Origin of the sequence: Streptomyces sp. NPDC089799 (genome assembly GCF_040684755.1) — a bacterium.
GTDB lineage: Bacteria > Actinomycetota > Actinomycetes > Streptomycetales > Streptomycetaceae > Streptomyces.
This window is the reverse complement of the sequence record NZ_JBFBGR010000023.1, coordinates 1-56,545: the sequence shown is the minus strand read 5'-3', so window position 1 is coordinate 56,545 and position 56,545 is coordinate 1. Positions and strand designations below refer to the sequence as shown.

Here is a 56,545-nt window from a genome sequence, read left to right as displayed (position 1 = left end):
CGGGCCCCGGGATCGGGGCTGGGTGCGAGCAGTACCTTGCTGATCCACTCCAGCGACCCCTCCCTCATGCCTCGTACGTACGACTTGCCGTTGTGCGATCCATCCTGGATCACCTGCAGGCGAGTGTGCACGGGGCCCCGGGTGAAGGTGCGCATGAACTTCTCTGCGATGTCCCGCCCGCCCTCCTTGGTACCGATCTGGAAGTTGAGGTAGACGTCCGGGCCGCCCGCCCTGATCAGTTTCTCGGCCAGCTTCTCCGGGTTGTTCTCGTCCATCGCCCGCCTGTTCCCCTTCCACAGCGGGGAGTCGGGGACGGTGTCGACCCCGCTGGCGATGACCGCCTTGAAGCGGTCGGGGTGCTTCAGGACGTGCTTGAGCGCGCCGAAACCGCCCGAGGAGGAGCCCATGAAGGCCCAGCCGTCACGGGAGGTGAAGGTGCGGAAATTGGCCCTGACGAAATCCGGCACGTCTTCGGCCATCCAGGTGCCCATCCTGGGCTGTCCGGGGATGTCCGACCCGTCGAAGTGGTGCTTGGTGTCGGCGTTGATCACCGGCATGACGAGGACGAAGGGCAGGCTGCGGCCGGCCTTGGCGCCTTCCGTGACGGCCTGCTGGAGCCCGAGGCCGGGGCCGGTCCCCCAGTAGTTGTTCGGATAGCCGCGTCCGCCGGGGAGTGAGATCAGCACCGGGAAGGCGCTGCGGGCGTAGGCCGGGTCGTTGTACTCCTTGGGGACCCAGACCCAGACGTCGCCGGTGAATCCGGACCTGCCGCCCTTGAGGGTGGTCTTGCCGATCTCGGTGCCGTCGGGCAGGCGGGCCTGGCGGACGAAGCGGGCGGCCGGGCCGGTGGGCATGCGGATGTCGGGGCCGGCGACGGGGTCCGCCGGATCGGCGGCCTCGGTCTTCCCGAAGCTGATCGGCTCGCCCGTGTCGCCGAACAGGTCGGCCCGGTACGCCGCCACACCGCCCCCGGCGGACAGGGCGAGCGCGAGCGCCCCGCAGATCAGGAGCAGACGCCTGCGACGGGGCCGGACGGCGGGGCCGGTCGGGCCACCCTGCTGGTCATGCTGCACGGAACTCTCCGATGGTTACCGATTGATCCCCCTTACACACGATAGGAGCCCGAAATCCCCTCGGGGGTTGCCTCCGGTGGTGCCCGGCGCGTCGGGAACGGACGTGGCGCGCGCCACTCGTGGCCGCCGGACCAGCCGAACGCGCCGCCGCCTGCACGGCCACCACCGGCTCCGGCCGCCCCGTGCGCAGCGGCAAGGTCCGGCGGTCGTCAACGCGGCGAACGGCGAATCACCGCTCCGGGACCGGGGCCTTCATCACCTTGCTGGTCTTCTCCAGGGCGCTCTCCTTCATGCCCCGGACGTAGTCCCAGCCGTTGTGGTCGCCGCCCCGGATCTCGTGGATGTCCACCTTGACCGGGCCCTTGCCGTACTTCTGCCTGAACTGGTCCAGCTTGGCCCGGCCGCCCTCCTTGGTGCCGTACTGGAAGTTGACGTACACCTCGGGGCTCCCCGGGCTGTCGATCATCTTCTGGGCCAGCTTCTCCGGGTTGTTGGCGTCCATCTCCTTCTGGTGGCCGCGCCAGAGGGGGGAGTCGGGGACGATGTCGGGGCCGTTCGAGATCACGGCCTTGAAGCGGTCCGGGTGCTGCAGGACCTGCTTGAGGCCGACGAACGCGCCGGAGGAGTTGCCCATGAAGGCCCAGCCGTCGCGGGACTTCCAGGTGCGGAAGTTGGCCTTGGCGAAGTCGGGGACGTCCTCGGCCATCCAGGTCCCCATCTTGGCGCGGCCGGGGATGTCGGAGCCGTCGTAGTAGTACTTGCCGTCCGGGTTGAGGACCGGCATGACCACGACGAAGGGCAGGCTGGTGCCCTTCTTGACGCCCTCGCCGATCGCCTTCTGCAGGCCGAGGCTGCGGTCGGCCCAGTAGTTGGCCGGGTAGCCGTTGCCGCCGGGGAGGGCGATGAGGACCGGGAAACCGCTCTTGGCGTACCGGGGATCGTCGTACTCCTTGGGCGTCCACACCCATACGTCGCCCTCGAAGCCGGACTTGGCGCCCTTGAGGCGGGTCTTGGATATGCGGGTGCCGTCGTCGAGCCTGCCGGTCTGCTTGAACGTCGCCGCGGGGCCGGTGGGCAGCGACAGGTCCGGGTCCCCGGACGGCGCCGGGGCGCTCCCGTCACCGGTCGCCCCACCGCCGGTCTTCCCGCCGCCGGCCGCGGACGGAGTGCCGTAACTCACCGTCTGGCCGTTGCCGTCGAACCAGTCCGTCTTCCAGTACGCCCAGCCGGCACCGCTGCCCGCGAGCAGAGTGACGACGAGCGCCGCGCCGATCCAGACCTTCTTGCGCGACCGCCGGGTTGGCGGCGGCTGCGGCGGCTCGTAGGCGTGATGCATCCGCGGCATCGGCTGCGTCCGGTCCATCTGCTGCGTCTGCTGCATCTGCCACGCCTGGGGCGGCTGCTGCGCCTGGGGCGGCTGGGGCGGGTACTGGTGCACGGGCTTCGCTCCGAAGGTCATGGCTGCCCCGCGCATCACGCCGGACAAACGGGTGGTCATCCCATTGGTCCTGATGCATCCATGCCCCGCCGGGTTGCAAATCCCGTCAAAAAGATGATGTGAATCCCCGATGAACGGGGCGCCCTTCCGGCCTCAGGGCCGGGAGTCGAGCAGTTCGCCGCACCGCCCCAGCAGCGTGACCAGCAGTTCCCGCTCCTCCTCCGTGAACGTCCCGGCGAGCGCCCGCTCGACCCGTACGGCCGCCTCGTCCGCCACCGCCATCACGGTCCGGCCCTCGTCGGTGAGCCGGGTCTCCAGCACGTTCCGGTGCCACTCGTGCGGGGTGCGCTCGATGAGTCCGCGCTCCTGGAGGTTCTTCAGCACGGTGTTCATCGTCGGCGGCGTGACCCCGCACATCCGGGCCAGCGCGGCGGCGGAGATCCCGGGGTTCTCGGCGAGGCAGAGCAGCGCGGCGTACTGAGGAACCGTTACTCCGGCCGGCTTGAGCGCGGCGTGCTTCGCCGCCATCAGAGCCTGCTCGGCGCGCTTGATGTGGGAGCCGATGCGCTCCTCGGCGGGCATGGAGGTCATGTCCGAATCATAAAGCCCTTGCAGGCATTAGAGCTCTAACATACATTCGCTTTCACATCGACACGAGAGGTCTGATCATCATGCGAGCACACCTGAAGCGCACGGCGGCCATCGCCACGGCCCTGCTGGCAACCCTGGCCGCCGCCCCCTCGGCGTCGGCGTCTGCACCCGCCCCGGCGTCCGTCCCCGCCTCGGCGGCCACGCATACGGCAGCTGCCGCCCGCCCCCACATATCGACTGCGTACGTCCTGCCGGGCGCGAAGGCCTATCCGGAGGGCATCGCCGTGGACGACCGCACCGGCGACGTCTACGTCGGCTCCTACGCGGACGGCACGGTCTACCGGGCCCGCCCCGGACAGCGCACGGCCGAGGTCTTCCTGCCGGCCGGCGCGGACGGCCGGGACACCGCCAACGGACTGCGCGTGGACGCCCGGGGGCGGCTCTGGGTGACCGATTCCACCACCGGCGTGACGGTCTACGACCCGGCCACCCGCACCCGCATCGCCCACTTCGAGGCGACGGGCGGCGAGCCCTTCTTCATCAACGACCTGACGATCACTCCGGACGGCACGGCCTACCTGACGGACAGCTTCCGCTCCGCCGTCTACCGGGTCACCCCCGCCGACCTGGCCCGCGGCACCGGCACGCTCGACGTGGCGTACGACCTGGACCTCCCGGCCGGCGCCATCACGCTGAACGGCATCGTCTCCGACCCGGCCGGCCGCTTCCTCCTCACCGTGGACATGACCGCCGGCGAGCTGTACCGGATCGACCTCCGCTCGGACGCGATCACCCGGGTCGACCTCCGGGGCGGGGACATGAAGGCAGCCGACGGCCTGCTCCTCTCCCCCGGCGGCACGCTGCGGGTGGCCCACAACACCACCAACACCCTCAGCCGCTGGCAGCTCTCGGCCGACGGCACCCGCGCCCGCCTCACCACCCGCCTGACCGACCCGTCCCTGCAGATCCCGACCACCCTGGCCCGCAGCCACGGCCGCACCCTGGTCGTCCGCTCCCAGTTCGACAAGGGTGGTCCCCTGACCCCCTCCACGGGCACCCCGACCACCTTCACCATCGCCGCGGTCCGCGGCCTCTGACCCACCCGGCGGCGCGTCCCCCGAGTCAACCGGAGGGAACGGGCGCGGGGCCGCTCTTGGCCGGTACACGCATCTCCGTGTCCGCTGCGCGCAATCCCCCTGCCGTGCCGGACCGAAGTTGTCCGCTGCGCGCAACCGGCTGTCCTCGACCACCGTTCCCCCCGGCCCTTCGCGCCTCTAGCGTGATCAGTGCGGAATCATTCCCGGGCCCGGGCGCTTCCTCCGCATCCGACATCCGTGTCCGATCCCTGGGAGTTCCCATGTCCTCGACAGCGACGACCGCGACGGCTCGCGGTTCGACGCCGGCCGGTGCAGCACCGCGCCGGCCCGGTCTCGTGCTGTTCATGGTCTGCGTCGCCATCTTCATGCTGATGCTCGACGCGATGGTCGTCTCGGCCGCGCTCGCCGACATCCGCGCCGACTTCGACGCCTCCATCGACGGGCTGCAGTGGGTGGTCGACGCCTACTCGATCCCGCTCGCCGGTGTGCTTCTGACCTTCGCCACGCTCGGCGACCGCTACGGCCGCAAGCGGATCCACACGGTCGGCATGGCGGTGTTCACCGCATCGTCGCTGGCGATGACGATGGCGGGCAGCATCGTGCAGCTCGACGTCCTGCGCGTGGTGCAGGGCATCGGCGCCGCCATGCTGTTCGCCACGGCGCTGCCCCTGCTGGCGGCCGCGTTCCCCGAGGCGGGTGCCCGGGCGAAGGCGATCGGCGTCTACGGGGCCGTGATGGCGAGCGCGACCGTCCTCGGCCCGGTCGTCGGCGGTGCTCTGGTCACCCAGTTCGGCTGGCGCTCGATCTTCCTCATCAACGTGCCGATCGGCATCGCGATGGTCGTCCTGGCGGCGAGGAAGATGCCCGAGACGGAGAGCGCCCAGAGCCACCGCGCCGACTGGCTGGGCTCCCTGCTGCTCACCGGCGGTCTGGTGGCCGCCGTGTTCGCCATGACCCGCAGCCACGCACTCGGCTGGACGTCCGGGACGGTCATCACCCTGATCGTGGCCGGGGTCCTCCTGCTGGCCGCCTTCCTGTTCTGGCAGACACGGGCCAGCCACCCCCTCTTCGACATCTCGATGGCGAAGAAGCCCGGCTTCACCGGCACCGCGATCGTGTCGGCGGCGCACATGGCCACGCTGATGGCCTCGTCCACCTATCTGGCGCTGTTCCTGCTGGGTCAGGGCTACACACCGCTGGAGATGGGGCTCCGGCTGATGCCGATCAGCGCCTGCGCGATGGTCGCCGCGGCCGTCACCCCCATCCTCGCCAAGCGGGTGCCGTTCGGGATCGGGCTGACCGTCACCATGGCCGTGGTGACCGTGGGCATGTGGCTGCTCGGCAACTACGGCCACGACGACAGCTGGACCCACTTCCTGCCCGGCATGATCGTCGGCGGTCTGGGCATCGGCGCGCTCACGTCGATGAACCAGGCGGCGTCGCTGACCTTCGCCTCGCAGGAGAACGCGGGCATGTCCAGCGCCACCTTCGCCACCCTGCGGCAGGTCGGCATGGCCATGGGCATCGCCGCTCTCGGCGCGATGTTCACCCATGTCGCCACCGACAAGGCGGAGTCCGGGCTCGCGGCGGTCCCCGGGATCGGAACGGTCCCGCAGGACCTCCAGGGCCAGTTCGTCGACCTGGTCGGGTCCGGGGCCGGGCACGAGGTGGTCGAGGCCGTACCGTCACAGTTCGCGGACGCCGTGCCCGCGCTGACCCGGGTCGCCGACAGCGCGTCGATCGACGCCCTGAACTCGGTGGCGAACCTGGGCACGATCATCGGCGCGGTCTCCGTGGTCATCGCGGCCACCGCCTTCGCGATCGACCGCCGCCGGGTCAGCCGGCGCCAGTCGCAGCCGACGGCTCCGTGAGCGTGGAGGGGGCACCGCTCCCGCCGAAGTAGGCGGCGGGAGTGGTGCCCATCTCGCGCCGGAACGCGGTGACGAACGCGCTGGACGTCGCATAGCCGACCGCGTGCGCGACCCGGGAGACCGGCTGTCCCATGCCCAGCATGGGCAACGCCGCGTTGAGCCGCTCGTACGTACGCCAGTTGCTGAAACTGGTGCCGGTCTCCGCGCGGAACCGGCGGGAGAGCGTACGTACCGACGCGCCCACCTCCCGGCTCCAGTGCTCCAGATCACGGGCGTCGGCGGGATCCTGCTTGATGGCCAGGGCGATCCGCAGGGCCAGCGGATCGGTGGGGAGAATGGTCGGGATCGCGGCGACCGAGATCGGCTTCAGCAGGTCCCACAGCAGGGCCGTGACCCGGGCCCGGTGCTCGGTGGTCCCGGTGCCGAGCTCCACCAGATGGGACAGCAGCGGTCCGACCAGCCCGGTGGCATCGACGACGGTGGGCACTTCCCAGCGCAGCGGGCACACGTCCGGTTCGAAGTAGAGCGACAGCATCTCGGAGGACGAGTGCGGGACCACGGCGTGGTCGAGACCGCCGGGAATCCACAGGGCACGCGAACGCTCCACCACCCAGCGCAGGTTGTCGACCTCGATCGTGAGCGGCGCACCCGGCGCCCACGTCAGCTGGTGCTGCGGATGATTGTGCGCGGGGAGGTTGATCCCCGGCTCCAGCGGCACGACCACGCTCACGACCGCGGCGGTCGCATGGTCCACGGCAACCCGCCCCCTGCCGTTCACAGCCCAGACTCCACTGTCGGCCCGCTTCCCCTAGTCACGCCCCCAGGGTCTCAGCCCCCCGCACCACGCTCAACCACCGCTCGACAAAGGAAGCAGGGCCCGCCCCCTGACGGAGCCGCACCCTTCCCCTGCGGTCAACAGCGGTAGCGCGCCGCGAGGATGACGATCTCCTTGCCCGTGACCGGACAGACCAGCCGGTGCTCGTCGTCGATCCGCCGCGACCACGCCACCTTCCCTCAAGTGGTACCCGATGACGTACCACTCTCGACGCCCCTACGGGCGGGCGCACCGGATCGCCGACCGTACGAGCACCACCCCGGCACGGACAGCGGTCAGGGGTCCGACCCCGAAGAGTCGAACCCCTTTTGACCTGCATGTTTGCCAGACCAGCGGCGTGCCGCAGGTCCCCTGCTACACGTTGAAGCGGAATGCCTGCGACCTGATCCTGACCTGCGGCGGAGCCGCATGCAGCCCTCTGACCAGGCATTTCCCCGTTGGTGTGCGTTGGGTCCCGACGATCGTTTACGGGTGTCGTGCGGACTGGCTGCGGACCGGCCGGGCGCGCCGAGGCCGTGGAAATCCATGGCATACCGACCGGCCCGTCGACGAGAGTGCGCAGGTGAACCACCGCTGCCCCTGGCCCTGCCCCGGGCACCGCGTGCTCGACGACATGCCCGGCTCGTACGGGATACGCCCTCGTGCTCGCCGGAATGTTGACCACAGTGCCTCCGCTTGCGGGAACGTCAGTCGAGGGCCTTCTCCGGCACGGCCGAAGCCTCATGGAACCCGACCTCGTTGAGCGAGCACCACTTCCAGATGGGATTCAGCACCAGTGGCTAGAACTGCGGAAGTCGCGCCTACCTGAGCCGGAGGCCGGCGCCCTCCAAGAACTCCGTAGCGATCCATCACGGTCCATGCGTAGGCGGCGAACAGCGACAGCACGGCGGATAGGCCGGCGGAGTCCAGTCCGATGCCCTGGAACCCAAGCGCAACACCGGAGCAGACCGAAAACGCCAGGAGCAGCACGCCGGCCGCTCGCCAGGGTTTGACGTCCCTCCCTTCCTCCAGGACATCGCTCACCGCGCCATCGTCAACGACCAAGCTCAGCGGCTCTTGGCGAGCCACGGCATTCATCAGGTCGACCACGCTGCTAGCCAGGGCTGCCAGCTGGCGCCGGTCTGTCAGCACGGAATCCATCGCCTCAGCGAACGCGCGATCAAGAATCGTCGCCCGGGCGACATCCCTCGCACGCCCCTGAGCACATCGCGGCAGTCCGAACCGCGCGTAACACACCAGTGCGCTTCGCAGCCTAAATGGCCACCCAATCGGTAAGTCATCCGAACGAGTGCGGGGACCACAGATTGTGTACACATGGCACACTCGGTACCCTTGAAGCATGACTCAGCCGCTGCCCATAGAGTCCATCCGCGACGTACGCGCTCACTTGGCCGAAGTCGTCGAACGGGCCGACCGCGACGACGTACCCACTGTCATCACCCGTCGCGGCAAGCAGGTTGCCGCCGTGGTCTCGATCGAGGTTCTGCGCAAGTACCAGGAGTGGGAAGAGCGCGAGATCAACCGCATCATCGACGAGCGCATGGCGAACCCGGCCGTCGGCGTCCCGATCGAGGACGTGATGAGGGAGACGCTGGCACGCAGTGAGTGACTACCGCACGGTATTCCGGCCCGAGGCCCAAGCCGAGCTGCGCAAGATCCCGCGCGACATGGCTCTTCGCATCCTGGCCAAACTGACAGAGCTGGAGAGCGACCCCTTCGGCTTCAACACCACCCCACTCGTATCCCAGCCTGAGCGCCGCCGCCTACGGGTCGGCGACCACCGTGTCGTCTACACGATCGACAACGGGGAACTGGTGGTGTGGGTCGTACACGTCGGACACCGCTCCACGGTCTACGACACGTAGCCGCTCCAGGTGTTGCGGACTGCTGCGGACAGCACAACGGCCTGACCCGCGTTCTCGCAGGTCAGGCCGTCTACGGGTGTGCGCTCAGACGTTGAAGCGGAACTCGACCACGTCGCCGTCCTGCATGACGTACTCCTTGCCCTCCATGCGGGCCTTGCCCTTGGCGCGGGCTTCGGCGACCGAGCCGCAGTCGACCAGGTCCGCGAAGGAGATGACCTCGGCCTTGATGAAGCCGCGCTGGAAGTCGGTGTGGATCACGCCGGCCGCCTCCGGGGCGGTCGCGCCCTGCTTGATGGTCCAGGCGCGGGTTTCCTTCGGGCCGGCCGTCAGGTAGGTCTGCAGGCCCAGCGTGGCGAAGCCGACGCGGCCGAGAGTGGCGAGGCCGGGCTCGTCCTGGCCGACCGACTGGAGGAGCTCCAGGGCCTCCTCGTCGTCGAGCTCGGCGAGGTCCGCCTCCAGCTTGGCGTTGAGGAAGATCGCCTCGGCCGGGGCGACCAGCGCCGACTGCTCCGCCTTGAAGGCGTCGTCGGTCAGCTCGTCCTCGTCCACGTTGAAGACGTAGAGGAAGGGCTTCGTGGTGAGCAGGTGGAGCTCGTGCAGGAGGTCGCCCTGCTCGGTGCCCTTCGTGATGCCCTTGGAGAAGAGGGTGTCGCCGGCTTCGAGGATCTTCCTGGCCTCGACGACGGCCGCGAGGACCGCGACCTTGTCCTTCTGGAGGCGGGACTCCTTCGTCAGGCGCGGCTCGGCCTTCTCGATGGACTGGAGGTCGGCGAGGATCAGCTCGGTGTTGATCGTCTCGATGTCGTCCTTCGGCGAGACCTTGCCGTCGACGTGGACGACGTTCTCGTCCTTGAAGGCGCGGATGACCTGGCAGATGGCGTCCGACTCGCGGATGTTCGCGAGGAACTTGTTGCCCAGGCCCTCGCCCTCCGAGGCACCGCGCACGATGCCCGCGATGTCGACGAAGTCGACCGTCGCCGGGAGGACCTTCGCCGAGCCGAAGATGCCCGCGAGGACGGCCAGGCGCGGGTCCGGGACACCGACGACGCCGACGTTGGGCTCGATGGTGGCGAACGGGTAGTTGGCCGCCAGCACGTCGTTCTTGGTCAGGGCGTTGAACAGGGTCGACTTGCCGACATTCGGCAGACCGACGATTCCGATCGTGAGCGACACGTTGGCGACTTCCCGTAGCTGCTGGAGGGTACGGCCCGGGCACGGGCCATCAGACAGTTTACGCGTGTCCCAGGGCCTCGAACCGGGGTGCGGGACCTAGCCTCAGGGGGTGGAGCAATACAGGGTGCGGTCAGATCATCACCCCGCGCAGCGACGGCAGCAGCGGCCCCCGGCGCCTCCGGCCCAGCGGCGGCCGCCGGGCGCGGTCGGCGCGGCGGCCGTACGGCCCCGGCCGCGGCCGGGCGGGGCGGGCGGGCCGGGGCGGCTGCCCAGACCGCGGCTGACCGGGCTGGGCGGCGGGCTGTTCGCCTGCGCCGCGATGGTGCTGGCGGGCGGGATCGACTGGCTGGTCTTCGACGTGTCCCTGATCGCGTACGGGGTGCTGTTCCTGCCGGTGGCCGCGGTGACCGCGCTCTGGGTGCGGCCGGCCGACCTGATCACGGCTCCGGTGTCGGTGCCGATCGCCTTCGCGGTGGGGGTGTGGCCGGTCGCGGGCGGGTCGGGCGGCTTCGGCGGGCAGGTGATGGGAGTGGTCACGGCACTGTCGATGCACGCGGGCTGGCTGTACGCCGGGACGCTGGTCGCGGCGCTGATCGCGCTGGGGCGGCGCGCGGTGTGGAGCAGCCGGCGCAAGCTGCGCACGGCTGCCCGCCGAGTGCCCGTGCAGGGCTGACGCCCCGACCCCGCTGACGGGGCCGCCCCCGCCCAGGGCCGCCGGCTGCGGCGGAGCAAGCCATTGCTCCGGTGGGGCGGGAGCGTTGCCTGCTGGGCGGCGTTCCGGTGTGCCCACCCGTTCCGCCCTGCGGAACGCCTGCCCACGCCTTCAGCAGCGCTAGTGGCCGTCCCGGGCGGCCATCGCCGCGCCGACGATGCCCGCGTTGTTCTGCAGCCGGGCCGGGACGATCTCCGCGCGGATGCCGGTGATCAGCGGGAGGAACTTCTCCGGCTTGCGGCTGACGCCGCCGCCCAGGATGAAGAGGTCCGGCGAGAAGAGCATCTCCACGTGGGCCAGGTACTTGTGCAGCCGCTTCGCCCAGTGCTCCCAGCTCAGGTCCCCGTCCTCCTTCGCCTTCACCGAGGCCCGCGTCTCCGCGTCGTGCCCGTGCAGCTCCAGGTGGCCGAGCTCGCTGTTGGCGACCAGGTGGCCGTCCGTGAAGAGGGCGCTGCCGATGCCCGTGCCCAGGGTGAGCAGGACGACGGTGCCCTGGCGGCCGCGCCCCGCGCCGTACCGCATCTCGGCGACGCCCGCCGCGTCCGCGTCGTTGAGGACCGTCACCGGCAGCCCGCCCAGCTCCCGGGAGAGCAGGGCCCGCGCGTCCAGATCGATCCACGCGTCGTCCACGTTGGCCGCCGAACGGGTGATCCCGTTCGTGACGACCCCGGGGAAGGTGATCCCCACCGGCCCTGCCCACTCGAAGTGCCGGACCACCTCTGCGACGCACCCGGCCACCCCCTCGGGGGTGGCCGGGTGCGGTGTCAGTACTTTGTGGCGCTCGGCCGCCAGCTCGCCCCGCGCCAGGTCCACGGGAGCGCCCTTGATGCCGGACCCGCCGATGTCCACGCCCATGATCTGCGTCGTCTGCATGGACATACCGTACGAAAGGAGCTACTTGTCTGCGACCAGTTCCGCCGCTTCGGCCCGCAGGTCGCGGCGCAGTTCCTTGGGCAGCGAGAAGGTGATCGACTCCTCCGCCGTCTTGACGATCTCGACGTCGGCGTACCCGCGCCCGGCCAGCCATTCGAGGACCTCTTCGACCAGGACCTCGGGGACCGAGGCGCCGGAGGTCAGGCCGATCGTCTCGACGCCCTCCAGCCACGCCTCGTCGATCTCGCTCGCGAAGTCGACCAGGTAGGCGGCCTTGGCGCCGGCGTCCTTGGCGACCTCGACCAGCCGGATGGAGTTCGAGGAGTTCCTGGAGCCGACCACGATGACCAGGTCGGAGTCCGCGCCCATCACCTTCACCGCGGCCTGGCGGTTGGAGGTGGCGTAGCAGATGTCGTCGCTCGGCGGCGAGACGAGGAGCGGGAACTTCGTCTTCAGCGCGTCGACCGTCTCCATGGTCTCGTCGACCGAAAGAGTGGTCTGGGAGAGCCAGACGACCTTGGACTCGTCCCGGACGGTGACCTTGTCCACGTCGTGCGGGCCGTCGACGATCGTGATGTGGTCGGGGGCCTCGCCGGAGGTGCCGATGACCTCCTCGTGGCCCTCGTGGCCGATCAGGAGGATGTCGAAGTCCTCGTTCGCGTACCGGATGGCCTCCTTGTGCACCTTGGTGACCAGGGGGCAGGTCGCGTCGATGGTCGCGAGCCGGCCGCGGGCGGCCTCCTCGTGCACCACGGGCGCCACGCCGTGCGCCGAGAACATCACGATGTTGCCGGGCGGGACCTCCTCCGTCCGCTCGACGAAGATCGCGCCCTTCTTCTCCAGCGTCTGGACGACGTACTTGTTGTGCACGATCTCGTGGCGTACGTAGACCGGAGCGCCGTACTGCTCAAGGGCCTTCTCTACGGCGATCACGGCTCGGTCGACGCCCGCGCAGTAACCGCGGGGGGCGGCGAGCAGCACACGGCGACGGGAGGCGGGCGAAGCGGGAGCAGTCATGTGGACCATCGTACGGCCGCGTCGCTGAGCCCGAAGATCGGTCCGCCGACAGAGACTGGGGCGGAATCCTGTTCACCCCCTCGCTCGGAGGAAGCATGGCGGAGGTCCGGGCGGAGGCCGGCGACCGCAAGGGCGGACTGCGGCGGAATCTCGGCTTCCGGGACCTGGTGGTCTACGGGCTGCTGTTCATCGCCCCCATGGCCCCGGTCGGCATCTTCGGCACCCTCGACGCCCGCTCGCACGGCGCGGTCGCCCTGGTCTACCTCTGTGCGACCGTCGCGATGGGGCTCACCGCGTTCTCCTACGCCCAGATGGTGCGGGTGGCCCCGCAGGCCGGGTCGGTGTTCACTTACGCGCGCAAGGGGCTCGGCGAGGGCGCGGGGCTGATCGCCGGCTGGATGGCGCTGCTGGACTACCTGCTGATCCCCGCGGTGGCCTACCTCTTCTCCGGGATCGCGATGAACGCGCTGGTGCCGGAGGTCTCCCGGTGGGTGTGGACGGCCCTGGCGGTGGTGGTGACCACGCTGCTCAACCTGTGGGGCGTACGGGCCGCCGCGCGCGTCGGCTTCGTCGTGCTCGCCATGGAGATCGTGGTGCTCCTGGTGTTCCTGGTGGCCGCGGTGACCGTGCTGGCGGAGGACGGCGCCCGGCGCGGCTGGCTGTCGCCGCTGACCGGGGACGGCTCGCTCGGGTTCAGCACGGGAGCGGTGCTGGGCGCGGTCTCGGTGGCGGTGCTGTCGTACCTGGGCTTCGACGCGATCGCGTCCTTCGCGGAGGAGGTCACCGGAGGCTCGGAGCGGGTCGCCCGGGCGCTGCTGTGCTGCCTGGCGCTGACCGGCGTGCTGTTCGTCGCCCAGACCTATCTGGCGGCCCTGCTGACCCCGGTCCCGGCGGCGGAGCTGGCGGCGGACCCGGCCCTGCAGGGGCCCGCCTTCTACGACGCGGTGGACGCCTCGGTCGGGCCGTGGCTGCACGACCTGGTGGCGGCGAGCAAGGCGGTCGGGGCGGCTTTCGCGGCACTGGCCGGGCAGGCGGCGGCCGGGCGGCTGCTGTTCGCGATGGCCCGGGAGGGCCGGCTGCCGCGCGTGCTGGCCCGCACCTCGGGCGGCACCCCGCGGGCGGCGCTGCTGGTGGCGGCGGCGATCACGCTGACCGCCGCGGTGTGGGCGGCCCGCCGGGACGACGGGCTGGACCACCTGGTCTCGGTGGTGAACATCGGGGCGCTGGTGGCGTTCACCCTGCTGCACGCCTCGGTGGTGGGGTGGTTCTGGGTGCGGCGGAAGGACGGTCCGCCCAGCTGGTGGAAGCACCTGCTGGTGCCGGTGCTGGGCGCGGCGGTGACGGTGGCGGTGATCGCCGAGGCCTCCCGGACGGCGCAGGTGGTGGGCGCGGTATGGCTGGCCGGGGGGCTGGCGGTGCTGGTGGCACAGCGGGGGCGGCGGACCGGGCCGGGGACCGGGCGGGCCAACGGGCCGGGAACGGGGCCCTGAACGAGGGGGCTTGTCGGCGGCTCCCGTTAGCCTTCGGGCATGGGTCTGAATACGTCGGCCGATGCGCCGCTGCCCGTCGGCCAGGTGTCCCGGCTCATCGGGGGCTGGATCGAGCGGCTCGGTCAGGTGTGGGTGGAGGGGCAGATCACCCAGCTGTCGCGCCGTCCGGGCGCGGGGGTGGTCTTCCTGACCCTGCGCGACCCCTCGCACGACATCTCGGTGAGCGTCACCTGCTACCGGCAGGTCTTCGACGAGGTCGCGGACGCGGTGTCGGAGGGCGCACGGGTGGTCGTACTGGCCAAGCCCGAGTGGTACGCGCCGCGCGGTCAGCTCAGCCTGCGCGCCTTCGAGATAAGGCCGGTGGGCATCGGGGAGCTGCTGGCCCGGCTGGAGCGGCTCAAGCGCTCGCTGGCCGCCGAGGGCCTGTTCGCCCCGGAGCGCAAGAAGCCGCTGCCGTTCCTGCCGCAGCTGGTCGGGCTGGTGGTGGGCCGGGCCTCGGCGGCCGAGCGGGACGTGCTGGAGAACGCCCGGCGCCGCTGGCCCGCGGTCCGCTTCGAGGTCCGCAACGTGGCGGTCCAGGGGGTGCACGCGGTGCCCCAGGTGGTCCAGGCGGTCAAGGAGCTGGACGCCGTCGACGAGGTGGACGTGATCATCGTGGCGCGCGGCGGCGGCAGCGTGGAGGACCTGCTGCCGTTCTCCGACGAGCAGGTCGTACGGGCGGTGGCGGAGGCCCGCACCCCGGTGGTCTCGGCGATCGGGCACGAGCCGGACACCCCGCTGCTGGACCTGGTGGCCGACCTGCGGGCGTCCACGCCGACGGACGCCGCGAAGAAGGTGGTCCCGGACGTCGGGGAGGAGCTGGAACGGGTCCGGCAGCTGCGCGACCGCGCCCTGCGCGCCGTACGGGGCCTGCTGGACCGGGAGGAACGGGGCCTGGCGCACGCGCTGGGGCGGCCGGTGTTCGTGCATCCGCAGCGGATGGTGGAGACCCGGGAGGACGAGCTGGAGGCGCTGCTGGGGCGCAGTCGGCGGACCCTGGGGCATCTGCTGGACCGGGCCGAGTCGGAGCTCGCGCACACCCGCGCCCGGGTGGTGGCGCTGTCCCCGGCGGCCACGCTGGAGCGCGGCTACGCGGTGCTGCAGCGGGCCGACGGGCACGTGGTGCGGTCGCCGGAGGAGGTCTCAGCGGGCGAGGTGCTGCGGGCACGGGTCTCGGCGGGCGGGTTCACCGTCTCGGTGGCCGAGGGGCACCCGGAGGCGGGTGGCGAGAGGCACTCGGCTGCGGGCGACGAGGGGCACTAGGCGGCTTCACACAGCCGCAATATTTTCGTTGTACGACACATATAAGGTGGCAGGAATGGCCGAGGCAGAGACGGCGCTGGGGTACGAGCAGGCCCGGGACGAGCTCATCGAGGTGGTCCGCAAGCTGGAGGCGGGCGGCACCTCGCTGGAGGAGTCCCTCGCGCTCTGGGAGCGCGGCGAGGAGCTCGCGAAGGTCTGCCGGCACTGGCTGGAGGGGGCCCGCGCCCGGCTGGACTCCGCACTGGCGGCCCGGGACGCGGCGGACGCCGCCGACGGGGGCCGCGAGGGCTAGCGGAGGGGCGCCCGGAACGGGCGGGGGACGAAGCGGATCACGGGAACCTGACGGACCGCCGACCGGTTGGTTGAATTTTCACCTATCTGGTTGTACGGTTTTGAACAACGCACCGCCCGCTCCGCTGGAAGAAGGCTTTTCCATGTCCCTCGTTCTTGACGCCGCCGCCCAGGACCTCCTGTTCCGCGAGGCCCGCACTGCCAACTCCTTCACCGACGAGCCGGTGACCGAGGAGCAGGTCCAGGCGATATACGACCTGGTCAAGTACGGTCCGACCGCCTTCAACGGAACGCCGCTGCGGATCACCCTGGTCCGCTCGCCGGAGGCCCGCGAGCGCCTGGTGAAGCACCTGATGGAGGGCAACCAGGCCAAGACCGCCGCCGCCCCGCTGGTCGCGATCCTCTCCGCGGACAACGAGTTCCACGAGGAGCTCCCGCAGCTGCTCCCGCACTTCCCGCAGGCCAAGGACGCCTTCTTCAGCGCGCGCCCGGTCCGCGAGCAGTCCGCGCTGCTGAACGCCGCCCTGCAGGCCGCCTACTTCATCGTGGGCGTGCGCGCCGCCGGCCTGGCCGCCGGCCCGATGACCGGTGTGGACTTCGCCGGCGTGCAGAAGGAGTTCCTGGACGACGACCACACCCCGATCATGGTGGTCAACATCGGCAAGCCCGGCGAGGACGCCTGGTTCCCGCGCTCCCCGCGCCTGGACTTCGACCAGGTCGTCACCACGATCTGATCGCGCACCGAGCGCACGAAGCACACACAGCGCACGGCAAAGGCCGCCCGCCCCGGTTCTCCGGGTGGGGCGGCCTTTGCCGTTGAGGTACGTGTGCTTCGTGCGCGTGCGGGCCCTCGGGCCTCAGCCCTTCTTGAACTCCAGCGCCCCGGCCATCGCGCCGAGCTGCTCGGCGGATCCGGTGCCGGTCACCACCGTCACGTGCCCGTCGCCCTTCAGCACCAGCGCGTCGTACTTCGGGCCGTCCCAGACCTCCCAGGCGGTGCCCCCGACCTGCTGCGTCCGGCCGGTGGCCCGGGCCTGCTGCGTCACGGACGCCAGGTACTTCTCGGAGGGGTCGCTGGACTGCTCCACCGCCACGTACTGGTTCTCGGGGTCGAGGAAGCCCAGGTGCCAGGCGTTGGAGTTCTTCCGCTCGTACGTGACCGAGGTCGCCCGCCACTCCTTCGCCAGCCCGACGGGCGCGGCCAGCGGGTAGGGAGCCGCCCTCCGGGCGGTGATGGTCTCGACGCGGTAGTCCACCACGCGCGTCGGGTCGGCCTTTTCGTCATGCGGGATGAAGATGTAGATCCCGCCCACGATGACCCCGAGCACCGCCAGCGACCGGACCATGTCCAAGACCGTCTGCTTGCCTTTCATACCTGCCACGTCCCCTATCGTCCCGTACGGCCCGAACGATCACGGACGGGGGTCCGCCTCCAGCGTGTCCCCGGCGCGTCCCCGGCACGCCTCCGGCGCGGCCCCGGAGCCTCCCCGGCGCGTCCCCGGCACACCTCCGGCGCCTTCCCGGCGCCCCTCCGGTGCGCCTCCCGTGCGCCTCCGGTGCGCCTCTGGCGCCGCCCCGGCGGCGGACCGCAGACTGCCCCGGGCGCCGTACGGAACCGGTGCCGGCCCGGTCCGAGACCGTCAGCCGGAGCGCCGGCTGTCCGAATTGCCGCTCATAAGTGACCCCCTCTGCTCAATTTGTCGACGTACCGATAGAGTTCCAGCACCCTCACTTCACGGCCGTCGTCGTACAGAAAGGTGCGCTCCGATGACCGAGCACCACAACCTGCCGCCCCAGCTCGAAGTCTCTCCCGAGGCCCCCGACCGCAACCTCGCCCTGGAACTGGTCCGGGTGACCGAGGCCGCCGCCCTGGCCGCCGGCCGCTGGGTCGGGCGTGGCGACAAGATCGGCGCCGACGGTGCCGCGGTCAACGCCATGCGCACCCTGATCTCCACCGTTTCGATGAACGGCGTCGTGGTCATCGGCGAAGGCGAGAAGGACGAAGCCCCGATGCTCTTCAACGGCGAGCGGGTCGGCGACGGCACCGGCGCCGAGGTCGACATCGCCGTCGACCCGATCGACGGGACCACGCTCAACGCCAAGGGCATGCCGAACGCCATCGCCGTACTGGCCGCCGCCGACCGCGGCACCATGTTCGACCCGTCCGCGGTCTTCTACATGGACAAGCTGGTCACCGGCCCCGAGGCCGCCGACTTCGTCGACATCAACGCCCCCGTCTCGGTCAACATCCGCCGCGTCGCCAAGGCCAAGGGCATGGCCGTCGAGGACGTCACCGTGGTGATCCTGGACCGCCCCCGCCACGAGGGCATCGTCAAGGAGATCCGCGAGACCGGCGCCCGCATCAAGTTCATCTCGGACGGCGACGTCGCCGGCTCCATCATGGCCGCCCGCGAGGGCACCGGCGTGGACCTGCTGCTCGGCATCGGCGGCACCCCCGAGGGCATCATCTCGGCGTGCGCCATAAAGTGCCTCGGCGGCGTGATCCAGGGCAAGCTGTGGCCCAAGGACGACGCCGAGCGCCAGAAGGCCCTCGACGCCGGCCACGACCTGGACCGCGTCCTGACCACCGACGACCTGGTCTCCGGCGAGAACGTCTTCTTCGTCGCCACCGGCATCACCGACGGCGAGCTGCTGCGCGGCGTGCACTACCGCTCGGCGACGGCGTCCACGTCCTCGCTGGTCATGCGCTCCAAGTCGGGCACGATCCGGAAGATCGACTCCACCCACCGGCTCTCGAAGCTGCGCGCCTACAGCGCGATCGACTTCGACCGGGCCCAGTAGCAGCCCTGCGCGAAGGGGCGGCCCCGTCGGGAGCCGCCCCTTTCGCATGGCGTCATGGTGTACGGCGGACGTACGGCGTGACGTGCAGCGGACGTACGGCGGACGTACGGCGGGCAGGTCAGCCCGCGGCGGCGATCGGCTCGCTGCCCGGCTGCTGCCGCAGCTCGCCGGCCCGGCGGCGCATCCGCGCCAGCACCACGCGGCGCTCGGCGGCGGTGAGCCCGCCCCACACCCCGTACGGCTCGGGCTGCAGCAGCGCGTGCTGCCGGCAGGCGATCATGACCGGGCAGCGGGCGCAGACCCGCTTGGCGGCCTCCTCGCGCGAGAGCCGGGCCGCGGTCGGCTCCTTGGACGGCGCGAAGAACAGTCCCGCCTCGTCCCGCTTGCACACCGCCTCCGCATGCCATGGGCCGTCCTCTTCCCGCGACGGCACCCGCGGGCCGGGCAGAGCGGTGACGGCGGCTACCTGCGGGGACTGATGCGGCGGATGCTGCACGGTCTACTCCTGACGACGTATTCACGAGCCATTCACGAGCCGAGACGATGCACCTGTCCCTACCCGCTGTGCGCGCCCATATGCGCCGTGTGGGGCGATCCGGCCGGGAACTGGCCGGGAACCGGCCGCCCGCGGTCCGCGCGGCCGCCCACGCATCCGCCGGTCGGCCCGACCGTCCGCCCGCCCTCAGCCGTCCGTCTGCTTGCGCAGCCGGTTCGCCAGGTCGACCAGCCGGGCGCCCCGCTTGGGGCGGGCCTCGATGTTCCCGAGCAGGGCGAACCCGCGCACGACCACGACCGGCGCCTGCGGGTCCGTCTCGCCGCGGCTCTCCCCGCGGATCTCGAAATTGCCCAGCACGCCGTTGCCGAAGCCGCGCAGGGTGACGTTCTCCGGGACCAGGATGTCCACGTTGCCCATCACCACGGTCACGTTGATCTCGGTGAGCTGCTGCTCGAACACGGCCTCGGTGAGGTCGATGGTGACGTCGCCCATGACGGCCACCGCGCGGGTGCGGGGGCCGGGCCGCCAGCGGCCCCGGCGGGTCGAGCTGCTGCAGACGGCGACCACGGACTCCGCGTAGCCCGCGCCGGGCGGCCCGTACGGCGCCGGCTGCCCGGCCCCGGCCAGGCCACCCGCCATGCCCGCGGCCGCGCCCGGGCGGAAGCCGCCCTGGCCCGCGGGCAGGTCCCGCACCAGCTGCTCCAGCTCGCCGACGGTCTTCACGGCGTACATCGCGTCCAGGCGCTCGGAGTGCTCCTCCGAGGTGAGCCGGCCCTCGGCGAAGGCATCGCCGAGGATCCGGGCGATCCGGTCGCGGTCGGCGTCCGAGGCGCGCAGCCCGGCAGCGGGCGCGGGCACCGGCGCGGATGCGGGGGCGGCGGGGGCAGCGGGGTGCTTTTCCAGGTCCACGCCAGCAGCATAGCCAAACACGATAGATCGCGATACTGCAGAGTGGAGCGAGTCGGGCCCCGACTGAGCCTTACCTCACATACCGACCTTCGAGCGGGACGTCCTACGCTGGTGTGCTGCGCTGCCAATTGGTCGTCAGTGCTGTCTGCCGAGTGAGGAATGGCCACACAATGCCGGAGTTCGCGTACACCGACCTGCTGCCCCTGGGCGAGGACACCACCCCGTACCGGCTGGTGACGGCCGAGGGCGTGTCCACCTTCGAGGCGGACGGACGCACCTTCCTCAAGGTCGAGCCGGAGGCGCTGCGCAAGCTGGCCGAAGAGGCCATCCACGACATCCAGCACTTCCTGCGGCCGGCGCACCTCGCGCAGCTGCGCCGGATCATCGACGACCCGGAGGCCTCGTCGAACGACAAGTTCGTCGCGCTCGACCTCCTCAAGAACGCGAACATCGCCGCGGCCGGCGTGCTGCCGATGTGCCAGGACACCGGCACCGCGATCGTCATGGGCAAGCGCGGCCAGAACGTGCTCACCGAGGGCGGTGACGAGGAGGCCCTCTCCCGCGGCATCTACGACGCGTACACCCGGCTCAACCTCCGCTACTCGCAGATGGCCCCGCTGACCATGTGGGAGGAGAAGAACACCGGCTCGAACCTGCCCGCGCAGATCGAGCTGTACGCCACCGACGGCGGCGCGTACAAGTTCCTCTTCATGGCCAAGGGCGGCGGCTCGGCCAACAAGTCCTTCCTCTACCAGGAGACGAAGGCCGTACTGAACGAAGCCTCCATGATGAAGTTCCTGGAGGAGAAGATCCGCTCCCTCGGTACGGCGGCCTGCCCGCCCTACCACCTGGCCATCGTGGTCGGCGGCACCTCGGCCGAGCACGCGCTGAAGACCGCCAAGTACGCCTCGGCCCACTACCTGGACGAGCTCCCCACCGAGGGTTCCGCGCTCGGCCACGGCTTCCGCGACCTCGACCTGGAGCAGCAGGTCTTCGAGCTCACCCAGAAGATCGGCATCGGCGCGCAGTTCGGCGGCAAGTACTTCTGCCACGACGTCCGCGTGGTGCGTCTGCCCCGCCACGGCGCCTCCCTCCCGGTCGCCATCGCGGTGTCCTGCTCCGCCGACCGCCAGGCGGTCGCCAAGATCACCGCCGAGGGCGTCTTCCTGGAGCAGCTGGAGCGCGACCCGGCCCGCTTCCTGCCGGAGACGACGGACGAGCACTTGGACGAGGCGTCCGACGTGGTCGAGATCGACCTCAACCAGCCGATGGACGACATCCTCGCGACCCTGACCAAGCACCCGGTCAAGACCCGCCTCTCCCTGACCGGCCCGCTGGTCGTGGCGCGCGACATCGCCCACGCGAAGATCAAGGAGCGGCTGGACGCGGGCGAGGGGATGCCGCAGTACCTCAAGGACCACCCGGTCTACTACGCCGGCCCGGCGAAGACCCCCGAGGGCTACGCGTCCGGCTCCTTCGGCCCGACCACGGCCGGCCGCATGGACTCCTACGTCGAGCAGTTCCAGGCGGCGGGCGGCTCGAAGGTCATGCTGGCCAAGGGCAACCGCTCCCAGCAGGTCACCGACGCCTGCGGCGCGCACGGCGGCTTCTACCTCGGCTCGATCGGCGGCCCGGCGGCCCGCCTGGCCCAGGACTGCATCAAGAAGGTCGAGGTCCTGGAGTACGAGGAGCTCGGCATGGAGGCCGTCTGGAAGATCGAGGTCGAGGACTTCCCCGCGTTCATCGTCGTGGACGACAAGGGCAACGACTTCTTCACTTCGCGTGAACCCGAGCAGCCGACGTTCACCAGCATCCCCGTCCGGGGTCCCGGCCTGGCCTGATCCCTGGCAGTGACACCCCCACAAGAGCCCCTGGCGCCCCGCCAGGGGCTCTTGCCGTACCTGTCGGAGCGAGGGAACACGGCCCGAGCATCCACGCATAGGTCTTCCCACGCGAGAGCGTCGGCAGGCTGCCCCGGCGCGTGCTCACTGGAACGCTCTGGATCGGCCTGAGCGCGCCTTTCGGGAGCCTCAGCCGGCCTAGGGGCTCGAAGACCGGAACGGTCGACGCGGGATACCTTCTGGGGGCTTTCGCTGGGGAGATTGATTCGGTAGGTCGTGGCGACTCCCCGCGAACCCTGGCGGGCCACTGCAAGGAAGCCGAGGGACACACCCGCATGCAGCCAGCGAGCTGCCTTCGACCTGTCGATGCTGGTCGCCTCTTGGATTCGGTCGAGCGTAGGACGTATGTCTTCTCCCCAAGTCCCACAACGGGCCCCCACAGCTATGAGGAAGCGAGTGAAGTTCGGCCACGCGTCTTTGCGCGTGAGTTTGTGAGCCTTGAGCACGTCGGCCCCCGGGGGCCTCGGCCGTGGCCAGGGCGAAAACCCATTGTCCATGTCGCGCCTTGGCGGCATCGGAGCGATCAGCCATACGGGAACCGACGTGTCCTCTCCTCGTTCGTGGGTGACCTAGATGTACCTCCGGCCGGATGGCGGTTTCAAGCAAGGCCGTTTAAACGTCAGAACGAAAGCGGCCCCGGTAGCGCTTGTGCGCTACCGGGGCCGTAGTGACGTCGTTAGAAGACTCGGCTACTTCCGCTTGTAGGCCCTTCTCGCCGGAAGGACAAACTCGGCTTCGGGGGCCGTCCATTCGTAGCCTGCGGGTACATGAAGACCCGCTTCCTCGGCGATCTCGGCCACCTCGGGAACGCGAACGAGTACACGGCGAGAGCCGTCCTCCATGGTTCCTACGGTCACCGCGATTCGATGCCGCTGTAGGAACACGCGCTTCTGTTCGTCATCCTTGGTGGCCCACTCCTCAGAGTAGGTGCGCCCCGTCTCCTTCCAGGCCGGGGCGTCTTCAGCCGCCTTGATTTCCTGCCTCAGCCGCTCGACCTTGGCCGACTGAAACTCATGCTGCCCCCAGTAACGCTCAATCTGAACTTCGCTCTTGAGGCGACCGGCAAGGTAGTCCGCTTCCAGCCGATCTAGGGTTGCCTCGGCCTCGGCAAGTTCGGTCTTGGCCTCGCTGATGGAATTACCTACGCGCTCCATGACCGGCAACGGCCCAAGCGTGAGCTTCACGAACGATCCGACCGCTGTGTCCAGGTCGTCCCTGCGGATGCGGGCAGGAACTGAACACGTCCCCGTATTTACGTTATTGCATCCGTAGTAGTGATGCACCGTGCCGTTCGTCTTCACCTTCTTGTTGGAAGACATTCGGGCGCCACAAGCCTGGCAGATGGCCACGCCACCAAGCATCGAACGCGAGGGCGTAGCCCGTCGGACCGGGCGATGACTCTTCAGAGCGGCGACGAAATCGGACCACTCTGCAAAGTCCATCAGGGGCTTATCCGTGATGCGAACGTTCTCCCCGTTCTCATCTACGACATTTTCACCCTTGTGAGTGTAGATACCGGCCACGGTCGGATTCAGCACGATGGCACGAATAGCGTTCGCCGTCCAGGCAACACCCCTTGGATCTTCACCCTTATCCAAGCGCAGGTGATCCCGCCACGTAGGGACCCCTCGCTTGTTCAGGTCAACGGCAATCTTGTAGGCGGACCAGTCTCCTTTCAGACGGCCCACGATCTCGCCGAAGAGTTCCGCATAGTTCGGGTCCTGAACGAGCTTCTTGCCGCCGGTTTCCTGCCGCTCAAAGCGGTAGCCGAAAGGCTCGACGCCACCGATCCAGACACCCTTGGCCTTACGAGCCTGCGATCCGGAAAGAGCGCGGGCTCGAATGGTGTCCAACTCCCCCTCGGCGAAAGCCGCGATGATCTGGGCGAACATCTTGCCCATGGGGGTGCTCATGTCGATGCTCTCGCTGACGGACACGATCGCTTTGCCGTGCTTCCGGCACCACTCGACAATCTCGGCGAAGTGACCCGCTCGACGGGAGAGTCGGTCCAGCTTCCAGACCGCCAGCACGTCCCACTCGTCGGCCCGCTCCGTGAACCAGGGGCCCAGGCCGGGACGCTTGAACGGGTGCATGGCTCCCGACACGTCCAGGTCTTCCGCCCATCCGACTATCCGGCCGTCGACGGCCGGGCCAGCTGCCCAGTGCTCCACGGCCTGCCGCTGCTTCTCGGGGCTGGTGGTGTCGTCCTTCAGGCTCCCGCCCCGCCGCTTTCATGCGCCGGGTGTGCGGCGCGACTCCAGGAGGGCTGCTTCCACGGGGGTGGCCTCGTACCCGTGGACCCGGACCCGGTTCAGCTCCGCGATGGTCAGCCCGAGGATCTCGCGGGCGGCCTTGAGCGGGACGCCGTCCGGGCCGCCGATGGGGACCCGGACCGTGCCCTCCCGCTCGACGATGCGGTCCCGGACGTGGTCCGGCGGTACGCCCCACCCCCGGCCGCACGCCTGGACGGCGTAGCGCGGGCAGTACTCCCCGGTGTACCAGCGGAGGCGGCCGTGCTCGACGGTCTGCCACTCCTGCCGGACGCAGTCCTCGCAGGGCTCGCAGTGAATTGTCACGAAGGGTTCGGCCATCCGTGCAGTCTGCGGTGGCGGGGGCGTGGGCGCAGCCCGATAACGTCTGGGGCATGACTCAGCTGTCCAGCCTTTACGCCCGGGCCGGTCGGGGCGGGCCGGCCGTGCGATCCGCGGTCCGTGTCGTCGCGCACCGGGGGGCCTCCCACGAGCACCCCGAGCACACCCTCGCCGCCTACCGGCAGGCCATCGCCGACGGGGCCGACGCGCTGGAGTGCGACGTGCGGCTCAGCCGGGACGGGCAGCTGGTGTGCGTGCACGACCGGAGCGTCGGGCGGACGTCCGACGGGCGCGGGGTGGTGTCCGCCATGACCTACGACGAGCTCGCCGCGCTCGACTTCGGCGGGTGGAAGGGGTCCGGGCACGGCGGGGCGCGGGTGCTGCGGTTCGAGGAGCTGCTGGAGCTGGCGCTCGGGGCGCCGTACCCGGTGGGGCTGGCCGTGGAGACCAAGCACCCGAGCCGGGCCGGGGGCCGGCTGGAGGCCGAGCTGGTGCGCGTGCTCAAGGCGTACGGGCTGGCGGACGGGGCCTCGGGGCGGGTCGAGGTGATGAGCTTCTCGCGCAACGCGCTGGTGCGGCTGAACCGGCTGGCGCCCGGGCTGCCCGCCGTGTACCTGATCGAGCGGGCCCTGCGGCCGCCGCGGCCGCCGTTCGCCGGGCACGCCGGTCCGGGGATCGACCTCGTACGCCGGGATCCCGGGCTGGTGCGGCGGCTGAAGGCCAAGGGGCTGCGGGTGCGGGTGTGGACCGTGGACGAGCCCGAGGACGTCGAGCTGTGCCTCCGCCTCGGCGTGGAGACGATCATCACCAACCGGCCGCGCGAGGTGCGGGAGTACATCGACGCCCGCTGAGTGACCACGGCCATCCGCGCACACCCCCTCTGCCGATCGGCAGAGCCCGGCCCCGCGGGTCGGGCCGATCGGCGGATGGCTGCTCCCCCTGCCCCCGGGCGAGGCTGGTGCCGTACCCGAACGGGGTGCCTGACCAGGGGAGTTCACATGCGTATCCGTTCCGTCCGTACCGTCCGTACCGTCCGTACCCTCCGTACCGTCACCCTGCCCGTCGCCGCGCTGGCCGCCGTCGCCTCGCTGGTGGCTGCCGCGCCCGCGCCCTCATCCGCCGTGTCCACCGCGGCCACCCCCGCGACGCGTGCCGCCTCCGTGCACGGAGCGGGCCGGATCTTCTACCCGTACTCCCCCAACCACGAGATCCGGTTCTCGGTCGACGCCGAGGGCGTGCCGTGGAGCAGGCCGTTCCCGGTCAAGGGTCTGGAGAAGGGCCTGCCCACCGACGCCCGCGGCCGGGTGACGGTGTACCACCGGGTGCCGGCCTCCGAGTCGCCGACCGGCAAGGCGTTCACCGGCAGGTCCGTCGCCGACGTGGACTGCCTGGTCACGGGTGGCGGGACGGCCACCCTGACTGCCGTGGTCAGGGAGTCGAACACCGGCGACGAGAAGCAGCGGATCGGCATCAGCATCGAGGAGGGCCGCGGCGGGGAGCCGGACCGGCTGGGCTTCTCCTGGGGCGTCGGCAACCTCGATGTGGGCCCGGACGGCAAGCCCGTGCAGGCCGTCACGGGGACCTGCATGGCGCCGGCGGCGTTCGCCCGGGTCGTCGAGGGCGGGTTCAAGGTGGCGACGGCCCCGCTGACGCCCAAGCCGGCGTAGCCGGAGCAGGCGCCGCCTGGGCTCCGGGCCGCCCGGCCTCCCGGTCTCCTGGCCTCCTGGCCTCCTGGCCTCCTGGGCCATGGGGGTGATGGCGGTGGCGCCCCCGAGGGCGGCCTCGGACGTCGCGACGGAGGCCACGGTAGATCTGGGTCGGGCAACCCCGGTCCGGGTCCGCGCAGCCCCGGTCCGGATCCGGTTCGCGCCGTGGGCGTCTCCCGAGCAGGTGTCGCCGCCGGCGTCTACCGGCCGGTAGGGAAGATGGGAACACGCCGGACGAGACGATTGCTCAACTTCTTGAGGAGGCCACCGAGATGACCGACAACCAGGACCTGGACCAGTTCCGGATCGAGCACGACTCCATGGGCGAGGTGAGGGTCCCCGCGCATGCCAAGTGGCGGGCGCAGACCCAGCGCGCCGTGGAGAACTTCCCCATCTCCGGACAGCGCCTGGAGCGCTCCCACATCGCCGCCCTGGCCCGGATCAAGGCCGCCGCGGCCCGGGTCAACGTCCGGCTCGGCGTGCTGGACGCGGCCGTCGGCGAGGCCGTGGCCTCGGCCGCCGCCGAGGTCGCGGAGGGCCGCTGGGACGACCAGTTCCCGGTCGACGTCTTCCAGACCGGCTCCGGCACCTCGTCCAACATGAACATGAACGAGGTGATCGCGACCCTCGCCACCGAGCGGCTGGGCCGCGACGTCCACCCCAACGACCACGTCAACGCCTCGCAGAGCTCCAACGACGTGTTCCCCTCGTCCATCCACATCGCCGCCACCGCCGCCGTCACCCACGGCCTGATCCCGGCCCTGCGGCACCTGGCGACCGAGCTGACCCGCAAGTCCGACGAGTTCGCCGAGGTGGTCAAGGCCGGCCGCACCCACCTCATGGACGCCACCCCGGTCACCGTGGGCCAGGAGTTCGGCGGGTACGCCGCCCAGATCCACTACGGCATCGAGCGCCTGCAGGCGGCGCTGCCGCGGCTCGCCGAACTGCCCCTGGGCGGCACGGCCGTGGGCACCGGCATCAACACGCCCATGGGCTTCTCGGAGGAGGTGATCGCCGAGGTGGCCGCGGACACCGGTCTGCCGCTGACCGAGGCCCGGAACCACTTCGAGGCCCAGGGCGCACGGGACGCCCTGGTGGAGACCTCCGGGATGCTCCGTACGATCGCGGTCTCGCTCACCAAGATCGCCAACGACCTGCGCTGGATGTCCTCCGGCCCGCGCACCGGATTGGCCGAAATCAATCTGCCGGACCTGCAGCCCGGCTCCTCGATCATGCCGGGAAAGGTCAATCCGGTGGTCCCCGAGGCCGTGCTGATGGTGGCCGCCCAGGTGACCGGGAACGACACCACCGTCGCCGTGGCGGGCGCGGCCGGCAACTTCGAACTCAACGTGATGCTCCCGGTGATGGCCCGGAACCTGCTCGAATCGATCCGGCTGCTCGGCGCGGCGAGCCGCCTGCTCGCCGACCGCACGGTCGCCGGAATCACCGTCAACGCGGAGCGGGCCAGGGAATACGCGGAGTCCTCGCCCTCCGTGGTGACCCCGCTGAACCGGTACATCGGCTACGAGGAGGCGGCCAAGGTCGCCAAGAAGTCCCTCGCCGAACGGAAGACGATCCGCGAGGTGGTGCTGGAGGAGGGCTACGTCGACCGCGGCGACCTCACCCTGGAGGAGCTCGACCGGGCCCTGGACGTGCTCCGGATGACCCGTCCCTGAGTGCTCGGATCCGGCCATCCGGTCGCTCCGGCGCCCCGTACGGTCGCCCCCGACTCCGCCCGGGGGACCCCAGTGACCTGCACCGCAGCGATCCGGGGAGGCCCGCGCCTACTATCTGCGCATGAAAGGTACCGACGGGGCGCGGAGCACGCGGGGGACCCGGGACACGCACTGGGCTCCGGGGGAGCACATCCTCTGGCGCTACCGCGACCAGGCGCCGGGCGTCGACGGCCGGGTGCACATCTGCCGGCCGGTGACGGTGGTCGAGGACACCGAGGACCTGCTGGCCGTGTGGATGGCCCCCGGCACCGAGTGCGTCAAGCCGGTGCTGGCCGACGGCGGTGCGGTGAGCCGGGAGCCGCTCGCCACCCGCTACACGGCCGAGCGGACCACGGCGCGCGCGCACTGGTCCGGCGAGGGCGTGCTCAAGCTGGCGCGGCCCGGCGACCCGTGGTCGGTGTGGCTGTTCTGGGGACCCGGCTGGGACTTCAGGAACTGGTACGTCAACCTGGAGACGCCCCGCGTCCGCTGGGACGGCGGAGTGGACTCCGAGGACCACTTCCTCGACATCGCGGTCTACCCCGACCGCAGCTGGACGTGGCTGGACGAGGACGAGTTCGCGCAGGCCCAGCGGTCCGGTCTGATGAGCCCCGAAGAGGCCCTCGGGGTGCGCTCCGCAGGGCTCGCGGCAGCCGAGCTGATCAGCGCCTGGGGGGCTCCCTTCTCCTCCGGCTGGCAGGACTGGAGACCCGATCCGAGCTGGTGCGTTCCGGTTCTGCCCGAGGACTGGGACCGCACCCCGGCGTATATGACCTCATGAGACCCTTGATGCGCCCCCGGGGTTCAAACGTAGGATCGTCCTCCGCAAGGCTGCGTAATTGGCAGGCTGCGCGCGGGACTTGGTAACGAGCGGGAAGCGGTACCCGGGGGTGACGGTGCCCCCGCCGCTGAGCGGGTATACCGCGACTGACCGAGTTGAGTGCAGCGCACATCGAGCGCGAACGGACGGAATTCCACGCGTGACGGAGTACCCCACCTCCCACGAGGGCCCGCAGCCTGCTGCCGCGGGCAGCTCCGACGTGCCGGGGCCGCGCCGGGCGCGGCGGGGTCCGGGCACGCGGGCCGTGCCCGTGTCCGCGGCGGGTGCGCAGGGCGCCGCGGCGCCGCGCACCCCGGCCGAACGGGACGAACTCGGCCATGACTCGGGCCACGACCTCGGCCATGACTCGGGCCACGGCAAGGTGCCCGCCCCGGGCGACGGGTGCGCGGACGCCCGCTCGCGCGAGGGCCTCTCGGCCGGCCCGGAGGACGCCGACGGCACCGGCGGCACCGGCGCTCCGGACACCGCCGGACCGGGCGGCCGCCCGGCCGGGACCGTGCCCGTCGCCCTGCCCGGCTCGATCCCACCCGCCCGGCACGCCGGCGCCGGATCGTCCGGAGGCCGCCCGGCGGACCCGGAAGCCCGCGACGCGGAAGCCGCGCGGAACGCCGGAACCGGCGCCGGCGCCGGCGCCGGAGAGCCCGCGTCCGGCCCCGGCGGTACGGACGCCACCACCGACCCGCACCCGGCCGGTACGGACGCCGGGGCGTGGGCCCGTGACACCGCCGCCGCGCGGAACGCGGCCGACGGCCAGGACGTGACGGACGGGCACCACATGAGCGACGGGTACGACGGCGTGGACACGGCGCACGCGCCCGTGCCCGGAGCCGACGGCGCGGGCCCGGCCGGCCTCGCCGCACTCGACGGCGCCGGCGCACCGGACGGCACCACCGGACCGGCCGCCACCACCGGACTCGACGGGGCCGGCGCACTCGACGCCCGCGCGGACGGCTCCGGCGAAGGCGACTCCGGCGGGCGGTCCGGGATGCCGCGCGGCACCGAGGCCACGGCGGCGCGCCGGGAAGGCGACCGGCTGCGGTTCGTCGGCGCGGCCACCCGGCGCATCGCCCGCGGCATCGACCTCGACGAGATCGTGCTCGGCCTGTGCCGGGCCACGGTCCCGACCTTCTCCGACGCCATCCTGGTCTACCTGCGCGACCCGCTGCCGGTCGGCGACGAGCGCCCGGTCGGCCCGGTCGTCTTAAGGCTCCGTCGCACCGACCGGCTCCGGCCGATCGACGAGCTCGGAACCGGGCTCGAACTCGCCGGGGCCGCGGGGGGCGCCGGGGAGCTCGACTTCAGCCAGCTGCCGCTCGTCGGCCCGCAGGGCGACCTGCCCGCGGCCGAGCTGTGCGAGATCCGGCCGGGCGGCGCGCTCGCCGAGGTGCTGCGCGGCGTACGGCCGGTGTTCGCCGACTCCGCCGCCGCGCGGGCCGCCCTGCCGGAACTGCTGGGCGAGGAGCACCCGCTGCCGACCGGTCAGCGGGCGGTGCTGGCGCCGCTGCGCGGCCGCCGCCGGGTGATCGGCGCGGCCGTGTTCCTGCGCAGCCCCGAACGGCCCGCGTTCGAGCAGAACGACCTGCTCGTCGCGGCCCAGCTGGCCACGCACACCGCGCTCGGCATCGACAAGGCGGTGCTGTACGGCCGGGAGGCGTACATCGCCGACGAGCTGCAGCGCACCATGCTGCCGGACAGCCTGCCCCAGCCCACCGGGGTGCGGCTGGCCTCGCGCTACCTTCCCGCGGCCGAGACCGCCCGGGTGGGCGGCGACTGGTACGACGCCATACCGCTGCCCGGGAGCCGGGTGGCGCTGGTCGTGGGCGACGTCATGGGCCACTCCATGACCTCGGCGGCGATCATGGGCCAGCTGCGCACCACCGCGCAGACCCTGGCCCAGCTCGACCTGCCGCCGGGCGAGGTGCTGCACCACCTCGACGAGCAGGCGCAGCGGCTCGGCTCGGACCGGATGGCCACCTGCCTGTACGCCGTCTACGACCCGGTGTCACACCGGATCACCATCGCCAACGCGGGCCATCCGCCGCCGGTGCTGCTGCACCTGGGCGGACGTGCGGAGGTGCTCCGGGTGCCGCCGGGCGCCCCGATCGGCGTGGGCGGCGTGGACTTCGAGGCGGTGGAGCTGGACGCCCCGGCCGGGGCCACCCTGCTGCTGTACACCGACGGCCTGGTGGAGTCCCGGCTGCGCGACGTGTGGACCGGCATCGAGCAGCTCCGCGAGCGGCTGGCCACCACGGCGCAGCTGACCGGGCTGGACCATCCGCCGCCGCTGGAGGCCCTCTGCGACGACATCCTCGACATGCTGGGGCCGGGCGACCGGGACGACGACATCGCGCTGCTCGCGGCCCGCTTCGACGGGATCGCGCCCAGCGACGTCGCGTACTGGTTCCTGGACCCGGAGGAGACCGCTCCGGGCCGGGCCCGCCGGTTCGCCCGCCGCGCGCTGTCGCGGTGGGGGCTGGAGGAGCTGGAGGACTCGGTGGAGCTGCTGGTCAGCGAGGTGGTCACCAATGCCGTCCGGTACGCGGAACGGCCGGTGACGCTGCGTCTGCTGCGCACGGACGTGCTGCGCTGCGAGGTCGGCGACGACTCCCCGCAGCTGCCGCGGCAGCGCCGGGCCCGGGAGACCGACGAGGGCGGCCGCGGGCTGTTCCTGGTCAACCGCCTGGCCCGGCGCTGGGGTGCGACCCGGCTGAGCAGCGGCAAGGTGGTCTGGTTCGAGCTGTCGCTGCCCGGCGGCGGGCGCGGCTGAGCCAAGGGCCGCCGCCGGCCGCAGGATCATGCGAAAGGCCGCCGCCCCGCAGCACACGTGCTGCGGGGCGGCGGCCTCGTCCGTTCCGGCCTACTGCCCCGGCGGCTTGATGTCGGCGCTGCCCGTCGGCGGCTTGGTCGGCGGGGTCGGCTTCGTCGGCGGGCTGGACGAGGGCTTGCCGGAGCTGCTGCCGCTCGGGTTCGGCTTGCTGGACTGGCTGCCGCTCGGGTTCGGGCTGTGCGACCCCGAGGGCTTGGTGCTCGGCGAGGTGCTGGCCGAGGTGCTGGGCGAGGTGCTCGCCGAGCTCGAAGGGCTGGCACTGCGGCTCGGCAGCTTGGCCGGGGCGCCCATGTCGGCGTCTTCGAGGTCGAACTTGCCGGTGTCGGCGCCCTGGAGCGCCTCCAGGGTGTACGCCTTCCAGATCGCGGCGGGGAAGGAGGAACCGCCCGCGCGGCCACCGCCGGCGGTGCCGGTCAGGGTCGTCTGCTTGCCGGTGCCGGGCTCCTCGCCGAACATCGCGACGACGGTGGCCAGCTCCGGGGTGTACGCGGCGAACCAGGCGGCCACGTTGGACTCGGTGGTACCGGTCTTGGCCGCGGCTTGGTAGGCGCTGCTGCGGACCGCCTTGCCGGAGCCGTCCTCGACCACGCCGACGAGGACCTTGGTCACGGTGTCGGCGGTACGGCTGCTGATCGCCTGGCCGCCGACGGCCTGCTGCGGGTTGAAGGTCCGCTCGGCGTGCGTGGCGGACTTGATGATGGTCGGGGTGATCCTCTTGCCGTGGTGGCCGAAGGTGGCGTAGACGCCGGCCATCTCCACGGTGTTGGCGCTCATGGTGCCCAGCGAGAGCGCCGGGGCGTTCTCGTCCCAGCCCGGACGGTCCTTCATGCCGAGGGCGATACCGGTCTTCTTCACCTTCGGCGGCTCCGCGTCCACGAACATCTGGGCGTAGACGGAGTTCATGGAGCGGTTGGTGGCCTCCTGGACGGTGACGTCGCCGTAGCTGACGTCGTCCTGGTTCTGCGGGGCGAACGGGGCCGTGGCGCCGACGACCTTCCGCCGGCTGGTGCCGTCGTAGATCGTGTTCGGGGTGATCTCCTTGCCGTCCTGGGTCTCCGCCCCGTTCTCGATGGCGGAGGCCAGCACGACCGGCTTGAAGGTGGAGCCGGGCTGGAAGTCGGTGCGCAGGGCGTTGCTGGCGTACTTGTCCTGGAGGCCGGTGCCGCCGTACATGGCGACGATGTGGCCGGTCTTGATGTCCACGGAGGTGGCGCCGGCCTGGACGTTCTGGTCGACCGGGCGGTCCTTGGTGTCCTTGCGGTCGAGCTTGGACTCCAGCTCGTCCTGGACGGCGTCCTCCAGGGCCTTCTGCTTCTTCGGCTCGATGTTCAGCGTGATGGTCCAGCCGCCGGCCTCGATCTGGTCGTCGGTGACGCCCTGCCGGCGCAGCTCGGCGTTGGCGGCCTGGACCAGATAGCCCTTCTGGCCGTCCAGGCCGGGGGCGGGCTTGGGCTTGATCGGCTCCCGGAACTGGAGGGTCTTGCGCTTCGCGGAGTCCAGCGCGCCCATCTCGACCATGTTGTCGAGCACGCCGTTGAAGCGGATCATCACCAGCTTCTTGCCGTTGGGGCCGGCGGTGGCCCAGTCGTACTGGCTGGGGGCCTGGAGGACGGCGGCCAGGTAGGCGCCCTGTTCCAGCGTCAGCTTGTCGACGTCCACGCCGTAGTAGGCCTGGGCGGCGGCCTGGATGCCGTAGGCCCCGCGGCCGAAGTAGCTGGTGTTGAGGTACCCCGCGAGGATGTCGTCCTTCTCCATCTCGTTGTCGACCTTGAGCGAGATGACGAGTTCCTTGAGCTTGCGGGTGGCCGTCTGCTCCTGGTTCAGGAAGTAGTTCTTGACGTACTGCTGGGTGATGGTGGAACCACCGGCGGTGCCCCGGCCGAGGAGGGTGTTGACGCCACCCCGGGCCACGCCGAAGATGTCGACGCCCTGGTCCTTGTAGAAGGACTTGTTCTCGATGGCGATGAAGCCGGTCTGGACGTCCTTGGGGACCCGGTCGAGGCCCACGATCTCGCGGTTGACCTCGCCCCTGCGGGCCAGGATGGAGCCGTCGGCGAACTTGTAGACGTTGCTCTGCAGCGTCGCCTGCTCGTTGGGGTTGGGCTTCTCGACGGAGAAGTACGCGATGACCAGGGCCGCCGTCCCGAGCAGGATCAGCCCGAAGAACGTGCCGAGGATCTTCTTCCAGGTGAACAGCCGGCGTATGAGGCTCTTCTTGCCCCCGCCCCCGCCGCCCGCACGGGCGCCGTTCGATGTGCGTCGTGCACCGCGCCCGCCGCCTTGCGCTCTCCGCGCCTCTGCTCGGCCCATCGCTCCCGCTCCGCTCGATAAACCCCCCGACGTCAGCTCCGAAAACTAACACCGCAGGAATGGCCAAAGGTCGCTCAATATCGACCAATACCGGCTAATTCGGACGTGAGAATCAGCACCCCACTCCACCGGAACCGACGCACATGATGCCGTGCGGGTTGCGACCGAGCAAAAAAGTGATATCACTTTGCTAGAGGCCCACGACGGCCACGGACAACACGAACGGGGCGAACCATGACCGAAGTTGCGGACAGGGCGACGGATCCGGCGGGTACAGGCGCCCCGGCGGAGCCGAAGGTGCGGGAGTACGCCGCCCACAGCATCGGCGGCGGGCCGGCCCTGCTGCTCGGCCTGGCCGGGATGCTCGGCGCGGCGGGCCTGGTGGCCGCGGGAGCGGTCTCGGGCCCGAACGTCCTCAAGATCACCCTGATCCTGCTGGGCATCCTCCTCTTCCCGGTGTCGGTCGTCGCGATGACCGGACTCAACGTGGTGGAGCCCGGCCAGGCCCGCGTGGTCCAGCTGTTCGGCCGCTACCGCGGCACCATCCGCACCGACGGCCTGCGCTGGGTCAACCCGCTGACCTCCCGCGAGAAGATCTCCACCCGGGTCCGGAACCACGAGACCGCCGTACTGAAGGTCAACGACGCCTACGGCAACCCGATCGAGCTGGCCGCGGTCGTGGTGTGGCGGGTCTCGGACACCGCGCGCGCGGTCTTCGAGGTGGAGGACTTCACCGAGTTCGTGGAGACGCAGACGGAGGCCGCGGTCCGGCACATCGCCATCGAGTACCCCTACGACTCGCACGAGGAGGAGGGTCTCTCGCTGCGCGGGAACGCCGAGGAGATCACCGAGAAGCTGGCCGCGGAGCTCCAGGTGCGCGTCGACGCGGCCGGGGTCGAGATCATCGAGTCCCGCTTCACCCACCTCGCGTACGCTCCGGAGATCGCCTCCGCGATGCTCCAGCGGCAGCAGGCCGGAGCGGTGGTGGCGGCCCGCAAGCAGATCGTGGAGGGCGCGGTGGGCATGGTCGAACTGGCCCTGAACCGGCTGACCGAGGAGGACATCGTGGACCTCGACCCGGAGCGGAAGGCCGCCATGGTCTCCAACCTGATGGTGGTGCTGTGCGGCGACCGCGCCGCCCAGCCGGTGGTCAACACGGGCACCCTGTACCAGTGACCCCGTCCACCCCGCCCCCCGAACCCTCCGGCCGCGCAGCCCGCAAGCAGGTGCTGCTGCGGCTGGACCCCCAGGTGTACGAGGCACTGGCCCGGTGGGCGGGCGAGGAACTGCGCAGCGCGAACGCGCAGATCGAGTTCCTGCTGCGGCGGGCCCTGGCGGAGGCCGGGCGCCTGCCCAGCGCCCCCGGCCCGATCCCCCGCCGCGGCCGCCCGCCGAAGAGCGACTCCTGAAGCCCGCGGACCCCTGAGGTCCGCGGGCTGCCGAGCTTCCCGAGCACGCATCCACCCTCTATACGCCGCATGTATACATCGTGCGTATACACCGTGTGTATAGTCGTTCCATGTCCATAGGTCACACCCTCCTCGGCCTCCTCGAAGCCGGCCCCCGGCACGGCTACGACCTCAAGCGCGCCTACGACGAGAAGTTCGGCCACGACCGGCCCCTCGCCTACGGGCAGGTCTACTCGACCATGTCCCGCCTCCTGAAGAACGGCCTCGTCGAGGTCGAAGGCATCGAGGCGGGCGACGGCCCCGACCGCAAGCGGTACGCCATCACCGACGCGGGCATCACCGACGTCGAACACTGGCTGGCCCAGCCGGAGAAGCCCGAGCCCTACCTCCAGTCGGTGCTCTACACCAAGGTCGTCCTGGCCCTGCTCACCGGCCGCCCGGCGGCCGACCTGCTCGACACCCAGCGCGCCGAGCACCTCCGCCTGATGCGCATCCTCACCACCCGCAAGCGCAAGGGCGACCTCGCCGACCAGCTCATCTGCGACCACGCCCTGTTCCACCTGGAAGCCGACCTCCGCTGGCTGGAGCTCGCCACCGCCCGCCTGGAACAGCTCCGGCAGGAGGTGAGCCGGTGACCCCCGCAGGCTCGCTGCTCACCGCCACCGCCCTCCGCAAGACGTACGGGACCACCCACGCCCTGGACAACGCCGAGTTCTCCATCCACCCCGGCGAGGTCGTCGCCGTCATGGGCCCCTCCGGCTCCGGCAAGTCCACCCTGCTGCACTGCCTGGCCGGCATCCTGACGCCCGACTCCGGCTCGATCACCTACGCGGGCCGCGAGCTGACCACGATGAGCGACGCCGAGCGCAGCGCCCTGCGCCGCACGGACTTCGGCTTCGTCTTCCAGTTCGGACAGCTCGTCCCCGAACTGACCTGCCTGGAGAACGCGGCCCTCCCGCTCCGCCTGGCCGGCACCAGGCGCAGGCAGGCCGAGGCCACCGCCCTGGAGTGGATGGAGCGCCTCCAGGTCGGCGAGGTGCGGGACAAGCGGCCCGGCGAGGTGTCCGGCGGACAGGGCCAGCGGGTCGCGGTGGCCCGCGCCCTGGTCACCGGCCCGCGCGTGGTCTTCGCCGACGAACCCACCGGAGCCCTGGACTCCCTCAACGGCGAACTGGTGATGCAGCTGCTCACCGAGGCCGCCCGGTCCGCCAACGCCGCCGTCGTCCTGGTCACCCACGAGACCCGGGTGGCCGCCTACTCCGACCGCGAGATCGTGGTCCGCGACGGCAGGTCCCGCGACATGGAGCGGATCGTATGAGCAAGCTCCGCACCTGGGGCCGGGACTTCGCCATGGGGGCCCGGTTCGCCTTCGGCGGCGGCCGCGAGGGCTGGACCCGTACGCTGCTCACCGGCCTGGGCGTCGGCATCGGCGTGGCCCTGCTCCTGATCACCACCTCGCTGCCCAACGCCTTCGCGGCCCGGGACGCCCGCGGTGACGCCCGCGGCCTGTACAACGCGCAGAACCTCCCGCAGCCCGGCCCGGACACCCTGCTGGTCGCCTCGGCCAACCAGACGTACCACGGCAAGGACATCGGCGGCGTACTGGTCAGGGCGGAAGGCCCTCGGGCCCCCGTCCCGCCCGGCCTGAAGACGCTCCCCGCACCGGGCGAAATCGCCGTCTCCCCCGCCCTGAAGCGGCTGCTGGAGTCCGGGGAGGGCCGGCTGCTCCGCGAGCGGCTGGACGGGAAGATCACCCAGATCATCGGCGACGCGGGCCTGATCGGCCCCCACGAGCTGTACTTCTACACCGGTTACGACCTGAGCAAGGACGGCGGCGGCGCGTTCGACTCGTACCGGATCAAGCGGATCGACCACTACGCCATCGAGGTCGAGGAACCCTCCTCCGACCCCGTCCTGCTGCTGCTCGTCCTGATGACCCTGCTGGCCCTGCTGCTGCCGGTCGCCGTGTTCATCGCCGCCGCCGTCCGCTTCGGCGGCGAACGGCGCGACCGCCGGCTGGCCGCACTGCGCCTGGTGGGCGCCGACGGCCGGATGGTCCGCCGGATCGCCGCCGGCGAGGCCCTGGCCGGGGCGCTCACCGGACTGGCCATGGGCGCGGGGCTGTTCTTCCTCGGCCGCGAGGTGGTCGGGAACATGGACCTGCGCCAGCGCAGCTTCTTCCCGCACGACCTCACCCCGAACCCGGCGCTGGCCGCACTGGTCGCGGCGCTGGTGCCCACCGCCGCCGTGCTGGTGACCGTGTTCGCGCTGCGCGGGGTGGTCATCGAGCCGCTGGGCGTCGTACGGACCGCCAAGCAGTCCCGGCGGCGGGTGTGGTGGCGGCTGCTGATGCCGGCGGCCGGGGCCGGCCTGCTGTTCCCGATGCTCGGACAGGGCAGGGAGAACGGCTCGTTCAACCAGTGGCAGGTGTCGGCCGGCGTGGTGCTGCTGCTGGTCGGGACGACCGCCCTGTTGCCCTGGCTGCTGGAGCGGCTGGTGCGCGGGCTGTCCGGCGGCCCGGTCTCCTGGCAGCTGGCGGTCCGCCGGCTCCAGGTCAACAGCGGTACGGCGGCCCGTCTGGTCAGCGGGGTCGCGGTGGCGGTCGCCGGGGCCATCGCCCTGCAGATGCTGTTCGTCGGCTCCCGCGGCGACTTCATCGAGGACACCGGCTACGACCTGACCCGCGCCACCGCCGTGGTGCTCACGGAGAAGGGCGCGCTGGCGGACGACCTGGCCCGGAAACTGGAGGCGTCCCCGGGCGTCAGACGGGCCGTGGCGCTGCGCGGCACCCAGGCGTCCCACCGCGCGGGCGGCAACGGCGACGACCTGCTGAGCGTCACCATCGGCAGCTGCGCGGCCCTCAAGGAGATCGCCTCGATCGACTCCTGCAAGGACGGCGACGCCTTCATGGTGGCCGGCGGGACCGACATGCCCGGGGCGAAGGCCGGCGAGAAGCTGTTCGCCGGGAACGTCCTGCAGCGCGAGCCGGGCGGGCCCCCGCCGGTCTCGCTGACCGTCCCGGCGAATCTCCGCACGGTCCACGGCGGCACCACCCCGACCGGCGGCACCTCCTCCGGGCTGCTGCTGACCCCGTCGGCCGCCCCGGCCGGCTTCAACGGCTACGAGCACGCCTCCATCGACGTCCTCGCCGACACCGCCGACCCGGACGCGATGGAGCACGTCCGTACGGCGGTGTTCAAGGCCGACGTCTTCGCCCACGCGATGAGCCTGCGCGAGACCCGGACGGACAGCAGCTACGCGTCCGTGCAGACCGGCCTGTACTTCGGCGCGGCCGGTGTGCTGGCGCTGATCGGCACCAGCCTGCTGGTCTCCCGGCTGGAGCAGCTGCGGGAACGGCGGAAGCTGCTGGCGGCGCTGGTCGCCTTCGGCACCCGGCGCTCCACGCTCACCCTGTCGGAGCTCTGGCAGTCGGTCCTGCCGATCGCCGTGGGCCTGCTCCTGGCCGCCGCGGCGGGCACCGGGCTGGGCCTCCTGCTGCTCGGCATGACCGGCTATCCGGTCCGGGTCGACTGGACCCCGGTGCTCACCATGACCGGGATCGGCGCCGCGGTGGTGACCGTGGTGACGCTGCTCAGCCTGCCGCCGCTGCTGCGGGTGATGCGGCCGGACGGCCTGCGCACCGAGTAGGCGGGCGCGCCGGCACAGGGGCGGTCGGCGGGGTCGGTCGGCCACGGGGCGGCGGCGTGCTGCGGCCGGTGCTGCGGTCAGCCCGTCGGCCGCACCGGCAGCGGGCGGACCGGCAGCGGCCGGACCGCCTCCCGCAGCGCCGCCGCCACCGCCCGGAACTCCTCCTGCCGGGCGGTCCCCGTACGCATCGCCAGGGCGATCCGCCGGGACGGCGCCGGCTCCGCGAAGCACCCGGTCGCCAGGTGCTCGTTGCGGGCGGTCTCCAGCCGCAGCGCGGTGCGCGGCAACAGGGTCACCCCCAGCCCCCCTGCGACCAGTTGTACGAGGGTGGAGAGGCCCGCGGCGGTGGTGGTGACGTCGGCGCCCTCGTCCCGCCCGGCCTCCCGGCAGATGTCCAGGGCCTGGTCGCGCAGGCAGTGGCCCTCGTCGAGCAGCAGCAGCTGCAGCCCGCGCAGCGCCTCGCGCGGGATGTCCTTCCGGCCCGCGAGCGGGTGTTCCCGGGGCGCGAGGAGGACGAAATCCTCGTCGAAGAGGGCCAGTTCGGTGACCCCGGGGACACCAAGGGGCACGGCGAGCAGCAGCAGGTCCAGCCGGCCGGCCGCCAGCCCGTCCAGCAGGGAGGCGGTCTGCTCCTCGTGGACCTGGAGGTCCATGCCCGGCCAGCGCCGGTGGAACAGTCCCAGCACGGTGGGCAGCAGGTACGGCGCCACGGTCGGGATCACGCCGAGGCGCAGCACCCCGGTGAAGGGCGCCCGTACCGCCTCGGCCTCCTCCATCAGCCCGCCCACCGCGTCCAGTACGAGCCGGGCGCGGGCGGCGATCCGCTCGCCGGGCGGGGACAGCAGGACCTTGCGGGTGGTGCGCTCCAGCAAACGCACGCCGAGGGCTTCCTCCAGTGCGGACACCGCACCGGACAGTGCGGGCTGGCTCATGCCGATGGCCGAGGCGGCGTCGCGGAAGTGGAGGTGTTCGGCGACGGCGGCGAAGGCCCGGAGCTGGGCGAGGGTGGGCTGCTTCGCCGCCCTGCCGCCCGTATTACCGACTGCCACTGATAGGTACCTCCGATCACCTGGCTCAACTCTAGCGATTTCCACAATCAATGCTGCTGTGCCAGCATGTGAGATCCGTCCAACCCCCTCGGAAAAGCCCCAAAAAGGCATGTTTTCCGGTTCCGCAAGGAGAGTCCGTGCTCACTGTCGGTGACAAGTTCCCCACCTACGACCTGACCGCCTGTGTGTCCCTGGAGGCGGGCAAGCAGTTCGGGCAGATCGACCACAAGTCCTACGAGGGCAAGTGGCGTGTGGTGTTTTTCTGGCCGGCCGACTTCACTTTCGTGTGCCCGACCGAGATCGCCGCGTTCGGCAAGCTGAACGAGGAGTTCGCCGACCGCGACGCGCAGATCCTGGGCGTCTCCGGCGACTCCGAGTACGTGCACCACGCCTGGCGCAAGGACCACGCCGACCTGCGTGACCTGCCCTTCCCGATGCTGGCCGACGTCAAGCACGAGCTGATGCAGGCCTGCGGCGTCGAGGGCGAGGACGGCTTCGCCAAGCGCGCCGTCTTCATCGTCGACCCGAACAACGAGATCCAGTTCGCCATGGTGACCGCCGGTTCCGTGGGCCGGAACCCGAAGGAGGTCCTGCGGGTCCTGGACGCCCTGCAGACCGACGAGCTGTGCCCGTGCAACTGGAACAAGGGCGAGGACACCCTCGACGCCGGCGCGCTGCTGGCCGGTGAGTGACGGATGTCCCTCGACTCCCTCAAGTCCGCCATACCGGACTTCGCCAAGGACCTGAAGCTGAACGTCGGCTCGGTCATCGGCAACCAGGACACGCTGACGCAGCAGCAGCTGTGGGGCACCGTGCTGTCCTGCGCGATCGCCGCGCGGTCCCCGATCGTGCTGCGTGAGCTGGAGCCGGAGGCGAAGGCCGCCCTCTCCCCCGAGGCGTACACCGCCGCCAAGTCCGCCGCCGCGGTCATGGGGATGAACAACGTCTTCTACCGCACCCGTCACCTGCTCTCCGACCCGGAGTACGGCAGCCTGCGGGCCGGTCTGCGGATGAACGTCATCGGCAACCCGGGCGTGGAGAAGGTCGACTTCGAGCTGTGGTCGCTCGCGGTCTCCGCGATCAACGGCTGCGGCCAGTGCCTGGACTCGCACGAGCAGGTGCTCCGCAAGGCCGGCGTGGACCGGGAGACGGTCCAGGAAGCCTTCAAGATCGCCTCGGTGATCCAGGCCGTCGCGGTCACCCTGGACGCGGAGGCGGCCCTCGCCGCCGAGTAGTCAGCCCGCAGTACGCAGCCGCGTACGCCGAAGGGGCCCCGCCGTCGGCGGGGCCCCTTCGCGTGCGCGCGCGGCTCACTTCCGGGTGGCGTCCATCAGCTTCCGCATGTCCTCGATCATGGCGTACTTGACCTCGTCGTAGTCGACGTTGTCCGTGACCACGTCACCGGCCGGGCTCCCCCGCTCGTCCAGGGAGAGCGCTGTCATCCGGATGGTGAAGACCGCCTCGTGGTCCACCACGCGCAGGACCGGTTCACGCCCGGCCGGCGTGGTGTTCAGGATCGCCTTGTCCCCCAGGCCCGAGACCGTGGAGTTCCCGCTGACGTCCAGGACGGGGATGCCCAGCCCGAACTCGACCGCGGGATCGGTCTTTTTGTGCCGTTCCGCTTCCACCCGGAGGACGTAGCGCACCCTGTCCCCGGACGGCGTCGGCTCGGACTCGCCCGTCGTCTCGCACACGACCCAGTCCAGCGTCTCCTGCGCCTGCTCGCCGCGGGCCTCCCCGAAGTCCCTCAGACCGGGCACGGTCCTGCTCAGCGCCGCCGGCCTGAAGTCCTTGCACAGCGTCTCCGGCAGCCGGTACGCCTGCTGGGGCGCGGCCAGTTCGTCGCCGTACGCGTACAGTCCGCCCGCCCACACCGCGGAGGCGGCCAGCACCCCGCCGAGGGCCCAGAGCAAGCCGGCTCGTGACCGGCGTTCGCGTGGCGCCGGCGGCTCCACCACGTCCGGGGCGGCATCCGGTCCGGACGCAGGCTGCCCCGTTTCCTCCATCTCGGGCTCTGTGATCACGGCCCGTTCCCCCTACTTCTTCCGCAGCCCTTTGAGGAGTTCTCCCATGTCCTCGATCAAAGCCGCCTGGACCGCGGTCGCGTCCATCTTCTCTTCGGATCCGTCAGGTAGGCCGTCGTCGCCGAAGGAGGTCGCGTAGACGGAGAGCCGGATCACCGCGCCGCCGTCCAGCACCTTCAGTTCGGCGCTGTGGTCCCCGTCCTCGACGAGCATCAGCGCGCGCTCGCCGAGGCCCGGGACCTGCGACTGCTCCACCGTCTCCTGGTACAGCAGCGGCTCGACCCCGAACTCGGCCTCCGGGTCGGTCTTCCTGTGCAGCTGCACCGTCGCCACCACGGAGTAGCTCAGGCCGTTGCTCCGGTCCCCGCCGCGCGAGCAGACCGCCTGGTCCAGCACCGGGTCCCGGGCCTGGCGGCTGTCCGCCCCGTTCGTGTGCAGGTTTCCCGCGATCCGGGTCAGCGCCGGCACCTCCAGCACCCTGCACAGGTCCTCCGGGAGCGCGTACGCCAACTCCGGCGGTGCGCCCGGCCGGTCGCCGAGGGCGTGGAGTCCGCCCGCCCACAGCGCCGAGGCGACCGCTGCGCCGCCCAGGGCGGCCCATGCCCGGGCCCGCAGCGGCGATCGTGCGCGAATGCCCCCGGAGCCCTCTCCGGTGGCGTTCCCTGCGCCCCCTCCGGGTATCTCCGCCGGGCGGGGCGGCCCGTCCCACTCCCCGTCCAGCTCCGGCTCGCTGATCACGACCGGCCGTCCGGCGGGGCCTGGACGGTCAGCGCGGTCGCGCCGTGCGGGCCCGGGCCGATGCGGCCGGGGAGGTCGCGGGAGGTGGCCCGGAGGTAGCCGACGACCGTGTTGGTGACGGCGACCAGCGGGACCGCGACCACGGCACCGCCGATCCCGGCGATCATTCCGCCGGCCGCGACCGACAGGACCACGGCGAGCGGGTGGACCCGGACCGCGCGGCCCAGGATGAACGGCTGCAGCACATGGCCCTCGATCTGCTGCACGGCGAGCACGACCAGCAGCACCATCAGGGCCGTCCACACGCCCTGGGTCACCAGCGCCACCACCACGGCGAGCGCGCCGGAGACCACGGCGCCGACCAGCGGGATGAAGGCGAACAGGAAGATGAAGACGGCCAGCGGCACCGCCATCGGCACGTGCAGGAAGTAGAGGCCGAGACCGATGAAGATCGCGTCGATCAGCGCGACGATCACCGTGCCGCGGACGTACGCCGTCAGGGTGCGCCAGGCGCGCGGTCCGGCTCCGGCCACACCGGCCCGGGCGGCGGCCGGGACCAGGCCCAGCACCCAGCCCCAGATCTTCTTCCCGTCGTAGAGCAGGAAGAGGGTGGAGAACATCGCGAGCAGTATTCCGGTCAGCACCTCGACCATCACCGTGGCGCCCTGCAGGCCGGCGGAGGTGATCTCCTCGGTGTTGGTGCCGATGGTGTCCGTCAGGTTCTTCGCGATGTCGTTGATCTGCTTCTCGGTGACGTGGAACGGACTGTCCAGCGCCCAGGTCTTGAGGTCGTTGATGCCGTCCCGGACCCGCTCCGACAGGTCGTCCAGGTTCTCCATCACCTGCCAGACCACGAACCAGCCGACCAGGCCGATCACCACGAAGCCCAGGATCGCGGTGACCGCGGTGGCCAGCCCGCGCGGCAGGCCGAGCCGCCGCAGCCGGACCACGAAGGGCTGCAGCAGGGCGGTGACCAGCAGGGCGGCGGCGAAGGCCAGCACCACCAGCCGGACCTCGCTGATGACCTTCATCAGCACCCAGAGCATGCCCGCGAGCAGCAGCAGCCGCCAGCTCGCCTCGGCGGCGACCCGGACCCCCCACGGGATCATGCTCGCCGGATCGGGGCGGGTCATGAGCGTGGTGGGGTGCACCGGAACGGGCAACTCGCCGTGCGCGGTGTGCCCGTGCGCGGTGTGCCCGTGCGCGGTGTGTCCGTACGCGGCGGATCCCGGCGCGGCGTGCCCGTGCGGGCCGGGAGCCGGGAGGGGCGGCGGGGCCGGGGTGGAAGGACCGGTCTGCTGCGTGCCGGACGCACCGGACGCTCCCGCGTCGGCAGCGGTCCCCGGCGTCTGCCCGCCGAGCGCCTCGGCCTCGACCTCCGCCCGCCGTTCGGACAGCCGCTCGTCCAGCCGGTTCAGCTTGTTGCCGAGCCGGCCGAGCCAGCCCCTGCTCTTCCCCATTTCGTCCCTCTCTCCCCCAGACTGTGTCGGGAGGACCCCCACCCGTCCGGTCGTCAGCGCCTGGTCGACCGTACACGCGAGGAGCCCCGCACCGCGTAGGACGGTGCGGGGCTCCCCGGAGGTTGAGGAACGCCTAGTACCAGTTGTTGGCCTGCCAGAACGACCACGCGCCACAGGGGCTGCCGTAGCGGCTGTTCATGTAGTTCAGGCCCCACTCGATCTGGGTGGCGGGGTTGGTGCGCCAGTCGGCACCGGCCGAGGACATCTTCGAACCGGGCAGCGCCTGGACGAGACCGTAGGCGCCCGAGGAGGCGTTCGTGGCCTTGTAGTTCCAGGTGGACTCGTGGTTCACGATGTTCGAGAAGCACTGGAACTGGCCCGCCGGCACCATCTGCCGGGCAATGGACTTGACCTGGGCGACCGTGTAGGAGCTCTGGACCTGGAAGCCCGAGGCGTCGCGAGTGGTCGACCGGCTGGCGACCTTCTCCTTCTCCTCGCGCTCCTTCTTCGCCTTCGCCTCGGCCTCGGCCTTCTCGGCGGCGGCCTTCTTCTCCTTGGCCAGCTGGGCGGCCTGGACGCGGGCGGCCTCTTCGTTGGCCTTCTTCGCGTCTGCGTCGGCGGAGAGGGCGATGGCGTCTGCCTGCTGCGCCAGGGCAGCGGTCTGGACCTGGGCCTGCTCGCCGACCGGGATGTCCGCCAGGAGCGTGGCGCCCGAAGCGGTCGTCTCAAGGTCGTTCTGGGCGTCGCCCGTGGAAACGCCCACGACGGCGCCGACGGTGGTGACCGCAGTGGCAGAAGCCACGGCGAACCCCCGGACCGAGATCCGGCTCACACGATGTCCTTCCAGCAGCGTCCGCAACGTGACCGCAGCGGCCGCAAGAGCGCCCCTCGCACTGGCCTCCGTGTAAAGCGGTCACTGGAGACACTGGCCCGTAGCGGGCGGCATACGGCGGTCGGTTCTTGAGTTGTGGTACTGCAGGTACAGCTGTGCCGTATGCGGGGCCTGACGGAGAACAGACTCTGCCGGACGCCGACGCCGCAAGGCAATTCCCCGTTGCGTGGGAAAGGTCACACCGGCAGGACCTCGTCCGGTTCCCCAAATCCCCTGTGCAGCAAGGCACCGCCCGGCTAGGCTCCTTGGCCTTTGCCGGGCGGCGCCAACTCGCTTTCCGCTATGGGCGTTTTGACGGCCGACGCGGTGCCGGACACCGGGGTCCGGATGCCCGGCCCCGGTTGTCCGGGTTCAGATGGTTTCGAGCATCTCCGTCACCAGCGCGGCGATCTGCGAACGCTCCGAGCGGGTCAGCGTGACGTGTGCGAAGAGCGGATGGCCCTTCAACTTCTCGACCACGGCGACCACTCCGTCGTACCGGCCGACCCTCAGGTTGTCCCGCTGGGCCACGTCGTGCGTCAGAACGACCCGGGAATTGGCCCCGATCCGGGACAGAACGGTCAACAGGACGTTCCGTTCCAGCGACTGGGCCTCGTCCACGATCACGAAGGCGTCGTGCAGCGAGCGGCCCCGGATGTGCGTGAGCGGCAGCACCTCCAGCATCCCGCGGCCCAGCACCTCCTCGATCACCTCGCGCCCGGCCACCGCGGACAGGGTGTCGAAGACCGCCTGCGCCCAGGGGCTCATCTTCTCGGCCTCGGTGCCCGGCAGGTAGCCCAGCTCCTGCCCGCCCACCGCGTACAGCGGCCGGAAGACCATCACCTTCTGGTGCTGCCTGCGCTCCAGGACGGCCTCCAGGCCCGCGCAGAGCGCCAGCGCCGACTTGCCCGTGCCGGCCCGGCCGCCCATGGAGACGATGCCGACTTCCTGGTCGAGCAGCAGGTCCAGCGCGATGCGCTGTTCCGCGCTGCGGCCGTGCAGGCCGAACGCCTCCCGGTCGCCTCGGACCAGCCGCACGTTGCCGTCGGCCGTGACCCGGCCCAGGGCCTTGCCCCGCTCGGACTGCAGGACCAGTCCGGTGTGGACGGGCAGCTCGGCCGCCTCCGGCACGTAGAGCCGCTCCTCGGAGTAGAGGAGGTCGACCTGTTCGCCGGAGAGGGCGAGCTCGCTCATCCCCGTCCAGCCGGCGTCGGTGATGGCCAGCTCGGCCCGGTACTCCTCGGCGAGCAGGCCCACCGAGGACGCCTTGATGCGCAGCGGAAGATCCTTCGACACGACCGTGACGTCGTACCCCTCGGCCTGCAGGTTGCGGGCGACCGCGAGGATCCGCGAATCGTTGTCCCCGAGCCTGAAGCCCGCCGGGAGGACCCCGGGGTCGGAGTGGTTGAGCTCGACACGGAGGCTGCCGCCCAGATCGCCCATCGGGATGGGGGCGTCGAGGCGGCCGTACCGCACCCGGAAGTCGTCCAGCAGGCGGAGGGCCTGCCGGGCGAAGTATCCGAGTTCGGGATGGTGCCTCTTTGCCTCCAGCTCGGTGATCACCACGATCGGGAGCACGACCTCGTGCTCGTCGAACCGGGAGAAGGCGTTGGGGTCGGCCAGCAGGACGCTGGTGTCGAGGACGTAGGTCCGCCTGTCGGGCAGGCGGCGCTTTGTGCTGGTCACCACGGAAGGACTACCCCCTCGTAAGAGGTCGGGCCATGAAGACCGGACCGGTCATCGGCCGCAATGCCGGGGCCGATTTCCGGCCCTCCCCTGAAGTCCGTGCGAACCGCACGAGCGTCCTGGTGCAAAGGGCCTCCCGGGCGGACGGCCCCATGCCGTCCGCTGAGATGCGACACCCGTGGATCGGGCGTCGACCTGCCAGTGATATTCCCTCTTACGTGCGCCCCCATGCCATGGCATATGACGGACGATCGGTGAATCCCAGGTGAAGGGCTTGCGAGGGTGACCGGAGGGGCCGAAGGGGTGTCAGGTGCCCGGCCTGAACCGGCCGGGCCGTCCGTGGTGCCGTACCTCAGGTGCCGTAGCGCCGGTGCCGGGCCGCGTAGTCGCGCAGGGCCCGCAGGAAGTCGACCTTGCGGAAGGCCGGCCAGAAGACCTCGCAGAAGTAGTACTCGGAGTGGGCGCTCTGCCAGAGCATGAATCCGGACAGCCGCTGCTCGCCGCTGGTGCGGATCACCAGGTCCGGGTCGGGCTGGCCGCGGGTGTAGAGGTGCTCCGAGATGTGGTCGATGTCCAGGATCTCGGCGAGCTCCTCGATCGAGGTGCCCTTCTCGTGGTGCTCCAGGAGCAGCGAGCGCACCGCGTCGGCGATCTCCTGGCGGCCGCCGTAGCCCACGGCGACGTTGACGATTATGCCCGTGCGGCCCAGGGTGTCCTGCTCGGCCTCCTTGAGCACGGCCTGGGTGCGGCCGGGCAGGATGTCCAGGTTCCCGACGTGGTGGACCCGCCAGCGGCCGTCGGACGCGAGGTTCCGCACCGTGTTCTCGATGATCGCCAGGAGCGGCCGGAGCTCTTCCTCTGACCGGTCCAGGTTGTCCGTCGAGAGCATCCACAGCGTGACGACCTCGACGTCGGTCTCGTCACACCAGCCGAGCAGTTCCGAGATCTTGTCGGCACCGGCCTGATGGCCCTGCTCGGTGGTGCCGCCGGACGCCTTTGCCCAGCGCCGGTTGCCGTCCAGGATGACGCCGATGTGCTTGGGCACCGCGGCATGGTCGAGTCGGCCTTCCACCCGGCGTGCGTACAGCCTGTACACCAGATCGCGCAGCTTCACGATCCTCCAGCCCCTCCGTGCATGCCCCCGTGCGAATTGCGGTCCTTCAGTCCCCCGAGGGCGCCACACTACTGCGCGTCGGGACAACCGACCCAACTCGGTCTGTCACAAGTCCGTGATAGGGAGGACAACGTGACAAATACCAACCCCTACCGGGCAGCCGACTCCCGCTACGACTCCATGGAGTACCGGCGCACGGGCCACAGCGGCCTCAAGCTCCCCGCGATCTCCCTCGGCCTCTGGCACAACTTCGGTGACGACAAGTCCCTGGAGTCCCAGCGCTCCATCCTGCACCGCGCCTTCGACCTGGGCATCACCCACTTCGACCTGGCCAACAACTACGGGCCGCCGCCCGGCTCCGCCGAGCTGAACTTCGGCAAGATCTTCGCGGAGGACTTCACCCGGTACCGCGAGGAGCTGGTGATCTCCACCAAGGCCGGCTACCTGATGCACCCCGGGCCGTACGGCGAGTGGGGCAGCCGCAAGTACCTCCTGGGCTCGCTCGACCGCTCGCTGGAGCGGATGGGCCTGGACTACGTCGACATCTTCTACTCGCACCGATTCGACCCGGAGACCCCGCTGGAGGAGACCATGGGCGCGCTCGCGTCCGCGGTCCGGCAGGGCAAGGCGCTGTACGTCGGCGTGTCCTCCTACACCGCGGAGCAGACGGCCGAGGCGGTGCGGATCCTGAACGACATGGGCGTGCGCCCGCTGATCCACCAGCCCTCCTACTCCATGATCAACCGCTGGACGGAGGAGGACGGCCTGCTGGACACCCTGGAGGAGTCCGGCATGGGCTGCATCTCCTTCGTGCCGCTGGCCCAGGGCCTGCTGACCGGCAAGTACCTCGGCGGGACCATGCCGGAGGGCTCGCGGGCCACCCAGGGCAAGTCCCTGAACCCGCAGCTGCTCTCGGACGAGGTGGTCCGGCGGCTCAACGGCCTGAACGAGATCGCGGCCCGCCGCGGCCAGTCGCTGGCGCAGCTCGCGCTGAAGTGGGTGCTGCGCGACGACCGGATGACCTCCGCGCTGATCGGCGCCTCGAAGGTGTCGCAGCTGGAGGAGAACGTCGCCGCCCTGGCCGGACCCGCTCTGACGGAGGAGGAACTGAAGGAGATCGACTCCTTCGCCGTCTCCACCCCCGGCACCAACATCTGGGCCCAGCGGGGCTGAGGCCGACGGAACTCCGGGCCGGCGGAGCCGCTCCCGGCAGCGCCCGGGGCCCGTCCGCCTGACCTGCACGTTTCCCCGCGGGGGCCGGGGAACGAAAAACGGGCCGGTCCGTGGGGGGGATACGGACCGGCCCGAGGGGGGGGTTCCACCATAACCCTTCGTAAAGCCTGCTGCGTGCATTGGCGGGGCCCGATTACGCTCCGAGTCCACCCATGAGCACTCCGGTGAGCGCACCGGCGATCATGGCCGGGCCGAAGGGGAAACCCGTGCGGGCCCCGGCACGCCGGGCCAGGAGCAGGGCGAGGCCGTGCAGGGCGCCGTAGAGGAAGCCGAGGAAGGCCCCGGCGGCCCATACCCCCCACCCGTACCACCCAAGAGCGACCCCGAGCGCGAGCGCCAGCTTGACGTCGCCCAGGCCGAGGCCGCCCGGGTTGATCAGGTGGAGCACGAGGTACGCCGCCCCGAGCCCGGCCCCGCCGAGGAGCGCCCCCCGCCAGGACCCGCCCGCCCCCGGCACGAGCGCGGCCATCCCCAGCCCGCCGGCGACCACACCGGCCAACGGCAGGGTGAGCACGTCGGGCAACCGGTGCACGGCGAGGTCGACGACCACGAGCAGCACGAGCACGGGCACCACCGCGACGAAGACCGCAGCCTCAGGCCGGCCCCCGACCCCGTAGGCCACGATCCCGCACACGAGCGCGGCTCCCGCCGAGGTGTACGGCCGCGCCCCCGGCGCACCACCGGCACCGCACCCCCGCACCCCCGCAGCCCGGCCGGCGCCGCACCGCACCGGCCCGGCCCACCCCCGCACCACATGCCCCGCAGGGCACCGCTCCCGCCAGGGCTCCCCCGCCGGCACGGACAACCGGTACGCCGCCCGCGGCAGCAGCGCCCCGGCCACCACCCCGTACCCCACGGCAAGCACGACCACGACGACGACGCCCACGCCCACACCCATGCCGCCGACCCTAGGGCCTCCGGTGGATCAGGGTCGGAGAAGGCCGCGGCGTCCGGTGAGGTGCCGTGCCGGACGCCGCGGCCCCGGCCATGGTCCGCCGGACAGGCCCTGGGGACCCCCGACCGAACGGGTCTACCCTGTGCCCCACACACCAGGGGGCGAGGGGGCACGCCATGGCACGCCGCAGGCGGAAATGGACGGACGGCGAAGCGGAGCTCCGCATCACCCCCGGCCCCGGCACAGACCCCGGCCCCGGCCCCGGCAAGGAACCCGACCCCGCCACCCCGCCCGTCCGCCTGGAGATCGCCGCCTCCTACCGCGCCCGCACCCGCGGCCTCCTGGGCCGCACCGGCATCGAGGGCGCCATGCTCCTGACCCCCGCCACGAGCGTGCACACCTTCCGCATGCGCTTCCCGATCGACGTGGCCCACCTCGACCGCGACCTCCGCGTCCTCGCGGTCCGCACCATGCCCCCGAACCGCCTCGGCCTCCCGCGGCTCCGCTCCCGCCACGTCCTGGAGGCCGAAGCGGGCTCCTTCGCCGCCTGGAACCTCCGCCCCGGCACCGTCCTCACCCTGGCCCCCGCCCCCTCCCGACCGGCCGGGCCGGGGCCCCGCACCGCACGGTAAGTTGGGACGGTTGGGCAACGGCGGGCGGGGATCGGCGGGGAGCGGGCGGCGATGACGGAGAACGCGCAGCTGGTGGCGCTGGAGCGGCTCATGCCCGCCACGCACGGCGCCGACGAGGACATCGACTGGCGGGCCGCCGAAGCGGCCTGGGGCACCCGGTTCCCCGCCGACTTCGTCGCCTTCATGGGCCGCTACGGCGCCGGCACCGTCAACGGCGAGGCGAGCATCCTGCTCCCCCTCCCCAAGCCCGGCCTCCAGTGGGACCCGGCCGAGATGGGCGAGGCGACCGCGAACGCCCGCGCCGCCTGGGTCGCCGGCGGCGGACGCACCGCCTTCGGCATCGACCCCGAGTCGGTCCTCGCCTGGGGCGTCACCGCCGCGGACGACATCCTCTGCTGGGTGACCACCGATCCGGACCCGGACCGCTGGCCCGTCCTGGTGTGCGGCCGCCACACCGCCGACGCCTTCGCCGTGCATCCGTACGGCATGGCCGAATTCCTGCTCCGCCTCTTCTCCGACGAGTTCGACGTGAGCCCGGTCGGGATCACCTTCTGGGACGGCGGCCCGATCGGCTTCGTTCACTGGCGCAAGGCCCAGCGCCGCTGGCAGGAGGGCCGCAATCCGGAAACCGGTGAACCGGATCCGTATGCCGGAGAGTTCCCCCCCTCGTAACGTTCCAGCAAAAACACCACCCGTCCCGGCTCCGCCGGAAACGGGCATTCGGCATGTCTACGCGCGTCCACATTTCCCGCCGCATATAAGAAAACACCAGCCGGAATAGCGGGAGTTGGAGCATTGCCCATAAGTAAGGGGGCGCTGGAATCAACTACCCCCCGGACACGAGAGAATTCCGGCCATCGGGCCACCTCGGGTCACGCCAGGACACCGGGCCCCGGAGTAACTCATAAGTAACCAAAAGAAATCCAGGGGAATTCACCCGTGCGACGAAGACTCTTCGGGGCGGCGGCGACCTCGGCCGCACTCGGCCTCCTGTTCTCGCTCTCCGGTTGCGGCTCCAGTTCCGGTGACGGCGATGACGCCACCCTCAAACTGGTCGCCGCCGAATACGGCACCACGCCCGAAACCAGCTCCAAGACGTTCTGGGACAAGGCGACGGACGAGTTCACCGCCCAGCACCCCGGCATCAAGGTCGAGGTGAAGCTGCTGCCGTGGGCTGACATCGACCGCGAGGTCAGCCGCATGGTCAAGGCGGGCAAGGCGCCGGACGTGGCGCTCATGGGCTCCTACTCGGACTTCGCGGCCGACGGCAAGATCTACGCCGCGGAAGACCTGCTCTCGGTCCGTGCCGAGGCCAACTTCCTGCAGCCGCTCGCCGAGGCCGGCTCGATCGGCAACACCCTCTACGGCCTGCCCTTCGTGGCGAGCAGCCGTCTCCTCTTCTACAACGAGGCGCTGTTCACCAAGGCCAAGGTGACGCCTCCGACGACCTGGAAGGCCCTGAAGGAGGCCGCCGAGGCGCTGAAGGCGAAGGGCGTGAAGTTCCCCTACGCCCTCCCGCTCGGCCCCGAGGAGGCGCACGCGGAGGCGCTGATCTGGGAGCTCAGCAACGGCGGCGGCTACGTGGACACCAGCGGCAACTACGCGCTGGCCTCGGACCAGAACGTCGCCACGTTCGACTGGATCAAGGACAACCTGGTCGCTCCCGGCCTGGTCGGTCCGGTGCAGCCGGGCAAGCTCAACCGTCAGGACGCGTTCGACGCGTTCCTGCGCGGTGAGGTCGGCATGCTCAACGGCTACCCCTCGCTCTACCACCAGGCGAGGGCCAAGGGCATCCCGGTCAAGACCATCGCGATGCCGGTCAACGAGGGCCTCGGCCCGACGGAGACCCCGCCGGCGGTCGGCGTCGCGGACTGGATGGTGGCGTTCAACCAGAACGACCACAAGCAGCAGATCGGCAAGTTCCTGGACTTCATCTACCAGGACAAGCACCTGACCGAGTTCGCCAACCAGTACCACCTGCTGCCCTCGACGGTCACCGCGACCCGCTCCCACGAGGCCGGCGGCGGCACCGGCATCGACGCGAACGACCAGGCCTTCCTGGCCGCCCTGCGCGGTGCGCAGCTGTACCCGGTGAACAACCCGAACTGGGTCACCATCAGCGACACCATCAAGCGCAACATCGGTCGTGCGGTGGAGCCCGCCGCCGACCCCAAGACGGTCCTCGAAGACATCGCGAACAAGTCCCGCGACGAGTCCAAGAAGTCCTGACCGGGCACAGGTCCCCGGACCCGCCCCCCTGTAGGGCCCGACCGGACCGCCGTACGACCGCAGTACGACGCAACACCCGCAGAACGACGCAGCACCGCGCGGCACGGCGAAGCACCGTGCAGCACCGCGCAGGACCCGCGGCTCCCGATCGGAGCCGCCTCCCGGTCGCCCGCCACAGCACCCACAAGGTGCGCGGGGCGACGGGCCCCGGGCCCCGGTCTCAGCCGGTGTTCGCCTGGCGGAAGGCCGTCCGGTGGTTGGTGCAGTCCGCGTTCCACTTCATCGTTCCCCCCAGGGTCCCGTAGTGGGTCCGGGTGATCGACCACTCCACCGTGTACTCCCCCGTGTCGCAGGCGATCCGCTTCCCGCCCGGCAGTGTGGCCTTCCCCTTGGCCGGCCGGCCCGCGACGCTGCTGTGCACCTCCGCCGCCTTGCTGCCGTCCGCCCTCCGCAGGACCCCGTGCAGTACGACGGGGTGCTTCCCGCCCTGGGTGGTGACGGCCCCCTTGACCAGCTTGGCGTCCGACACCGCCCACGCGAACTCGAACTTCGGCTCCCAGGCCAGCGACTCCGGGTCCGGGACCTGGCTGCCCCAGTCCCCCTGGTGCTCGTTCTTGTTCCCCTTGCGTTCGGTCATCGTGTAGACGACCCCGGGGTGGAACCGGGCCTGTCCCTCGACCTTGTGCTCCTTGCCCTTGGTCCACAGCTTCTTCATGGCCTTGCCGTCGCCCGCCGGGTCCTGGAGGTACGAGACCTGGTCGGCGGCCGAGGCGAGGGCCGGGGCGAGGGCCGCGGCGGAGCCGACGAGGACGAGAGCGGCGATCCGGGTGCGCTTCATGCCCGGACCAACGGGACGTTCCGCGGGCCCGGAACGACGCCGGGCCCGCTTTCACCCGTACGGGAGCGTCGGGGTTGACCGCGCGCTCACGTCCGGCGGGTCATGCCTGGCCGGTCTCGAAGCGGCTGATCCTGCCGCCGCCGGGGGAGATGACGAAGCGCCAGCGGGTCCGCATCTCGCCCCAGGTGTCGTTGCGGTAGTTGACGACGAGGGTGTGGCCGCCGTCGGACTCCTTCTGGACGTCCATGTGGCCGCCGGTGTCGAAGATCTCCTTGTCGATCCACTCCTGGAGATCGCGGTCCGAGCCGTCGTCGGCCATGGTCGCGTCGGCGGTGAGGACCTTCAGGAACGCCTCCTTGTCGTGCGCGTTGACGGCCTTGACGAAGGCCGCGACGGTCGGGTCGGACAGGTTGGCCGGGGCGATGGTCACGGTGCGGTGCCCTCCTGGTCGGCGTTACGGGCGCGGGCGTACGGGCGTACGCCGGCGCCCGACCAGGAAACACCCGGTCGCGCCCGCGGCGGCCGGGACACTCCGACGCGAACGCGAGGGCCCCCGGTGGACGGATCCACCGGGGGCCTCGGGGCGTGGGGGGGCGGGCTCAGTGCGCGACCGGCTCCTGGCGCGGCGCGCCGGCGGCCTGCGCCGGGGTCTCGCCGTCAGCGGCGGGCGCCGGGCCGGCCCCGCGCAGCGGGACCTCCTTGACGAACCAGGCGGCCAGGAAGCCGAGCACGGCCACGGACGCGCCGAGCAGGAAGGCCGAGTGGGTGCCGGCGGCCACCGCGTGCTGGTACGCCTCGCGCATGGCCTCGGGCAGCTTGGCCAGGCTCGCCGCGTCCAGCTGGGCGGAGGCGCCGGTGGCGGAGGCGCCCGCCTCGCCGAGCCGGTCGGTCATGGTGTCCTGCACCCGGCTGGTGAACAGCGAGCCCATCAGGGCGACGCCGAAGGAGCCGCCGAGGGTGCGGAAGAGGGTGGCCGAGGAGGAGGCCACGCCCATGTCCTTCATCTCGACGCTGTTCTGGGCGACCAGCATGGTGATCTGCATGAGGAAGCCGAGGCCGGCGCCGAGGACGGCCATGTAGACGCCGGAGACCAGCCGGGAGGTGCCGGTGTCCATGGTGGCCAGCAGCCAGAGGCCGACGACCATCAGTGCGCCGCCGACGATCGGGAACAGCTTGTACTTGCCGGTGCTGGTGGTGATCCGGCCCGCGATCAGGGACACGGCCATCATGGACAGCAGCATCGGCAGGAGCAGCAGGCCGGAGTTGGTGGCCGAGGCGCCCTGCACGGACTGCTGGAACAGCGGCAGGTAGAGCACGCCGCCGAACATCGCGAAGCCGGTCAGGAAGCCGATCACGGACATCAGGGTGAAGTTGCGGCTGCGGAAGATGTGCAGCGGCATGATCGGCTCGGCCGCGCGGGTCTCGGCGAAGAGGAAGCCGGCGGTGGCGGCGAGGCCGAGGACGGTCAGGCCGATGACCTCGGCCGAGCCCCAGGCGTACTCGGTGCCGCCCCAGGTGGTGACCAGCACGGTGGAGGTGATGGCCACGGTGAGGAGGGCGGCGCCGAGGTAGTCGATCCGCGGCTTGGCCTTCTCCTTCTTCGGCAGGTGCAGCACCGCCGTGACCATGGCGAGCGCGACCGCGCCGAGCGGCAGGTTGATGTAGAAGGACCAGCGCCAGCCGAGGTGGTCGGTGATGGTGCCGCCGACCAGCGGGCCGCCGATCATGGCGAGGGCCATGACACCGGCCATCATGCCCTGGTACTTGCCGCGCTCACGCGGCGGGATCAGGTCGCCGATGATCGCCATGACGCCGACCATCAGACCGCCGGCGCCCAGGCCCTGGACCGCGCGGAAGCCGATGAGCTGGCCCATGTCCTGGGCCATGCCGCTGAGTGCGGAACCGATCAGGAAGATGACGATGGAGGTGAGGAAGGAGCCCTTCCGGCCGTACATGTCGCCGAGCTTGCCCCAGATGGGGGTGGAGGCGGCGGTGGCCAGCGTGTAGGCGGTCACCACCCACGAGAGGTGTTCCAGGCCGCCGAGTTCGCCGACGATGGTCGGCATGGCCGTGCCGATGATCATGTTGTCGAGCATCGCGAGCAGCATCGCGATCATGAGTGCGAGCAGGACGACGCGGACGCTGCGTGGCTTCACCTCCTCCGCCGAGGCTCCCTTGATCACGGTGTCGCTCATGTCCACTCCCCTGTACCCACTACAGCCCGCTACATCTGCCAGCCAGACCCTTACTTGCCGCCCGGCTAGTTCACTACACTGGGGAAGGTAGACCCGTAACTAGCCGGGCGTCAAGTAAGTAAGTGGGGAGATCCATGTCCAGCACGCGCCGAGGCAATACGCGCCAGCGCATCCAGGACGTCGCGCTGGAGCTGTTCGCCGAACAGGGGTACGAGAAGACGTCACTGCGGGAGATCGCGGAGCGTCTGGAGGTCACGAAGGCGGCGCTCTACTACCACTTCAAGACCAAGGAAGAGATCATCATCAGCATCTTCGAGGACCTGACCAGGCCCATCGACGAGCTGATCTCCTGGGCCGAGACGCAGCCCAGGACGCTGGAGAACAAGCAGGAGATCCTGCGCCGCTACAGCGAGGCGCTGTCCTTCGCCTCCCCGCTGTACCGGTTCATGCAGGAGAACCAGGCGACGATGCGCGAGCTGAGCATCGGCGAGACCTTCAAGCAGCGGATGTTCGCGATGGTGGACCTGCTGCGGGTCACCGACGCCCCGATGGCCGATCAGGTGCGGTGCGTGAGCGCGCTGTTCACGATGCACGCGGGAATGCTGTTCCTCCAGCACCTGGAGGGCGACCCGGAGGAGAAGCGGCGGGCCACGCTGGAGGTCGCGATCGACCTCATCACCCAGGCCCACCGGCAGCACGCACCCTAGGTGTATTGACCACGAGCGTTGTTAACGGGGCTGGGTCTTGATGATGACGAAGACCTCCGGTGTGGTGGAGGTGTCTAGGACTACACCGCAC

The 56,545-nt window shown here is 71.0% G+C and carries 53 protein-coding genes and 1 pseudogene (1 of these 54 cut by a window edge); 28 read left to right on the top strand and 26 right to left on the bottom strand.

The annotated features are described in order from the left end of the window. The 3 genes from AB0O36_RS24230 to AB0O36_RS24220 form a co-directional block, all read right to left on the bottom strand. Window positions 1–1,073, bottom strand: partial view of an alpha/beta hydrolase-fold protein gene (locus AB0O36_RS24230; RefSeq protein ID WP_365113940.1) — the 5' portion only. Its footprint begins 4 nt before the window's first position; only the first 1,073 of its 1,077 coding nucleotides appear in the window; the start codon lies at window positions 1,071–1,073; the stop codon falls past the left edge of the window. 229 nt (window positions 1,074–1,302) lie between these two features. Next, a complete protein-coding gene (locus AB0O36_RS24225) occupies window positions 1,303–2,418 on the bottom strand; it encodes an alpha/beta hydrolase-fold protein (protein WP_365114058.1) in 1,116 nt (371 codons plus the stop codon). Window positions 2,419–2,664: 246 nt separating this feature from the next. Beyond that, window positions 2,665–3,102, bottom strand: a complete 438-nt coding sequence (locus tag AB0O36_RS24220; RefSeq protein ID WP_365113938.1) for a MarR family transcriptional regulator — start codon at window positions 3,100–3,102, stop codon at window positions 2,665–2,667. Window positions 3,103–3,182: 80 nt separating this feature from the next. On the opposite strand from AB0O36_RS24220, the gene AB0O36_RS24215 reads away from it, so the two are divergent. Next, entirely contained in the window at window positions 3,183–4,199 is a 1,017-nt protein-coding gene (locus AB0O36_RS24215) for an SMP-30/gluconolactonase/LRE family protein (RefSeq protein WP_365113937.1), read from the top strand. A 260-nt stretch (window positions 4,200–4,459) separates the two neighbouring features. Next, window positions 4,460–6,070 (top strand): MFS transporter, encoded by a 1,611-nt coding sequence (locus AB0O36_RS24210; RefSeq protein ID WP_365113935.1) that lies wholly within the window; start codon window positions 4,460–4,462, stop codon window positions 6,068–6,070. Here the strand turns inward: AB0O36_RS24210 and AB0O36_RS24205 are convergent. The 3 genes and pseudogenes from AB0O36_RS24205 to AB0O36_RS24195 form a co-directional block, all read right to left on the bottom strand. Next, complete coding sequence (locus AB0O36_RS24205; RefSeq protein WP_365113933.1) at window positions 6,036–6,824, bottom strand: AraC family transcriptional regulator; 789 nt, start codon at window positions 6,822–6,824, stop codon at window positions 6,036–6,038. The genes AB0O36_RS24210 and AB0O36_RS24205 overlap by 35 nt on opposite strands. A gap of 158 nt (window positions 6,825–6,982) precedes the next feature. Further along, window positions 6,983–7,075, bottom strand: a pseudogene (locus tag AB0O36_RS24200) (type II toxin-antitoxin system YoeB family toxin); the annotation flags it as partial. A 550-nt stretch (window positions 7,076–7,625) separates the two neighbouring features. Then, the gene (locus AB0O36_RS24195) at window positions 7,626–8,045 is read right to left on the bottom strand and encodes a hypothetical protein (protein ID WP_365113931.1); all 420 of its coding nucleotides are present in this window, start codon (window positions 8,043–8,045) and stop codon (window positions 7,626–7,628) included. Window positions 8,046–8,244: 199 nt separating this feature from the next. Between AB0O36_RS24195 and AB0O36_RS24190 the strand changes: the two genes are divergently transcribed. Both AB0O36_RS24190 and AB0O36_RS24185 read left to right on the top strand, forming a co-directional pair. Further along, window positions 8,245–8,514 carry a type II toxin-antitoxin system Phd/YefM family antitoxin gene (locus tag AB0O36_RS24190; RefSeq protein ID WP_361278718.1) on the top strand — a complete coding sequence of 90 codons (270 nt, stop codon included), beginning with the start codon at window positions 8,245–8,247 and terminating at the stop codon, window positions 8,512–8,514. Next, on the top strand, window positions 8,507–8,770 hold the full coding sequence (locus AB0O36_RS24185) for a type II toxin-antitoxin system RelE/ParE family toxin (protein WP_365113929.1): 264 nt from the start codon (window positions 8,507–8,509) through the stop codon (window positions 8,768–8,770). Before AB0O36_RS24190 ends, AB0O36_RS24185 begins: the two co-directional genes overlap by 8 nt. An 84-nt stretch (window positions 8,771–8,854) precedes the next feature. Here AB0O36_RS24185 and ychF read toward each other — a convergent pair whose 3' ends face one another. Continuing rightward, a complete protein-coding gene (gene ychF / locus AB0O36_RS24180) occupies window positions 8,855–9,943 on the bottom strand; it encodes a redox-regulated ATPase YchF (protein WP_365113927.1) in 1,089 nt (362 codons plus the stop codon). Between the two features lie 109 nt (window positions 9,944–10,052). Here ychF and AB0O36_RS24175 point away from each other — a divergent pair, with 109 nt between their 5' ends. Beyond that, window positions 10,053–10,616, top strand: coding sequence for a DUF6542 domain-containing protein (locus AB0O36_RS24175; protein ID WP_365113925.1), 564 nt, complete (start codon window positions 10,053–10,055; stop codon window positions 10,614–10,616). Window positions 10,617–10,775: 159 nt separating this feature from the next. Here AB0O36_RS24175 and ppgK read toward each other — a convergent pair whose 3' ends face one another. After that, on the bottom strand, window positions 10,776–11,528 hold the full coding sequence (gene ppgK, locus AB0O36_RS24170) for a polyphosphate--glucose phosphotransferase (RefSeq protein WP_365113923.1): 753 nt from the start codon (window positions 11,526–11,528) through the stop codon (window positions 10,776–10,778). 21 nt (window positions 11,529–11,549) lie between these two features. After that, a complete protein-coding gene (locus AB0O36_RS24165; RefSeq protein ID WP_365113921.1) occupies window positions 11,550–12,554 on the bottom strand; it encodes a 4-hydroxy-3-methylbut-2-enyl diphosphate reductase in 1,005 nt (334 codons plus the stop codon). 86 nt (window positions 12,555–12,640) lie between these two features. Here AB0O36_RS24165 and AB0O36_RS24160 point away from each other — a divergent pair, with 86 nt between their 5' ends. From AB0O36_RS24160 to AB0O36_RS24145, 4 genes are all read left to right on the top strand, one after another. Beyond that, a complete protein-coding gene (locus tag AB0O36_RS24160; RefSeq protein WP_365113919.1) occupies window positions 12,641–14,035 on the top strand; it encodes an APC family permease in 1,395 nt (464 codons plus the stop codon). 39 nt (window positions 14,036–14,074) lie between these two features. Further along, window positions 14,075–15,337, top strand: a complete 1,263-nt coding sequence (gene xseA, locus AB0O36_RS24155; protein WP_365113918.1) for an exodeoxyribonuclease VII large subunit — start codon at window positions 14,075–14,077, stop codon at window positions 15,335–15,337. 55 nt (window positions 15,338–15,392) lie between these two features. Continuing rightward, window positions 15,393–15,629 (top strand): exodeoxyribonuclease VII small subunit, encoded by a 237-nt coding sequence (locus tag AB0O36_RS24150; protein ID WP_365113916.1) that lies wholly within the window; start codon window positions 15,393–15,395, stop codon window positions 15,627–15,629. Between the two features lie 142 nt (window positions 15,630–15,771). Then, window positions 15,772–16,362, top strand: a complete 591-nt coding sequence (locus tag AB0O36_RS24145) for a malonic semialdehyde reductase (RefSeq protein ID WP_365113914.1) — start codon at window positions 15,772–15,774, stop codon at window positions 16,360–16,362. 123 nt (window positions 16,363–16,485) lie between these two features. Here the strand turns inward: AB0O36_RS24145 and AB0O36_RS24140 are convergent, their stop codons facing one another. Further along, a complete protein-coding gene (locus tag AB0O36_RS24140; protein WP_365114056.1) occupies window positions 16,486–17,001 on the bottom strand; it encodes a DUF4245 domain-containing protein in 516 nt (171 codons plus the stop codon). Window positions 17,002–17,395: 394 nt separating this feature from the next. On the opposite strand from AB0O36_RS24140, the gene glpX reads away from it, so the two are divergent. Beyond that, a complete protein-coding gene (glpX, locus tag AB0O36_RS24135; RefSeq protein ID WP_365113912.1) occupies window positions 17,396–18,430 on the top strand; it encodes a class II fructose-bisphosphatase in 1,035 nt (344 codons plus the stop codon). 118 nt (window positions 18,431–18,548) lie between these two features. Here glpX and AB0O36_RS24130 read toward each other — a convergent pair whose 3' ends face one another. Together AB0O36_RS24130 and AB0O36_RS24125 are read right to left on the bottom strand one after the other, a co-directional pair. Further along, entirely contained in the window at window positions 18,549–18,926 is a 378-nt protein-coding gene (locus AB0O36_RS24130; RefSeq protein WP_365113910.1) for a WhiB family transcriptional regulator, read from the bottom strand. 186 nt (window positions 18,927–19,112) lie between these two features. Then, complete coding sequence (locus AB0O36_RS24125; protein ID WP_365113908.1) at window positions 19,113–19,835, bottom strand: DUF1707 domain-containing protein; 723 nt, start codon at window positions 19,833–19,835, stop codon at window positions 19,113–19,115. A 170-nt stretch (window positions 19,836–20,005) separates the two neighbouring features. On the opposite strand from AB0O36_RS24125, the gene AB0O36_RS24120 reads away from it, so the two are divergent. Continuing rightward, window positions 20,006–21,676 carry a fumarate hydratase gene (locus AB0O36_RS24120; RefSeq protein ID WP_365113906.1) on the top strand — a complete coding sequence of 557 codons (1,671 nt, stop codon included), beginning with the start codon at window positions 20,006–20,008 and terminating at the stop codon, window positions 21,674–21,676. 749 nt (window positions 21,677–22,425) lie between these two features. Here the strand turns inward: AB0O36_RS24120 and AB0O36_RS24115 are convergent. Then, window positions 22,426–23,949: a recombinase family protein gene (locus AB0O36_RS24115; RefSeq protein WP_365114054.1), complete on the bottom strand. Its 1,524-nt coding sequence runs from the start codon at window positions 23,947–23,949 to the stop codon at window positions 22,426–22,428. An 18-nt stretch (window positions 23,950–23,967) separates the two neighbouring features. Next, window positions 23,968–24,327, bottom strand: coding sequence for a hypothetical protein (locus tag AB0O36_RS24110; protein WP_365113904.1), 360 nt, complete (start codon window positions 24,325–24,327; stop codon window positions 23,968–23,970). A 53-nt stretch (window positions 24,328–24,380) separates the two neighbouring features. Here AB0O36_RS24110 and AB0O36_RS24105 point away from each other — a divergent pair, with 53 nt between their 5' ends. The 5 genes from AB0O36_RS24105 to AB0O36_RS24085 all read left to right on the top strand — a co-directional run bounded on the left by AB0O36_RS24105 (window position 24,381) and on the right by AB0O36_RS24085 (window position 31,356). Further along, the gene (locus tag AB0O36_RS24105; protein WP_365113902.1) at window positions 24,381–25,178 is read left to right on the top strand and encodes a glycerophosphodiester phosphodiesterase family protein; all 798 of its coding nucleotides are present in this window, start codon (window positions 24,381–24,383) and stop codon (window positions 25,176–25,178) included. A gap of 147 nt (window positions 25,179–25,325) precedes the next feature. After that, on the top strand, window positions 25,326–25,994 hold the full coding sequence (locus AB0O36_RS24100) for a hypothetical protein (RefSeq protein WP_365113901.1): 669 nt from the start codon (window positions 25,326–25,328) through the stop codon (window positions 25,992–25,994). Window positions 25,995–26,305: 311 nt separating this feature from the next. Continuing rightward, the gene (locus tag AB0O36_RS24095) at window positions 26,306–27,709 is read left to right on the top strand and encodes a class II fumarate hydratase (RefSeq protein WP_365113899.1); all 1,404 of its coding nucleotides are present in this window, start codon (window positions 26,306–26,308) and stop codon (window positions 27,707–27,709) included. Between the two features lie 121 nt (window positions 27,710–27,830). Then, window positions 27,831–28,529 (top strand): DUF402 domain-containing protein, encoded by a 699-nt coding sequence (locus AB0O36_RS24090; protein WP_365113897.1) that lies wholly within the window; start codon window positions 27,831–27,833, stop codon window positions 28,527–28,529. A gap of 199 nt (window positions 28,530–28,728) precedes the next feature. After that, entirely contained in the window at window positions 28,729–31,356 is a 2,628-nt protein-coding gene (locus tag AB0O36_RS24085) for a SpoIIE family protein phosphatase (RefSeq protein ID WP_365113895.1), read from the top strand. A gap of 90 nt (window positions 31,357–31,446) precedes the next feature. Here the strand turns inward: AB0O36_RS24085 and AB0O36_RS24080 are convergent, their stop codons facing one another. Continuing rightward, window positions 31,447–33,726, bottom strand: coding sequence for a transglycosylase domain-containing protein (locus AB0O36_RS24080; RefSeq protein ID WP_365113893.1), 2,280 nt, complete (start codon window positions 33,724–33,726; stop codon window positions 31,447–31,449). A gap of 234 nt (window positions 33,727–33,960) precedes the next feature. On the opposite strand from AB0O36_RS24080, the gene AB0O36_RS24075 reads away from it, so the two are divergent. The 5 genes from AB0O36_RS24075 to AB0O36_RS24055 all read left to right on the top strand — a co-directional run bounded on the left by AB0O36_RS24075 (window position 33,961) and on the right by AB0O36_RS24055 (window position 38,783). After that, entirely contained in the window at window positions 33,961–34,902 is a 942-nt protein-coding gene (locus AB0O36_RS24075; protein WP_365113891.1) for an SPFH domain-containing protein, read from the top strand. Continuing rightward, window positions 34,899–35,135: a hypothetical protein gene (locus AB0O36_RS24070; RefSeq protein ID WP_365113889.1), complete on the top strand. Its 237-nt coding sequence runs from the start codon at window positions 34,899–34,901 to the stop codon at window positions 35,133–35,135. The genes AB0O36_RS24075 and AB0O36_RS24070 overlap by 4 nt, the downstream gene beginning before the upstream one ends. Window positions 35,136–35,245: 110 nt before the next feature. Next, complete coding sequence (locus AB0O36_RS24065; protein ID WP_365113888.1) at window positions 35,246–35,770, top strand: PadR family transcriptional regulator; 525 nt, start codon at window positions 35,246–35,248, stop codon at window positions 35,768–35,770. Beyond that, window positions 35,767–36,453: an ABC transporter ATP-binding protein gene (locus tag AB0O36_RS24060; RefSeq protein WP_365113886.1), complete on the top strand. Its 687-nt coding sequence runs from the start codon at window positions 35,767–35,769 to the stop codon at window positions 36,451–36,453. The genes AB0O36_RS24065 and AB0O36_RS24060 overlap by 4 nt, the downstream gene beginning before the upstream one ends. After that, window positions 36,450–38,783 (top strand): FtsX-like permease family protein, encoded by a 2,334-nt coding sequence (locus tag AB0O36_RS24055; RefSeq protein ID WP_365113884.1) that lies wholly within the window; start codon window positions 36,450–36,452, stop codon window positions 38,781–38,783. The genes AB0O36_RS24060 and AB0O36_RS24055 overlap by 4 nt, the downstream gene beginning before the upstream one ends. Window positions 38,784–38,860: 77 nt before the next feature. Here AB0O36_RS24055 and AB0O36_RS24050 read toward each other — a convergent pair whose 3' ends face one another. After that, complete coding sequence (locus tag AB0O36_RS24050) at window positions 38,861–39,832, bottom strand: LysR substrate-binding domain-containing protein (RefSeq protein ID WP_365113882.1); 972 nt, start codon at window positions 39,830–39,832, stop codon at window positions 38,861–38,863. A gap of 137 nt (window positions 39,833–39,969) precedes the next feature. On the opposite strand from AB0O36_RS24050, the gene AB0O36_RS24045 reads away from it, so the two are divergent. Beyond that, complete coding sequence (locus AB0O36_RS24045; RefSeq protein ID WP_365113880.1) at window positions 39,970–40,524, top strand: peroxiredoxin; 555 nt, start codon at window positions 39,970–39,972, stop codon at window positions 40,522–40,524. 3 nt (window positions 40,525–40,527) lie between these two features. Beyond that, the gene (locus AB0O36_RS24040; RefSeq protein ID WP_365113878.1) at window positions 40,528–41,067 is read left to right on the top strand and encodes an alkyl hydroperoxide reductase; all 540 of its coding nucleotides are present in this window, start codon (window positions 40,528–40,530) and stop codon (window positions 41,065–41,067) included. 75 nt (window positions 41,068–41,142) lie between these two features. Here the strand turns inward: AB0O36_RS24040 and AB0O36_RS24035 are convergent, their stop codons facing one another. From AB0O36_RS24035 to AB0O36_RS24010, 6 genes are all read right to left on the bottom strand, one after another. Next, window positions 41,143–41,745: a hypothetical protein gene (locus AB0O36_RS24035; protein WP_365113876.1), complete on the bottom strand. Its 603-nt coding sequence runs from the start codon at window positions 41,743–41,745 to the stop codon at window positions 41,143–41,145. A gap of 123 nt (window positions 41,746–41,868) precedes the next feature. Continuing rightward, a complete protein-coding gene (locus AB0O36_RS24030) occupies window positions 41,869–42,594 on the bottom strand; it encodes a hypothetical protein (RefSeq protein ID WP_365113875.1) in 726 nt (241 codons plus the stop codon). Then, window positions 42,591–44,054 carry an AI-2E family transporter gene (locus AB0O36_RS24025; protein ID WP_365113873.1) on the bottom strand — a complete coding sequence of 488 codons (1,464 nt, stop codon included), beginning with the start codon at window positions 44,052–44,054 and terminating at the stop codon, window positions 42,591–42,593. The genes AB0O36_RS24030 and AB0O36_RS24025 overlap by 4 nt, the downstream gene beginning before the upstream one ends. 133 nt (window positions 44,055–44,187) lie before the next feature. Further along, entirely contained in the window at window positions 44,188–44,886 is a 699-nt protein-coding gene (locus AB0O36_RS24020; RefSeq protein WP_365113871.1) for a transglycosylase SLT domain-containing protein, read from the bottom strand. Window positions 44,887–45,297: 411 nt separating this feature from the next. Next, window positions 45,298–46,614, bottom strand: a complete 1,317-nt coding sequence (locus AB0O36_RS24015) for a PhoH family protein (RefSeq protein WP_365113869.1) — start codon at window positions 46,612–46,614, stop codon at window positions 45,298–45,300. Between the two features lie 349 nt (window positions 46,615–46,963). Further along, a complete protein-coding gene (locus tag AB0O36_RS24010) occupies window positions 46,964–47,725 on the bottom strand; it encodes an isoprenyl transferase (RefSeq protein WP_365113867.1) in 762 nt (253 codons plus the stop codon). 132 nt (window positions 47,726–47,857) lie between these two features. Here AB0O36_RS24010 and mgrA point away from each other — a divergent pair, with 132 nt between their 5' ends. Next, window positions 47,858–48,898 (top strand): L-glyceraldehyde 3-phosphate reductase, encoded by a 1,041-nt coding sequence (gene mgrA, locus AB0O36_RS24005; protein WP_365113866.1) that lies wholly within the window; start codon window positions 47,858–47,860, stop codon window positions 48,896–48,898. A gap of 193 nt (window positions 48,899–49,091) precedes the next feature. Here mgrA and AB0O36_RS24000 read toward each other — a convergent pair whose 3' ends face one another. Then, a complete protein-coding gene (locus AB0O36_RS24000) occupies window positions 49,092–49,856 on the bottom strand; it encodes an A24 family peptidase (protein ID WP_365113864.1) in 765 nt (254 codons plus the stop codon). A 173-nt stretch (window positions 49,857–50,029) separates the two neighbouring features. Between AB0O36_RS24000 and AB0O36_RS23995 the strand changes: the two genes are divergently transcribed. The 3 genes from AB0O36_RS23995 (at window position 50,030) to AB0O36_RS23985 (ending at window position 52,714) form a co-directional block, all read left to right on the top strand. Continuing rightward, window positions 50,030–50,485, top strand: a complete 456-nt coding sequence (locus tag AB0O36_RS23995; RefSeq protein WP_365113862.1) for a DUF192 domain-containing protein — start codon at window positions 50,030–50,032, stop codon at window positions 50,483–50,485. A 51-nt stretch (window positions 50,486–50,536) separates the two neighbouring features. Continuing rightward, window positions 50,537–51,157 (top strand): SMI1/KNR4 family protein, encoded by a 621-nt coding sequence (locus AB0O36_RS23990; RefSeq protein WP_365113860.1) that lies wholly within the window; start codon window positions 50,537–50,539, stop codon window positions 51,155–51,157. Window positions 51,158–51,424: 267 nt separating this feature from the next. Beyond that, a complete protein-coding gene (locus tag AB0O36_RS23985; protein WP_365113858.1) occupies window positions 51,425–52,714 on the top strand; it encodes an extracellular solute-binding protein in 1,290 nt (429 codons plus the stop codon). Window positions 52,715–52,934: 220 nt separating this feature from the next. On the opposite strand, the gene AB0O36_RS23980 is transcribed toward AB0O36_RS23985, so the two are convergent. The 3 genes from AB0O36_RS23980 to AB0O36_RS23970 form a co-directional block, all read right to left on the bottom strand. Further along, a complete protein-coding gene (locus tag AB0O36_RS23980) occupies window positions 52,935–53,552 on the bottom strand; it encodes a hypothetical protein (RefSeq protein ID WP_365113856.1) in 618 nt (205 codons plus the stop codon). Window positions 53,553–53,652: 100 nt separating this feature from the next. Next, the gene (locus tag AB0O36_RS23975; RefSeq protein WP_365113854.1) at window positions 53,653–53,982 is read right to left on the bottom strand and encodes a nuclear transport factor 2 family protein; all 330 of its coding nucleotides are present in this window, start codon (window positions 53,980–53,982) and stop codon (window positions 53,653–53,655) included. A 169-nt stretch (window positions 53,983–54,151) separates the two neighbouring features. After that, window positions 54,152–55,747: an MDR family MFS transporter gene (locus AB0O36_RS23970; protein WP_365113852.1), complete on the bottom strand. Its 1,596-nt coding sequence runs from the start codon at window positions 55,745–55,747 to the stop codon at window positions 54,152–54,154. Window positions 55,748–55,881: 134 nt separating this feature from the next. Here AB0O36_RS23970 and AB0O36_RS23965 point away from each other — a divergent pair, with 134 nt between their 5' ends. After that, window positions 55,882–56,454, top strand: coding sequence for a helix-turn-helix domain-containing protein (locus AB0O36_RS23965; protein WP_365113850.1), 573 nt, complete (start codon window positions 55,882–55,884; stop codon window positions 56,452–56,454). Window positions 56,455–56,545 lie beyond the last annotated feature (91 nt).

Coding starts and splice junctions, on each gene's coding strand:
- AB0O36_RS24225 (WP_365114058.1), bottom strand. CDS start 2,418: ATGCCGCGGATGCATCACGCCTACGAGCCGCCGCAGCCGCCGCCAACC.
- AB0O36_RS24220 (WP_365113938.1), bottom strand. CDS start 3,102: ATGACCTCCATGCCCGCCGAGGAGCGCATCGGCTCCCACATCAAGCGC.
- AB0O36_RS24215 (WP_365113937.1), top strand. CDS start 3,183: ATGCGAGCACACCTGAAGCGCACGGCGGCCATCGCCACGGCCCTGCTG.
- AB0O36_RS24210 (WP_365113935.1), top strand. CDS start 4,460: ATGTCCTCGACAGCGACGACCGCGACGGCTCGCGGTTCGACGCCGGCC.
- AB0O36_RS24195 (WP_365113931.1), bottom strand. CDS start 8,045: ATGGATTCCGTGCTGACAGACCGGCGCCAGCTGGCAGCCCTGGCTAGC.
- AB0O36_RS24190 (WP_361278718.1), top strand. CDS start 8,245: ATGACTCAGCCGCTGCCCATAGAGTCCATCCGCGACGTACGCGCTCAC.
- ppgK (WP_365113923.1), bottom strand. CDS start 11,528: ATGCAGACGACGCAGATCATGGGCGTGGACATCGGCGGGTCCGGCATC.
- AB0O36_RS24165 (WP_365113921.1), bottom strand. CDS start 12,554: ATGGTCCACATGACTGCTCCCGCTTCGCCCGCCTCCCGTCGCCGTGTG.
- AB0O36_RS24160 (WP_365113919.1), top strand. CDS start 12,641: ATGGCGGAGGTCCGGGCGGAGGCCGGCGACCGCAAGGGCGGACTGCGG.
- xseA (WP_365113918.1), top strand. CDS start 14,075: ATGGGTCTGAATACGTCGGCCGATGCGCCGCTGCCCGTCGGCCAGGTG.
- AB0O36_RS24150 (WP_365113916.1), top strand. CDS start 15,393: ATGGCCGAGGCAGAGACGGCGCTGGGGTACGAGCAGGCCCGGGACGAG.
- AB0O36_RS24145 (WP_365113914.1), top strand. CDS start 15,772: ATGTCCCTCGTTCTTGACGCCGCCGCCCAGGACCTCCTGTTCCGCGAG.
- AB0O36_RS24140 (WP_365114056.1), bottom strand. CDS start 17,001: ATGAAAGGCAAGCAGACGGTCTTGGACATGGTCCGGTCGCTGGCGGTG.
- glpX (WP_365113912.1), top strand. CDS start 17,396: ATGACCGAGCACCACAACCTGCCGCCCCAGCTCGAAGTCTCTCCCGAG.
- AB0O36_RS24120 (WP_365113906.1), top strand. CDS start 20,006: ATGCCGGAGTTCGCGTACACCGACCTGCTGCCCCTGGGCGAGGACACC.
- AB0O36_RS24110 (WP_365113904.1), bottom strand. CDS start 24,327: ATGGCCGAACCCTTCGTGACAATTCACTGCGAGCCCTGCGAGGACTGC.
- AB0O36_RS24105 (WP_365113902.1), top strand. CDS start 24,381: ATGACTCAGCTGTCCAGCCTTTACGCCCGGGCCGGTCGGGGCGGGCCG.
- AB0O36_RS24100 (WP_365113901.1), top strand. CDS start 25,326: ATGCGTATCCGTTCCGTCCGTACCGTCCGTACCGTCCGTACCCTCCGT.
- AB0O36_RS24095 (WP_365113899.1), top strand. CDS start 26,306: ATGACCGACAACCAGGACCTGGACCAGTTCCGGATCGAGCACGACTCC.
- AB0O36_RS24090 (WP_365113897.1), top strand. CDS start 27,831: ATGAAAGGTACCGACGGGGCGCGGAGCACGCGGGGGACCCGGGACACG.
- AB0O36_RS24080 (WP_365113893.1), bottom strand. CDS start 33,726: ATGGGCCGAGCAGAGGCGCGGAGAGCGCAAGGCGGCGGGCGCGGTGCA.
- AB0O36_RS24075 (WP_365113891.1), top strand. CDS start 33,961: ATGACCGAAGTTGCGGACAGGGCGACGGATCCGGCGGGTACAGGCGCC.
- AB0O36_RS24065 (WP_365113888.1), top strand. CDS start 35,246: ATGTCCATAGGTCACACCCTCCTCGGCCTCCTCGAAGCCGGCCCCCGG.
- AB0O36_RS24055 (WP_365113884.1), top strand. CDS start 36,450: ATGAGCAAGCTCCGCACCTGGGGCCGGGACTTCGCCATGGGGGCCCGG.
- AB0O36_RS24040 (WP_365113878.1), top strand. CDS start 40,528: ATGTCCCTCGACTCCCTCAAGTCCGCCATACCGGACTTCGCCAAGGAC.
- AB0O36_RS24025 (WP_365113873.1), bottom strand. CDS start 44,054: ATGGGGAAGAGCAGGGGCTGGCTCGGCCGGCTCGGCAACAAGCTGAAC.
- AB0O36_RS24000 (WP_365113864.1), bottom strand. CDS start 49,856: ATGGGTGTGGGCGTGGGCGTCGTCGTCGTGGTCGTGCTTGCCGTGGGG.
- AB0O36_RS23995 (WP_365113862.1), top strand. CDS start 50,030: ATGGCACGCCGCAGGCGGAAATGGACGGACGGCGAAGCGGAGCTCCGC.
- AB0O36_RS23990 (WP_365113860.1), top strand. CDS start 50,537: ATGACGGAGAACGCGCAGCTGGTGGCGCTGGAGCGGCTCATGCCCGCC.
- AB0O36_RS23980 (WP_365113856.1), bottom strand. CDS start 53,552: ATGAAGCGCACCCGGATCGCCGCTCTCGTCCTCGTCGGCTCCGCCGCG.
- AB0O36_RS23970 (WP_365113852.1), bottom strand. CDS start 55,747: ATGAGCGACACCGTGATCAAGGGAGCCTCGGCGGAGGAGGTGAAGCCA.
- AB0O36_RS23965 (WP_365113850.1), top strand. CDS start 55,882: ATGTCCAGCACGCGCCGAGGCAATACGCGCCAGCGCATCCAGGACGTC.